At 69.6% G+C, this 55,445-nt stretch carries 64 protein-coding genes and 1 pseudogene (1 of these 65 cut by a window edge); 20 read left to right on the forward strand and 45 right to left on the reverse strand.

Features of this window, described 5'->3' with window-relative positions; translation table 11 throughout:
• A partial coding sequence (locus AB0N81_RS34475) for a tetratricopeptide repeat protein (RefSeq protein WP_365365447.1) occupies positions 1–790 on the forward strand: 790 nt, incomplete at its 5' end.
• A gap of 1,214 nt (positions 791–2,004) precedes the next feature.
• Here AB0N81_RS34475 and AB0N81_RS34480 read toward each other — a convergent pair.
• The gene (locus AB0N81_RS34480; RefSeq protein WP_365365449.1) at positions 2,005–2,937 is read right to left on the reverse strand and encodes a LysR family transcriptional regulator; all 933 of its coding nucleotides are present in this window, start codon (positions 2,935–2,937) and stop codon (positions 2,005–2,007) included.
• A 371-nt stretch (positions 2,938–3,308) separates the two neighbouring features.
• Between AB0N81_RS34480 and AB0N81_RS34485 the strand changes: the two genes are divergently transcribed.
• Entirely contained in the window at positions 3,309–3,518 is a 210-nt protein-coding gene (locus AB0N81_RS34485; RefSeq protein ID WP_365365451.1) for a PLD nuclease N-terminal domain-containing protein, read from the forward strand.
• 585 nt (positions 3,519–4,103) lie between these two features.
• The gene (locus AB0N81_RS34490; protein ID WP_365365453.1) at positions 4,104–4,328 is read left to right on the forward strand and encodes an ATP-binding protein; all 225 of its coding nucleotides are present in this window, start codon (positions 4,104–4,106) and stop codon (positions 4,326–4,328) included.
• Between the two features lie 774 nt (positions 4,329–5,102).
• Here AB0N81_RS34490 and AB0N81_RS34495 read toward each other — a convergent pair.
• The 21 genes from AB0N81_RS34495 to AB0N81_RS34595 form a co-directional block, all read right to left on the reverse strand.
• On the reverse strand, positions 5,103–6,212 hold the full coding sequence (locus AB0N81_RS34495; RefSeq protein WP_365365455.1) for a DnaB-like helicase N-terminal domain-containing protein: 1,110 nt from the start codon (positions 6,210–6,212) through the stop codon (positions 5,103–5,105).
• A complete protein-coding gene (locus tag AB0N81_RS34500; protein ID WP_365365457.1) occupies positions 6,212–7,438 on the reverse strand; it encodes a DNA cytosine methyltransferase in 1,227 nt (408 codons plus the stop codon). The genes AB0N81_RS34495 and AB0N81_RS34500 overlap by 1 nt, the downstream gene beginning before the upstream one ends.
• Positions 7,435–8,307 (reverse strand): hypothetical protein, encoded by an 873-nt coding sequence (locus AB0N81_RS34505; RefSeq protein ID WP_365365579.1) that lies wholly within the window; start codon positions 8,305–8,307, stop codon positions 7,435–7,437. Before AB0N81_RS34505 ends, AB0N81_RS34500 begins: the two co-directional genes overlap by 4 nt.
• A gap of 278 nt (positions 8,308–8,585) precedes the next feature.
• Positions 8,586–9,299: a hypothetical protein gene (locus AB0N81_RS34510; protein ID WP_365365460.1), complete on the reverse strand. Its 714-nt coding sequence runs from the start codon at positions 9,297–9,299 to the stop codon at positions 8,586–8,588.
• Positions 9,300–10,005: 706 nt separating this feature from the next.
• Positions 10,006–10,821, reverse strand: coding sequence for a hypothetical protein (locus AB0N81_RS34515; protein ID WP_365365462.1), 816 nt, complete (start codon positions 10,819–10,821; stop codon positions 10,006–10,008).
• Positions 10,822–10,954: 133 nt separating this feature from the next.
• The gene (locus AB0N81_RS34520) at positions 10,955–11,791 is read right to left on the reverse strand and encodes a hypothetical protein (protein ID WP_365365464.1); all 837 of its coding nucleotides are present in this window, start codon (positions 11,789–11,791) and stop codon (positions 10,955–10,957) included.
• A 17-nt stretch (positions 11,792–11,808) separates the two neighbouring features.
• On the reverse strand, positions 11,809–12,561 hold the full coding sequence (locus AB0N81_RS34525; protein ID WP_365365466.1) for a hypothetical protein: 753 nt from the start codon (positions 12,559–12,561) through the stop codon (positions 11,809–11,811).
• Between the two features lie 356 nt (positions 12,562–12,917).
• Positions 12,918–14,711 (reverse strand): TraM recognition domain-containing protein, encoded by a 1,794-nt coding sequence (locus AB0N81_RS34530; RefSeq protein ID WP_365365468.1) that lies wholly within the window; start codon positions 14,709–14,711, stop codon positions 12,918–12,920.
• A 33-nt stretch (positions 14,712–14,744) separates the two neighbouring features.
• Entirely contained in the window at positions 14,745–15,533 is a 789-nt protein-coding gene (locus AB0N81_RS34535; RefSeq protein WP_365365470.1) for a DUF317 domain-containing protein, read from the reverse strand.
• A 5-nt stretch (positions 15,534–15,538) separates the two neighbouring features.
• Positions 15,539–16,117 (reverse strand): hypothetical protein, encoded by a 579-nt coding sequence (locus tag AB0N81_RS34540; RefSeq protein WP_365365472.1) that lies wholly within the window; start codon positions 16,115–16,117, stop codon positions 15,539–15,541.
• 97 nt (positions 16,118–16,214) lie between these two features.
• Positions 16,215–17,051, reverse strand: a complete 837-nt coding sequence (locus AB0N81_RS34545; RefSeq protein ID WP_365365474.1) for a DUF317 domain-containing protein — start codon at positions 17,049–17,051, stop codon at positions 16,215–16,217.
• On the reverse strand, positions 17,048–17,389 hold the full coding sequence (locus AB0N81_RS34550; RefSeq protein WP_365365476.1) for a hypothetical protein: 342 nt from the start codon (positions 17,387–17,389) through the stop codon (positions 17,048–17,050). The genes AB0N81_RS34545 and AB0N81_RS34550 overlap by 4 nt, the downstream gene beginning before the upstream one ends.
• A gap of 38 nt (positions 17,390–17,427) precedes the next feature.
• Positions 17,428–18,237 carry a DUF317 domain-containing protein gene (locus tag AB0N81_RS34555; RefSeq protein ID WP_365365478.1) on the reverse strand — a complete coding sequence of 270 codons (810 nt, stop codon included), beginning with the start codon at positions 18,235–18,237 and terminating at the stop codon, positions 17,428–17,430.
• Entirely contained in the window at positions 18,234–18,623 is a 390-nt protein-coding gene (locus AB0N81_RS34560; RefSeq protein WP_365365480.1) for a hypothetical protein, read from the reverse strand. The genes AB0N81_RS34555 and AB0N81_RS34560 overlap by 4 nt, the downstream gene beginning before the upstream one ends.
• A 275-nt stretch (positions 18,624–18,898) precedes the next feature.
• On the reverse strand, positions 18,899–19,264 hold the full coding sequence (locus tag AB0N81_RS34565; RefSeq protein WP_365365482.1) for a hypothetical protein: 366 nt from the start codon (positions 19,262–19,264) through the stop codon (positions 18,899–18,901).
• 25 nt (positions 19,265–19,289) lie between these two features.
• Positions 19,290–19,703, reverse strand: coding sequence for a hypothetical protein (locus tag AB0N81_RS34570; RefSeq protein WP_365365484.1), 414 nt, complete (start codon positions 19,701–19,703; stop codon positions 19,290–19,292).
• A gap of 318 nt (positions 19,704–20,021) precedes the next feature.
• Positions 20,022–20,762, reverse strand: coding sequence for a hypothetical protein (locus AB0N81_RS34575; protein WP_365365486.1), 741 nt, complete (start codon positions 20,760–20,762; stop codon positions 20,022–20,024).
• Between the two features lie 21 nt (positions 20,763–20,783).
• Positions 20,784–21,491: a hypothetical protein gene (locus AB0N81_RS34580; RefSeq protein WP_365365488.1), complete on the reverse strand. Its 708-nt coding sequence runs from the start codon at positions 21,489–21,491 to the stop codon at positions 20,784–20,786.
• 22 nt (positions 21,492–21,513) lie between these two features.
• Complete coding sequence (locus AB0N81_RS34585; RefSeq protein ID WP_365365490.1) at positions 21,514–22,416, reverse strand: hypothetical protein; 903 nt, start codon at positions 22,414–22,416, stop codon at positions 21,514–21,516.
• On the reverse strand, positions 22,413–22,772 hold the full coding sequence (locus AB0N81_RS34590) for a hypothetical protein (protein WP_365365581.1): 360 nt from the start codon (positions 22,770–22,772) through the stop codon (positions 22,413–22,415). Before AB0N81_RS34590 ends, AB0N81_RS34585 begins: the two co-directional genes overlap by 4 nt.
• 203 nt (positions 22,773–22,975) lie before the next feature.
• Complete coding sequence (locus AB0N81_RS34595; RefSeq protein WP_365365491.1) at positions 22,976–23,158, reverse strand: hypothetical protein; 183 nt, start codon at positions 23,156–23,158, stop codon at positions 22,976–22,978.
• Positions 23,159–23,364: 206 nt separating this feature from the next.
• Between AB0N81_RS34595 and AB0N81_RS34600 the strand changes: the two genes are divergently transcribed.
• Both AB0N81_RS34600 and AB0N81_RS34605 read left to right on the forward strand, forming a co-directional pair.
• Positions 23,365–26,055, forward strand: a complete 2,691-nt coding sequence (locus AB0N81_RS34600; RefSeq protein ID WP_365365493.1) for a tetratricopeptide repeat protein — start codon at positions 23,365–23,367, stop codon at positions 26,053–26,055.
• Between the two features lie 36 nt (positions 26,056–26,091).
• Positions 26,092–26,214 (forward strand): annotated as a pseudogene (locus AB0N81_RS34605) (IS5/IS1182 family transposase); the annotation flags it as partial.
• Positions 26,215–26,229: 15 nt separating this feature from the next.
• Here the strand turns inward: AB0N81_RS34605 and AB0N81_RS34610 are convergent.
• The 6 genes from AB0N81_RS34610 to AB0N81_RS34635 form a co-directional block, all read right to left on the reverse strand.
• Positions 26,230–26,727, reverse strand: a complete 498-nt coding sequence (locus AB0N81_RS34610; RefSeq protein WP_365365495.1) for a hypothetical protein — start codon at positions 26,725–26,727, stop codon at positions 26,230–26,232.
• 29 nt (positions 26,728–26,756) lie between these two features.
• Positions 26,757–27,095, reverse strand: a complete 339-nt coding sequence (locus tag AB0N81_RS34615; RefSeq protein ID WP_365365497.1) for a hypothetical protein — start codon at positions 27,093–27,095, stop codon at positions 26,757–26,759.
• A complete protein-coding gene (locus tag AB0N81_RS34620) occupies positions 27,095–27,985 on the reverse strand; it encodes an MFS transporter (protein WP_365365499.1) in 891 nt (296 codons plus the stop codon). The genes AB0N81_RS34615 and AB0N81_RS34620 overlap by 1 nt, the downstream gene beginning before the upstream one ends.
• Before the next feature lie 40 nt (positions 27,986–28,025).
• Positions 28,026–28,946: a hypothetical protein gene (locus AB0N81_RS34625; protein ID WP_365365501.1), complete on the reverse strand. Its 921-nt coding sequence runs from the start codon at positions 28,944–28,946 to the stop codon at positions 28,026–28,028.
• Between the two features lie 287 nt (positions 28,947–29,233).
• Positions 29,234–30,253 (reverse strand): hypothetical protein, encoded by a 1,020-nt coding sequence (locus AB0N81_RS34630; RefSeq protein WP_365365503.1) that lies wholly within the window; start codon positions 30,251–30,253, stop codon positions 29,234–29,236.
• Positions 30,254–30,275: 22 nt separating this feature from the next.
• The gene (locus AB0N81_RS34635; protein WP_365365505.1) at positions 30,276–30,623 is read right to left on the reverse strand and encodes a hypothetical protein; all 348 of its coding nucleotides are present in this window, start codon (positions 30,621–30,623) and stop codon (positions 30,276–30,278) included.
• A gap of 233 nt (positions 30,624–30,856) precedes the next feature.
• Between AB0N81_RS34635 and AB0N81_RS34640 the strand changes: the two genes are divergently transcribed.
• Positions 30,857–31,087: a hypothetical protein gene (locus tag AB0N81_RS34640; protein ID WP_365365507.1), complete on the forward strand. Its 231-nt coding sequence runs from the start codon at positions 30,857–30,859 to the stop codon at positions 31,085–31,087.
• A gap of 1 nt (position 31,088) precedes the next feature.
• Here AB0N81_RS34640 and AB0N81_RS34645 read toward each other — a convergent pair whose 3' ends face one another.
• The 9 genes from AB0N81_RS34645 to AB0N81_RS34685 form a co-directional block, all read right to left on the reverse strand.
• On the reverse strand, positions 31,089–32,258 hold the full coding sequence (locus tag AB0N81_RS34645; protein ID WP_365365509.1) for a hypothetical protein: 1,170 nt from the start codon (positions 32,256–32,258) through the stop codon (positions 31,089–31,091).
• A gap of 13 nt (positions 32,259–32,271) precedes the next feature.
• Positions 32,272–32,811 carry a hypothetical protein gene (locus AB0N81_RS34650; protein WP_365365512.1) on the reverse strand — a complete coding sequence of 180 codons (540 nt, stop codon included), beginning with the start codon at positions 32,809–32,811 and terminating at the stop codon, positions 32,272–32,274.
• The gene (locus AB0N81_RS34655) at positions 32,811–33,731 is read right to left on the reverse strand and encodes a glycosyltransferase (RefSeq protein WP_365365514.1); all 921 of its coding nucleotides are present in this window, start codon (positions 33,729–33,731) and stop codon (positions 32,811–32,813) included. The genes AB0N81_RS34650 and AB0N81_RS34655 overlap by 1 nt, the downstream gene beginning before the upstream one ends.
• Positions 33,623–34,195: a hypothetical protein gene (locus AB0N81_RS34660; RefSeq protein ID WP_365365516.1), complete on the reverse strand. Its 573-nt coding sequence runs from the start codon at positions 34,193–34,195 to the stop codon at positions 33,623–33,625. Before AB0N81_RS34660 ends, AB0N81_RS34655 begins: the two co-directional genes overlap by 109 nt.
• A 20-nt stretch (positions 34,196–34,215) precedes the next feature.
• Complete coding sequence (locus tag AB0N81_RS34665; RefSeq protein ID WP_365365518.1) at positions 34,216–34,761, reverse strand: hypothetical protein; 546 nt, start codon at positions 34,759–34,761, stop codon at positions 34,216–34,218.
• Positions 34,762–34,811: 50 nt separating this feature from the next.
• Positions 34,812–35,831, reverse strand: coding sequence for a hypothetical protein (locus AB0N81_RS34670; RefSeq protein WP_365365520.1), 1,020 nt, complete (start codon positions 35,829–35,831; stop codon positions 34,812–34,814).
• A gap of 212 nt (positions 35,832–36,043) precedes the next feature.
• Positions 36,044–36,646 carry a hypothetical protein gene (locus AB0N81_RS34675; protein WP_365365522.1) on the reverse strand — a complete coding sequence of 201 codons (603 nt, stop codon included), beginning with the start codon at positions 36,644–36,646 and terminating at the stop codon, positions 36,044–36,046.
• Positions 36,643–37,122, reverse strand: a complete 480-nt coding sequence (locus tag AB0N81_RS34680; RefSeq protein ID WP_365365524.1) for a hypothetical protein — start codon at positions 37,120–37,122, stop codon at positions 36,643–36,645. The genes AB0N81_RS34675 and AB0N81_RS34680 overlap by 4 nt, the downstream gene beginning before the upstream one ends.
• Positions 37,104–37,802 carry a hypothetical protein gene (locus AB0N81_RS34685; RefSeq protein ID WP_365365526.1) on the reverse strand — a complete coding sequence of 233 codons (699 nt, stop codon included), beginning with the start codon at positions 37,800–37,802 and terminating at the stop codon, positions 37,104–37,106. The genes AB0N81_RS34680 and AB0N81_RS34685 overlap by 19 nt, the downstream gene beginning before the upstream one ends.
• Positions 37,803–38,041: 239 nt before the next feature.
• On the opposite strand from AB0N81_RS34685, the gene AB0N81_RS34690 reads away from it, so the two are divergent.
• Entirely contained in the window at positions 38,042–39,109 is a 1,068-nt protein-coding gene (locus AB0N81_RS34690; RefSeq protein ID WP_365365528.1) for a hypothetical protein, read from the forward strand.
• Positions 39,110–39,454: 345 nt separating this feature from the next.
• Here the strand turns inward: AB0N81_RS34690 and AB0N81_RS34695 are convergent, their stop codons facing one another.
• From AB0N81_RS34695 to AB0N81_RS34730, 8 genes are all read right to left on the reverse strand, one after another.
• On the reverse strand, positions 39,455–40,969 hold the full coding sequence (locus AB0N81_RS34695) for an ATP-binding protein (protein ID WP_365365530.1): 1,515 nt from the start codon (positions 40,967–40,969) through the stop codon (positions 39,455–39,457).
• A 43-nt stretch (positions 40,970–41,012) separates the two neighbouring features.
• Positions 41,013–41,216 (reverse strand): hypothetical protein, encoded by a 204-nt coding sequence (locus AB0N81_RS34700; protein WP_365365532.1) that lies wholly within the window; start codon positions 41,214–41,216, stop codon positions 41,013–41,015.
• 26 nt (positions 41,217–41,242) lie between these two features.
• Positions 41,243–41,713: a DUF6238 family protein gene (locus tag AB0N81_RS34705; RefSeq protein ID WP_365365534.1), complete on the reverse strand. Its 471-nt coding sequence runs from the start codon at positions 41,711–41,713 to the stop codon at positions 41,243–41,245.
• 66 nt (positions 41,714–41,779) lie between these two features.
• Positions 41,780–43,252: an SCO6880 family protein gene (locus AB0N81_RS34710; RefSeq protein WP_365365536.1), complete on the reverse strand. Its 1,473-nt coding sequence runs from the start codon at positions 43,250–43,252 to the stop codon at positions 41,780–41,782.
• 84 nt (positions 43,253–43,336) lie between these two features.
• The gene (locus AB0N81_RS34715; RefSeq protein ID WP_365365538.1) at positions 43,337–44,725 is read right to left on the reverse strand and encodes an ATP-binding protein; all 1,389 of its coding nucleotides are present in this window, start codon (positions 44,723–44,725) and stop codon (positions 43,337–43,339) included.
• 35 nt (positions 44,726–44,760) lie between these two features.
• Positions 44,761–45,462: a hypothetical protein gene (locus tag AB0N81_RS34720; RefSeq protein WP_365365583.1), complete on the reverse strand. Its 702-nt coding sequence runs from the start codon at positions 45,460–45,462 to the stop codon at positions 44,761–44,763.
• Positions 45,459–45,773 (reverse strand): DUF6112 family protein, encoded by a 315-nt coding sequence (locus AB0N81_RS34725; protein ID WP_125515897.1) that lies wholly within the window; start codon positions 45,771–45,773, stop codon positions 45,459–45,461. The genes AB0N81_RS34720 and AB0N81_RS34725 overlap by 4 nt, the downstream gene beginning before the upstream one ends.
• A gap of 137 nt (positions 45,774–45,910) precedes the next feature.
• Entirely contained in the window at positions 45,911–47,041 is a 1,131-nt protein-coding gene (locus AB0N81_RS34730; protein WP_365365540.1) for an NlpC/P60 family protein, read from the reverse strand.
• 508 nt (positions 47,042–47,549) lie between these two features.
• On the opposite strand from AB0N81_RS34730, the gene AB0N81_RS34735 reads away from it, so the two are divergent.
• From AB0N81_RS34735 to AB0N81_RS34795, 13 genes are all read left to right on the forward strand, one after another.
• Entirely contained in the window at positions 47,550–48,305 is a 756-nt protein-coding gene (locus tag AB0N81_RS34735) for a site-specific DNA-methyltransferase (RefSeq protein ID WP_365365542.1), read from the forward strand.
• Positions 48,306–48,474: 169 nt separating this feature from the next.
• Positions 48,475–49,125, forward strand: a complete 651-nt coding sequence (locus tag AB0N81_RS34740; protein WP_240660026.1) for a DUF4913 domain-containing protein — start codon at positions 48,475–48,477, stop codon at positions 49,123–49,125.
• Positions 49,122–49,610: a hypothetical protein gene (locus AB0N81_RS34745; protein ID WP_365365544.1), complete on the forward strand. Its 489-nt coding sequence runs from the start codon at positions 49,122–49,124 to the stop codon at positions 49,608–49,610. The genes AB0N81_RS34740 and AB0N81_RS34745 overlap by 4 nt, the downstream gene beginning before the upstream one ends.
• Entirely contained in the window at positions 49,607–50,242 is a 636-nt protein-coding gene (locus tag AB0N81_RS34750) for a DUF3631 domain-containing protein (RefSeq protein WP_365365546.1), read from the forward strand. Before AB0N81_RS34745 ends, AB0N81_RS34750 begins: the two co-directional genes overlap by 4 nt.
• A gap of 220 nt (positions 50,243–50,462) precedes the next feature.
• The gene (locus tag AB0N81_RS34755) at positions 50,463–51,152 is read left to right on the forward strand and encodes a hypothetical protein (RefSeq protein WP_125515902.1); all 690 of its coding nucleotides are present in this window, start codon (positions 50,463–50,465) and stop codon (positions 51,150–51,152) included.
• A gap of 38 nt (positions 51,153–51,190) precedes the next feature.
• Entirely contained in the window at positions 51,191–51,913 is a 723-nt protein-coding gene (locus AB0N81_RS34760; RefSeq protein ID WP_365365548.1) for a hypothetical protein, read from the forward strand.
• A gap of 359 nt (positions 51,914–52,272) precedes the next feature.
• Entirely contained in the window at positions 52,273–52,596 is a 324-nt protein-coding gene (locus AB0N81_RS34765) for a hypothetical protein (protein ID WP_365365550.1), read from the forward strand.
• On the forward strand, positions 52,572–53,033 hold the full coding sequence (locus tag AB0N81_RS34770; RefSeq protein WP_206302875.1) for a hypothetical protein: 462 nt from the start codon (positions 52,572–52,574) through the stop codon (positions 53,031–53,033). The genes AB0N81_RS34765 and AB0N81_RS34770 overlap by 25 nt, the downstream gene beginning before the upstream one ends.
• Positions 53,030–53,473: a hypothetical protein gene (locus tag AB0N81_RS34775; protein WP_365365552.1), complete on the forward strand. Its 444-nt coding sequence runs from the start codon at positions 53,030–53,032 to the stop codon at positions 53,471–53,473. The genes AB0N81_RS34770 and AB0N81_RS34775 overlap by 4 nt, the downstream gene beginning before the upstream one ends.
• A 10-nt stretch (positions 53,474–53,483) precedes the next feature.
• The gene (locus AB0N81_RS34780; RefSeq protein ID WP_365365555.1) at positions 53,484–53,903 is read left to right on the forward strand and encodes a hypothetical protein; all 420 of its coding nucleotides are present in this window, start codon (positions 53,484–53,486) and stop codon (positions 53,901–53,903) included.
• Positions 53,904–53,933: 30 nt separating this feature from the next.
• Complete coding sequence (locus AB0N81_RS34785; RefSeq protein ID WP_365365557.1) at positions 53,934–54,851, forward strand: winged helix-turn-helix transcriptional regulator; 918 nt, start codon at positions 53,934–53,936, stop codon at positions 54,849–54,851.
• Positions 54,848–55,426, forward strand: coding sequence for a hypothetical protein (locus AB0N81_RS34790; RefSeq protein WP_365365559.1), 579 nt, complete (start codon positions 54,848–54,850; stop codon positions 55,424–55,426). Before AB0N81_RS34785 ends, AB0N81_RS34790 begins: the two co-directional genes overlap by 4 nt.
• On the forward strand, positions 55,423–55,445 hold the beginning of the coding sequence (locus AB0N81_RS34795) for an MFS transporter (RefSeq protein WP_365365561.1). 1,216 nt of this gene lie beyond the right edge of the window; the window shows 23 of its 1,239 coding nt (coding positions 1–23); it begins with the start codon at positions 55,423–55,425; its stop codon lies beyond the right edge, outside the window. Before AB0N81_RS34790 ends, AB0N81_RS34795 begins: the two co-directional genes overlap by 4 nt.

Below are 55,445 nucleotides of genomic sequence, written 5' to 3' on the forward strand. Positions count from 1 at the left end.
GGGTGCGTACCTGTCGGGGGTGGGGCGGCGGGAGGAGGCACTGACCGCAGAGCTGGAGGCGGTGGACATCCGGCGTCGGCTGGCCCGGGGCAACCCGGCCGCCTACGAACCCGACCTCGCCACCTCGCTGTCCAACCTCGGTGCGTACCTGTCGGGGGTGGGGCGGCGGGAGGAGGCACTGACCGCAGAGCTGGAGGCGGTGGACATCCGGCGTCGGCTGACCCAGGACAACCCGGCCGCCTACGAACCCGACCTCGCCGGCTCGCTGTCCAACCTCGGCATCCGTCTGTCGGGGGTGGGGCGGCGGGAGGAGGCACTGACCGCAGAGCTGGAGGCGGTGGACATCTACCGTCGGCTGACCCGGGGCAACCCCGCCGCCTACGAACCCGACCTCGCCGGCTCGCTGTCCAACCTCGGCATCCGTCTGTCGGGGGTGGGGCGACGGGAGGAGGCACTGACCGCCGCCCAGGAGGCGGTGGACATCTACCGTCGGCTGACCCGGGGCAACCCCGCCGCCTACGAACCCAACCTCGCCACCTCGCTGGTCGCTTGGGCCTGGGTGAGAAACGAAGCGCAGCAGGATCTGTCTGGCGCGCTGCAAGCCACGGGGGAGGCGGTGGAGATCTACCGCAGGCTCGTGACGGCCGTACCTGCGCAGTTCCTTTCTCCGCTCCGCTATGTGCTCTCCTTGCAGGCGGATCTACTCCTCACACGCGGGCGTGTGCGGGAGGCGAGAGAGATCCAGACCTGGCTCGCAGCGAACGACCATGTTCCCGGCGCCCAGGACTGAGCAGTCTGAGAGATCACGGACCTCTGCCGAGTTGTGTCCAGTTTGCCCCCGATCTCTTTTCTCGCAACCTTCCACAAAGCATCTTTCGCGCAATGAGCCTCTTCCAGCCGAGCAGTGGTGGCTGTGAGTTGGACGCATCTGCACAGCCAGGAAGCTCCTGGTAGACGGGATATCAATCAAGATCAACCGGGTTCATCACGAGCTCTGCGGGCTTGCCCCCCGTCGATCGACCTGCCCAAGCGCGTCGTGCAGCACCCGACCGGACAACTCGCCTCCCAAGGAAGGAAGATCGGCAGCTCGGCAACCTCGTCCGTCACCGTGCGCATCACCCAAGGCCGCGCCACGAAGGCATACCGAGGACCAGCTGGCAGTGGAGTCAGCGCGGGGCATGAGGCCCTGACCCCTGCCGTGCACGACCACGGGAAGGTCATTTGCGGGACAAGTCTTAGTCGGTGATCTTCACGTAGAAGGAGTCGTCGTCAAGGACGCGGTTCTGTGTGTACGTCTTGTTTATCCGGTTCCCGCCTGCACCGTTGCCTTGCCGTCGTTGAGGCGGACGGAGAAGCGGTTGTCGCCCTTGGTGGACCCTTCCCGGCTGGAGGTGAAGGGGTACTCGTCGCAATCGGTGCAGATCCCTTCACGAGCCGGGATGTGCACTCCAGGCCGCTGCCGGTGTAGTTTCCCAGACCTTCTTGCACTCGCTGATGGACTTGGTCCGGTTCTTGTCCTTTGTCGACGAGCCGGTGCAGGGGCTCTTTCTCGCCTGGCACGCTCTTGCCGACGAAGGAAGGGAAGGCCCGGTCGGGGCGCTTTTGCGCGTCGTAGCGGATCACGGCGTGTGCGGGATTGAGTCACGGGGGCCTTCTGGGTAGTGCCCCAGCCGTCGAGCTTTGCGTCATATTCGTTTCGGTTCGGGAGGGTGAGGGCCCGGGGGGAGGGGGGGAAACTGCCTCAAATGCGACGCAGACCCGGGCTTTGAAGACGGTTTGGAAGGTACCCAGGAGAGATGGTGGGGCTTTCCGACTCCTACCTGTTCTTCGGCGGTGTGTCGGGTATGAGAAACGACCAATCGACACCGTCCTGGATTCGCTCCCCCGCCGCGTGGAGGTACGAGCGGATGCCGTGGTGGGTCAGGGCGGCTATGCGTGTCCTGATAGGGGTGGCGCCATAGCTCGAGACCCGACCACAGCAGGTAGCGGGGGCCAGGCTCCGTCTCATAGGCGTTTTTTCCTTCGTGCAGGCTGGTTCGCGCGTCGCTTTTCGGCTTGGCGTACAAGGATGCTGTGCAGGGCGTGCGCAGCTGTGCGTGCCGTGTGTGCGTGGCGTCGTTGGAGCATGACGCGGAATTCGGTGTTGTCATCGGCGAGAGGGCGGTAGGTGATGGTGCCGCTACGTTCCAGTGGGTCGCCGTGCACGCTGTAGTCCGGTAGAACGGCAGCGCCGAGCCCTTCTGCGACCATGAGTTTCCCCATTTCGGCGCCGTCAGCCGAGTAGGAGAAGGACGGTGTGCTGCCGCTGAGGAGGCGGTGGATGTAGCGGTGCATGACGTAGCCGGCCCGCATCGTGATCAGCGGGTGGGGCAGCAGGTCGGCGACGGTGATCGCTGAGCGTGCGGCTAGGGGACTGTCCTGGCGGATGCATACAACGGGTCGTCCGCGGAGTAGCTCAGTAGTGTGCAGGTCGGGCGGGAGGTCGTCGTCGCGTAGGTAGCTGACGATCCCCAGATCGAATCCACCCTCGGTGAGGTGTTGCTGGATGCCGTCATGCCGGTCCGCGATAACTTCCACCTGGGTCGATGGGTGAGTGGTGCGGAACTCGCGGATGGCTGGTGTCAGGAGGGTGACTGTGGCGGCATTGACCGTGCCCAGTCGTAGCGCGCGGTTAATGTGATGCTGTTCGTCGGCTGCTTGGCGCAGACGGTCGACTGCGTCCAGCACTGCGGCGATGTGCGGCAGCAGTTCTCGCCCCTCGTGACTGATCTTGGCTCCCGAGCGTTTGCGCTCCAGTAGCTCTACTCCCAGTTCGCGCTCTAGCTTGCGCAGCGTCTCGCCCAACGCTGGCTGAGACAGATGCAGTTCCTCTGCAGCGCGGCGTAGCGATCCGAGCCGTGTGACTGCCGCCAGATATTCCAACTGTTCTACACGCATGGCGAGATACCTCCGACCCGCATAGTAAGCCGTGTACACAGGGGACGATGTGAAAGGTCTTCCCTACCGCCATATCTGAAAGCCATGCTAGACCGCAGCTTGCACGCTGTTTATTCTCGGATATAGAAGGTCTGGCTGCCCTTCGTGGCTCCCCTCACCGGCGGCCAGCCAGGCCTTCTCTGGCCTAAATATGGAGCATGCTTTTGCGCCTCCAGCGCAATTTCCCGATCGTTACTGAGATTCGTCCGTATCGTTTGGGAAACTTGGCTCTCTCTTGGTTTTCTGAGAGCTTACTCTCAACGCAAATACTACTCGGAAACGAGATATAGTAGATGTTCTGGCAGGACACCTCCCAAGTTACTCTAACGGCCATGAGTGGTACGGAGCGCGGCATCGGCACCACTTGCGTGATGGTTGTTATTGCAGCCGCCGTGGCGCTGTTTATCGGTGCAGTGATCAGCATTACGCGGTCGCGGCTGAGGCGAGGTATGCAGTTGGTTTGGCTCGTGTTTACCTTTGCGCTTCCCATCTTGGGGAGCATGCTCTGGTTTGCTGTGGGTCGTCGCGATTCTCTTCACTGACGCAGTGCTGTATAAGGCTACTCGCTCCGAACGTGGTGCTGTCTGTGCTGCGCATCGGAAACGCTCTCTGTGTGATCCAGTCGGCATCGTGATCGCGCCCTGCGATGCATCCTTCATCTGCGCCGCAAAACGCAGGGGTAGCGAACGGCCTGCGGGGGTTGCATGTGAAGCCCTGTTGAGCCGACAAAACGCCACAAGGTCAGAGGGGGGGGCGAAAGACCCTAAGCATGCGTTCGGTAGTCCTGTAAAGAGCGAGGCGTTGGGCCCTACCGTTGAAACATCAAGCTTTGCCAAGTTGGGTGAAGTCAGCGAATTTCCTGGGAAACGGAAGAGGGAAATGCCCAAGACTGCGCAGGCGCCGATTACCTGGCGTGTACCCCTGCCGCATGTACCCGTCTCGGCTTCGATAGCCCGAACGCTTGTTCGCGCCGCTCTGATGCGCTCTACTGCGAATTTGACACAGACCCATCTATCTATAGTAGATGCGTCAGCTGCCGTGGATCGCGATGTGGCTGAATTGCTCACTTCGGAACTGGTAACTAATGCAGTTGAGCACACCACGGCACGGGCCCCCTCGAGCTACTTATGGAACTACAGCATTCGGGACTCCGTGTCGAAGTTCGGGACCATGATGCAGGCCCTGTGGAAGAGCTGAGCACGGGTGGGGATCCTCGCCACGGGTCCAACCTGCGGAGCGAGGGAGGCCGCGGCCTCCATCTTGTTCGCGAGCTCAGCTCATCGACTGGCTGCAGTCTCAGCGAAGGGGGAAAAAGTGTCTGGTTCACCCTTGCGTCCGGCCAGGCCCATTAAGCTTTTTGAAAGTTCGGTGTGTTGTAGCGGTGAGAGGGGGGTGTCGGGGTGGCTTATCGACCTTCGCCTTCCGCGGCTGACGCCTCCCTTGCTCTCTTGTCGCGACCCCAGTTGACATAGGCACATCACACTTGAGGGGTCGAGTTGTTCTGAGGCGGTGTCTCGAATGCGGAGATCGTGCGGGAGATGGGGGTGGGTGCGGCGATTGCCAGTGGGCTGGAGAGGGAAGTGGCGCGACGCCTCGCGACGGCGTGCGGCTATGGTCGTCCGACCAAGCTGAAGGACGCTCAGGTCGCGACCGCGCCGCTTCTCCCGTTCCGGCAGCGCCGTAAATGGACCAGCTGTGCGCGTGATGCGGCCCAGGATCCACAGCGCGGCGTACGGCGCCGTGCCGCGCCCGGTGTTCCGCCACAGCCGCGGGTCGAGTGCGTCCCCGCGCACGAGGATGTCCCGGCGGGCCCGGTCGGCGGCCGCCCACCCCCGCGGCGCGTAGGTCATCGGGGAGCGGACGACGGCGGCGGTGTCGGCGTAGTAGGGCTCTTCGTGGTCGATTCGGCCGAGGAGCATCGTGTCGTCGCCGACCGGCCGGAAGCCCTCCGAGGCGAGGGTGGCGCCGGGTGGTGTGCAGCTTGGTGCCGGTGAGGGTGGCGACGACGGCGCTGGGGTGCTGGGGGTGCAGGGCGAGGTGAACATGAGCTTCGGGTGAGGTGTCGGGCATAGGGGGCTCGTTTCGCCGGTCCGGACCGACGCGAAGGTCGGTCCGGACCGGGGGTTCTAGCGGGTGGCTCGGACGGGGAGCGGTGCGGTGTGCGGTGGCGGCTCGGCCCGAGGGGCAGCCGGGGTGCGGGCCGAGCGGGCGGTGCGCGGTGTGGCCGGGCCGGTGGCCTGGTGCCAGCGGGAGCGCACGGCGTTCAGGTCGGCCAGCGCCCGCCGGCTGCCGGTGATCAGCTGGTGGGGGCTGTTGGCCGGGTCATCGGTGAAGGCAGTGATGCGGATGGCGACGGTCTGTGCGCGGCTGAGCATGGCACGCTCAAGGACCTTCTCGCCCCAGTGCTCGGGGGAGCCGACCGGTGTGGACAGCAGGGCCAACAGATCAGTGGGGGTGATCTCGTGGGCGAGGAGGCCGCGGTGCTGGGCTTCCCAGAGCACGGTGACCGGGTCGACGGCCTCGCCGTGATGGGTGAGGGCGGTGAGGCACTGCCACAGCGCCGCGTGCAGGGGGAGTGCGAAGTCCTCGGGTATGAGCCAGCGCATCTGGCTGGTCTCGGCGGGGTACGCGGTGGCGGTGGCGATCAGGAGGCGTTCCTCGTCGAGGGCTTCCTCGCCGGTGTCCCTGGCGGGTGCCGGCGGCAGCGTGGTGCGCGGCAGGGAGCCGGGGTGCGGGGTGAAGCGGCCGGAGAGGTCGTCCAGGAAGCGGGCGAGGGTGTCGGCCTGCTGGAGGGTGGCCTTCGCGCGGTGGGGCAGGGTGGTGTCGCCCGCGGTCTGGGCCAGGCGCTCAGCGTGCAGGCGCAGGCTGCGGCGGGCGTGGTCGGCGCGGATCATCCGGGCGTACGTGGCCGCGTGCTGCGGCCAGGGGCAGACCTGGATGAGGGTGTGCAGGTAGGAGGCGGTCAGCCCGGGAGCGTGGGGGCGGGCTGCGTCCAGGACGGTATTCGGCCAGGCCGGGCTCGTGCGGTGCTGCTCGGTGTCGGGGGCCGGTGCCGAGCGCATGGCGCGGAACAGCTCGCCGTGCGTGTGGTTGGAGAAGTGGCTCGGCTCCAGTGGGCCGATCTCGTCGAGGCGCTGGGGGTCCAACAGGAGTGCACCGAGCAGAGATTGTTCGGCGTAGTGCACGGGTTGGGGCGGCGGAAGGTCGTCGAGGTCGTCGGTGGAGGGAGGGGGCATCAGGCGGCCAGGGTGAAGTCGTCGGGGGTGAGGGTCTTGCCGAGGTGTGGTGCCAGCAGGTGGGCTGCGAGCCGGGGTGGGACGGCGTTGCCGACCTGGCTGAAGATCTGGCCCTTGTTGCCCTGCCAGGGGTAGTCGGCGGGGAAGGTCTGCAGGATGCCGGCCTCGGCGGCGGTGATCCGGATCGGATCCGGGGCTGAGACCGTGCCCGGTGGCGTGGAGGCGACCGGCTCGGCCTGCCACACGCACTCGTTGGCCCGGTGACCGAAGAACAGGGTCCCGGCTGGCTCATCGATGGTGCGGACGGTGGCGTTGGCCTGGTTGTTGCTGCGCAGGGCCCAGCGCCACACCGTGGGCGTCGTCTGTGCGGCGGGGACGGATTTCTCCGCCCGGCCACCCGCCACAGCGGCAGTCGAGTTGGCGGGCGGGTGCGGCTTCCAGGTGCCGCGGTCGCGGGCGTCACTGAGGGTCTTGCGGGAGCCGGAGGGGAACGGCTCGGGCCCGCCACCCGGGCCGCCCCCGGCGCACACGGTCGGTACGGGGCGGTCGGTGGCGCCCCAGCCGAGGGCCTCGGCCATGGAGATCCAGCGGGCGCGGCCCGGGCCGAACAGCGACTCGGGCTCGGCGTGTTTGGCGTGTGTGGGCGGCGGTGGCTCGGCGGTGCGCGTGCGGGAGGCGAGCAGGATCGCCCGCCTCCTCGTCTGCGGCACGCCGTAGTCGGCCGCGTTCAAGATCCCGGTCCAGGCCGAGAAACCCCAGGTGCGCAGGATCGCGGCGTACTGGCGCCACAGAGGCAGGACGTCGGGGACCTCTTCCATCGCGACCCACTCCGGCTGACCGTGCTGGTGCAAGGCGTGCAGGTAGCGCATGGGTTCGGCGGCCAGCAGGGAGCGTGGATCGCGGCAGGCGGCAAGCAGCTGCTCGCGGGTGTCCAGGCCCTGGGCAAGGTCGGCGACGGCCTGGTGGACCAGGGGCTGGTCGACGAGCCCGAGGCGCTTGCCGGCCATCGACCATGCCTGGCACGGCGGTGATGCGATCAGCCCTGTGATCCTGCCGAGGAAGCGCCACAGCGGGTAGGCCGCGACATCGGTGCGGATCGTCAACTGGCCCGCTGCAGCACGGGTCTTGCACGCCCACTCGTCCCATTCCAAGCCCACGTCCCGTACGCCGAGCACGGTCAGAGCCTGGCTCCATCCCCCGGGGCCGGCGAACAGATCAAGTATCAAGCGGCCAGCCCGAAATCGTCCTGACCCGGCTCGACTTCACCGCGGCAGGCCCACGGGGAGCAGCCGTCGATAACGCCGTCCTCCAGTTCCTGGGTGTCCGCTTCGCTGCCGCCGAGTTCTTGCTGCAGAGCGGCCCATTCGGCAGCGGTGACATGGTCGATCGGCGCCTGGTCGAGCGGCACGCGCGAGCGGTGCAGGAATGCTTCTCCCAGCAGTCGGTTGCCGGTGGCGTTGGCGCGGGCGTTGCCTTGCCGGATGGCTGCGTCGAAGGCCACCACATCCGCCCACTCCTGCGGCGAGGAGTCCCGGATGGATCGCCACTGGGCGTTTCCATGAAAGGGACACCCAAGGCAGCTGGATTTCGGCGTGTCCGCCAGCCCGAGTGACGTCAAGTAGCGGACGCAATCGGCCCTTGACCAGCCGATGTCGATGAGCGGATGGCGGTTGCGCATATATTTGACGTCCGAGTCCTTGGCCCGGTGAAATTCATCCGTCGAAATGCCGACCCACTGCTCCACGAAAACGTCTCGGGGGATGCGTGCCGGATAGGGGTATCCGAGGAGTTCGCGCACCTGCTTTTTCAGGGGCTTAATTTTGTACTCGCCAGTGCATTGGCGCCTGGTCATGCCCGGCTTGCCGTCCTTGTTCAGGATGTAGAGCGGCATGGAAGCGAAGCGGTGATCCGGGTCGAGTGCATCCTGTCTGATGTTCCCGGAGGAGACTCGCAGAATGGGTATCCCGGCCGGGGTGGCTATGTCTCGCTCCAGTCGGTCAAGATGCCGGTAAACGGCCTGCGGCTCCCAGCCGGTATCGGCGAATATCGCGTAATCGACCTTGGGGAGAATGCCCTTGGCGGACAGGGCGAGCATGGCGCTGGATTGCACGCCAGCGCCTAGGGAAATTATGCGGAGGGTGGGTTCGGGCATGAAAGAATTCCTGTTGGGGGAGAGCGGGGGAGGTGAGGGCGGCTTTGTCTGATGGCGTTGCCAGGCCGGGACGGTACTGACGGGGCGCGCCGTCGTATCTGCGAGCGGGGGCCTGTGCTGTAGCGACTTCACGGCGCTGGTGCCGTCATTGGGCCGGGCGTGGGGGGTTCGGGTACTGGGCACTGGTGAGGTCAGGGCACCGGTCGGTGATCTGCCAAGCGTCAGCGCCGCACGAGAGGCGTGCGGGGCGGCCTGGGCTGTGGGGGCAGTGGCGTCGGGTGCGCGGGCGCGTGGGGGGAGCGAGACGAGCGGCCAGGGGCGGCACCCTGCGGTGCGGGGCTCGCCTGGCTGCGTCGCACGGTCAGGAACTGTCCGTCCGTGCTGCCGTGTTCAACGCCGAGGATGTGGTCACCGGGCTGCAGTTGCGCAGGGGTGATGCGCAGCAGGTCGGGTTCGCTGTGTCCCTCGGGGTGGGGGGTCCATCCCAGGCTGGTCAATACGGCTTCGAGTGGCATCCCGTACTGGTCGAGGCGGCGGCGCAGGTCCCCGGCAGGGATCTGGGTATGGCGACCCCAGTCCTCAAGCCCCATGCTCAGGCCGAAGGCGCGGTGCGGGACGCCCGTGCCCAGAGTGGAGCGCTCGTACGGTTCTTCTGTGATGGCCAGTTCCGGGTCCCAGCCCTGGAGCAGGCGACGGCGGATCGTGGTGTACGCACAGGCGGCCCGGGGGTCGACTGCCCAGTGGCTGAGCGGCTTCGTCTCCCCGAACGCGTTTACGTGCAGGGTGAAGTGGGGCCCGTCGCCGCCCTTCTCCAGCGCCTCGTCGAACGTCATACCCGACCTTCTGATCCGGTTGTAGAGCGTGTGGTAGGAGATTCCGCTCTGGTCGGCCCAGCCGCGGAGTGAGAGCGTCCGCCCCGCATAGGTGAAGGTCATGTCCGGCTTGTCATGTCGGGGTGTGGTGATGGCAGCTTCGGGCTGCCATCTCAGCGCCAGTCGGGTGCGAAGGGCTTCTCGGCTGACGGCGCAGCGTTCGTCGGCCGCCCACGCTCGGAGCGTCTTCGACTGACCGAATGCGGTAATGAGGCCCCGGGCCAGTTCCCAGTTGTAGCGGTCAGCACGTCCGCCCTTGGGCTGTTGGATACGCCCTTCTGTGGACTTCCCGGAATCCGAGGTCACCGGATACCTTTCCGCGGCTGAGGTGCGACACCCGTGGCCACCGTGGCGGTCTGTGAAGCGGGGGAGGGCGAAAGGCGGGGACCGTCAAGTGATGGCGACCAGACCCCGGGCAGGTGAGGGCGCAGTTTCGCCGAGGAAACAGATTGCGAGTGTCGTCGGGCGTGTGCAACACGCTGAACTCGGTACAGACTGAGTCCTAGAGAAATACATCGGAAGGCGGGCGATTCGGAAATGGTGCGACCTTAGGGATTGAGGCAAGGGGTAGGAGGAGGCTCAGCGCCGCGGGGGTGCCGGGGACGGCGCGGCGGGCTGCACGAGCGCGGGCATTGCCGTCAGGGCGGCGCGGGAACCCGGCTGATGCCCTCGGCGGGTTCGCGCACCGTGGGCGTGGACGGATCTCCAGGCGGAGCGAGAGGGCGAGGCCGTGCGACCACGAGGCGGTCGGACGGCGCAGGCCCGTATGTCATCGGGAGCGAGCGGGCGTGGCGGTGGCCCGGGGTTCTGCCGGGCGAGCGGTGGTCAGGGCCGGAGGCCGCGGGTGCCCGAAGCTCGCTGCCAGGGTGCGGCAGCCGTCAACAGTCAGGTGGACGCGTTCGTCGTGCAGGATCCGTGGGGTTTCCTCGCGGTTGAGGAGTCCCCGGGCTTCCAGGGAGCGGATGGTGCTGATGCTGACGCGGACATCGTCGTGGCTGATCCTCGGCTTGTCGGTGTGCCGGTCGATCGTCACGAAGCCCTGGGCGACGGCACGCAGGGCGGTGTGCTGCGTGGGCGAGAGGTCGAGCGACCGGCTGGCGGGCAGGAGACGCTGGTGGCGCAGCTCGACGGTCAGGAGTTCCGCGGTGGCCAGCGCGTCGTCGGCGCCGAGGGCGGTCAGGTCCCGTACGAGGATGAGGCGGCCCCTCACCTCCTCACGGGCCTCCTCAGCGGTCAGGGGCACCCCCTCCTCGTTGGGAGCACCGACGCGGATGTCGTCGAGGATGTCCTCGGCGTCCAGGAGATGATCGGCAGCGTCGAGGGCGAGATGGGCGAGCTGCCGGATGCGTGCGTAGACCGCGCGGATCCCGGCGCTGGGGAACATCGGCTGCTCGTTCAGCGCCTCGACGATGTGGAGCGCCGACTTGGCCAGGTGTTGCGTGCGGGGGATCTGCCTGCCGACCGCGGTCGCGGGCCTGGCGCCGTTGACCTCTATGACGTACAGCGAGTGGAGCGCGTCGTTGTGGCGGTTGTAGTCGGCACCGAGCGCGAGCAGTGCTTCGGGCGGGGAGAGGTGGGCGGTCATTGGGGAGGTGAGGGATCCGTTCGGTGAGGGGGCATGGTCGGCGGCGAGGCGGCGAGGCAGCGGGCGGGTGTTCCGGGTCCCGGTGAGATGGCGCGGGGGAGGAGCCGCTGTGGGCTCTCGGAGGCGCATCCCGTCACCGGCGTACGCCTGGAGTCGCGGAGGTGTTGGGCGCTGGCACCGCTGTGGTGGTGAGGGTGGCGGTGGGCCGGAATTGGACGAGAGCGCGCTGCCCCTGCTCGGTGACCGAGATGGCCTGGCCGACGAGCAAGGGGGTGCTGGTGTCGGTGGTGACGAGGCCGTGCCTGGCGAGGGTCCGGAAGGTGGCGATGGAGATGCGTGTGCCGTCATTGGCCGCGACCCGGTTGACGCTCCGTCCTCGCTGCACCCGCTCGTAGAGGCGTCCCTCTCCCTGCGCCAGTGACTGTAGGGCCGAGTGCTGGGTGTCATTGAGCTTGGCCACGGCCTGCGGCGGGTGCGGTGATGTGGTCGGCAGGCTGCTATTGATGCTGGTGGCGAGGTAGTGGCAGGCGGTTGCCCCCACGTCGAGCTGGTGGACGGCGTCCTTGAGGTGGCTGTTCATACGGGGGATGGCCTCGCCGTGACGCGCCGCGCGGGCTTGGGCGTCGTCGGCCGGATATCCGGCGTAGGGCGCTCCCTCGTACGGGTTGGCGGAGATGGCCTCGGCGAGGTCGGTGCAGGCCAGGGATGCGCCGGCGACGATGGCGGAGAGGGCTTCCAGCCCGGCGCGGCTGCCGGTGACGCCGGTGTATGTGCTGTCGTCCAGGGCCCTCAGGTGCCCGAGCGCGGCTGCGGTCAGCTCCTGGGCCGCGAGCAGGAGTGGAGTGATCTTGTGCAGTGCGTCGGTGCCCGGGGTGTAGGAGAGGTCGCGCACGCGGTCGTGGAGTTCTTCGAAGCTCCGGGCCAGGGCACGGAGTTGGTCTGGCTGTTCGTTCAGGTCGAGCGGGGGCATGGGGCTCCGGGAGGGGGTCAGCGGCCTCGGGTGGCCGTCTGCGTGCGGGGTGCGGGCCCGGGCGAGGGGCCCGCCGTGGTGGCTGGAGGCAGGACGAGGACGGCGGCCAGGACCGTGACGCCGGTAGAGGTGAGGTGCACGCGGTCCTGCGGCGATCCCCCGATGTATGCGGGCGCAGCGGACTTGGCCTTGCGCGCGATGAGGTCCTTGGCTTCCAAGGACCGCAGCGTGCTGATCAGGACGCGTGCCGTGCGGTGGTGGACGTAACTCCGGTCAGCGGAGCCGGTGACCACGACGTGGCCGCGGGCGATCTCGTGCAGAGCCGTGTGCTGCGCGGCCGAGAGCGGTTCACCGGGCCGTGGGGCGTTGCTCCAGCGCCTTCGCCGTATCTCACCGGCAACGCGCGTCGCACTGTCCAGGACGGCTTCGGGGGCCAGCGCAGTCAGCTCGCGTGCCAGTTGAGGGCCATGGTCGGCGGAGGCGGTGCACAGGTAGGCGAGCTGCTTGAGCCGGACGACGGCGTCGGACAACTCGGCGCTGTCATACAGCCGTTCGTTTTGAACGGCCTTGATGGCGGCGAGGGTCTCGGTGGCCAGGTCCTGCGCGGAGGTGACATGCGCTCCCGGTTCGGGCTTGGCGCGGGCGGCTAGCAGGAGGTCGAGCCGGTCGTTGTGCTCGGTGTAGTGGGCGGCGAGGGAGAGCAGACGCTCCACGGGCGTCGGCGGCGGGGGCACCTCGAACAGCAGGGCTTCGGCGGGAGGTTGGGTCATGTGTGCGGGCGGCGTTGAGGGGCGGGCGCGGAGGACTGGGCTGGTGCGACGGTGGGCGTCGACGACTGCGTTGACGGAGTGTGCGGAGCGGAGGCATTCGCATCGAGGACCGCGGTCACGTCCGCGATGTGCCTGGTACAGGCGAGAGCCTGCTGGGTGGTCGCGGAGTGGGTGATGGCCCGCAGAGCGACCTCGGGTCCGCTGTTGCCGCATTCAAGGCAGCAGCGGTGGCGGGGGTCCCAGTCGTCGGGGACTGCGTGGATCTGTGTCATAGGCGATTCCAGGAGTGCTCACGGCCGGTGCGGCGATGTGGAGGGACGCCGCACGCAGCACAGGGGGCGAAGGGAAGGTGAGTTCTACGCGGCGGTGCCGAAGTCGTCACGCTTTGGTGCGGCCTTGGCGACGGCCCGCTCGGTGATGCCCTTCGACGCGCGGGCGGAGGCGGCAGACAGCTCGTCGGCGCCAGGCTCGAGATACCAGGGGCGCAGGTCGAGCATCGCGGCGCGCATGCCGGTGGCGAAGCACAGGGCGGTGCCCTTGGGCAGGGCGCGGATGGCGTCGGCGGCCAGGATCCGCTCCTGGCGCATCGACACCGAGGTGCTCTTGCCGGATTCCGAGTGCGAGGTGGAGGTGGTCTCCACGTCGTGGTCGCCGATCAGTCGGGAGAGCTTGTCGGCGAAGTCGGGGTCGTCGATGCCGGATCCGATGACCTTGATCGTGGAGGCGGACCACATGGCGTCCATGCCGGCGTCCCCCCACACCTTCTGGCCCTGGCGGTAGGACTGCAGGATCGTGATCGGGATGATCCCGCGGCTGCCGAGGTGGGAGTACAGGTCCGGAAGATCGCTGATCTTGCACACGTTCGCGGCCTCATCCAGGATCGCCAGCATGGGCGGGTCCAGGCGTCCGCCGGCGCGCTCGGCCTGGGCGGTCGCGGCCCGCATCACCGAGTCCGCGCACGCGGCGATCAGGGCGCTGGCTCCACCGCCGCCGTCCTTGGAGAGCAGGTACAAGGTGTCGGTCGAGGTGACGAACGCCTCCGGCCGGAACTCCTCGACGTCCTTCTGCGGGGTCACCCACGCGGCGATCTCCGAGTTTAGTAGCGCGGCGGCGTACTGACGGGCGGTCTCGTAGATGCCGTCGCGGGTCTCCGGCGGCCCTTCGACGGTGCCCTTGAGCTGGGCGGCGACCGCGGTGAAGCCGTGGTCGCGCAGGATGTCCAGCGGCGTGCGGTCGGCGGGGAAGGCCAGCCACTGCATCACGTCGGTGATGGGGCGCTCGTCGAGGGCTGCGGCCAGGAACAGCTGGCTCAAGATGTTGCTGCCGGCCTTCGACCAGAAGTCGCCCTGTTGGGAGGCGTCGACCGAGGCGGCGAGGAAGTGCCCGGCGAGCCTGCCTGCCCCGTCGAGGGTCTTGGCGGTGGCCAGGGGGTTCCACCACATCTCGCGCTTGGCGTGCGCGATCTGCTGCGGGTCCATTGACCAGGTCCGGCCGACGGCCGCCCGCGCGTCGAGCGTGGCGGTAAAGGCATCACCGGCTGCCTTGTTGGAGGTCAGCAGGACCGGGCCGGGTGCGTTGAGGATGGAGGGGATTGCCAGGGAGGTGGTCTTGCCGGAGCGCGGCGCCATGATCGCCACGGCGACGTCCTCGTACCCCATGCGCACCTCGTACTTCGTGCCCTGGAGGTTGCCCAGGAGGATGCCGGTGTCGTTGGCGTCGATGTGCTTGGCGTCTTTGAGGCTCGGGCGCAGCGAGCGGGCTTTGGCGGTGATCGCCTTGGACATCAGCGGTTCGATGTCGGTGCGTTTGGCCATGCCCTCGATGCGCTTCTTGCGCCCGCCGGTGCCCTTGTGCCGCTGGTAGAGCACGGCGGCGGTGATGCCGAGGGCGAGCAGCACGGCGCCGGGCAGGATGCGTGTGCCGATCAGGAGGGACGTTTCTCCCAGCTCCGGCCAGAGCTGGTCGGGGTGCAGGAGGGCTTGAACGGGCTGGTAGGGGGCGCTGGGCCCGGAGTCGGTGGCCCAGGCGGTGAGCTGTCCGCCGAGCCAGGCGAGATTGGACAAGGGAACAGCGACGGCGAGCACGCCAAGGAGGATCTTGAAGGCGATGTCAGTGGCGTCGGTGGACTGGTTGGGGGAGGGCTGGGGCAAGAGGGTGGATCCAGAGGGGAGTGCGGGTGTCGGTCAGCGGGCCCGGCGCTGCTGGGGCACATGCGGTCCGGGGATGGGGGTGGCCGGCGGCGTCGGGGAGCTGCGCTGCGCGAGGGCGGTGGTGCGGTGCTCCAGCGCGAAGGCGACGGTCTCGGCGCTCACCCGGCCGGTGGTGGTGCGGCCGTGGGTGGCTGCCAGGTGCGGGACGCGGTGCGGTTCGCGGACCAGGGGTGTCTCGTCGGCCAGCGCCCCGAAGAGCGCGGCGACCAAGTGGGGCGGGGTGTCGCCGTCCAGGTAGGCGCGCCACAGGGTGGGCAGGTGATGGACGGACGTCTCGACGACCCAGCTGGCGGCGCGGTGTTCATGGACGAGGCGGTCGACGCGGGCCAGGCCGTCGGGGGAGGTCATGCCCTCAGGTGAGGTACGACCGTCGTGGTGGCGGGGAGCGTGCCAGCCTGCCGCGCGCAGCGTCTCGTAGGGGTCGTCGGCCGCGGCCCGCGGTGTGGCGGGGTCGGTGAGGGCGTCGGTGACCGCGGCGATGATCTCGACCGGTGTGTGGGCGTCGAAGGTGACTGACCAGGCCCGCTGGTCGCCGTGGTGTGCGTGACGCAGGATCCACCACGGTTCGGCCGGGTCCGGATCCGGGGTGATACGCAGCTGGGCGAGCTGGTCCGGGCTGGTCAGGATGACCCGGGGCACGAGCGGGTCCTGGGCGGTGCTCCAGCGGCAGGCGCGGTGGAGCGGGACGGTGACCCAGGCCGGGTCGCCGGGGCCGGCGAGGTAGCGGGGCGCGACCAGCGCGATGTCGATGTCGTGCGGCACGCCGGTCACCTGCGGGCCACAGCGGACGGCGCCGCGGCCGGAGCCGCCGGACGGGCATACGCCTGGGCTGAGGCCAGGGCCGGTGAGCGGGGCGGGAGCTCCTGTACTGCGGCCTGGATTTCCAGGAGAACCCCGCCGTGGCTGGCCCAGTCGTCGAGGTAGGACCAGGCTTCCTCGTTGCGCTCGGCGAGCGCGTCGTCGTACGCGAAATCGCCCGGCCGGGCAGTCGGGGCCAGCGCGTCACGGGCTTCGAGCCATTCCCGCTGCAGCGCGCCGAGCTGCTCCAGGGCGTGATCGAGGACGCTCAACTGCCAGGGCCAGCGGGACTGGATGTGCGCGGGGTTGAGCTGCTGTATCTGTACCTCGGCGGTAGCCAGCAGCTCCTTGGCGAAGGACCGGACGCGGTTGAAGGACCGCCAGGTGTCCGCGTCGCGCTTGACGGCATGACGGCTGTGCTCGGCGTCGTCGAGGGGCCAGCCGTCGAGGTCGCTATGCTCCTCGCGCCAGGCGTCGAAGTCGGCGAGAATCCGCTCGCTCTCGCGCAGGAAGGCGGCGAGCTGGTGCAGACGCTCGCGGTGAATCACATCGGGGGCGTGGGCAGTTGGGGACAAAAGCGCTCTCAGACGAAGGATGGAACAAGGGGGGCGGTGAGCCGGGCGGGAGTATTGCCGCCCGGCTCGTTCAGCGGGCCCGGCCGGAGGCGGGCGCGGCCGGTGCGGCGCGGGGCGCCGGTGAGCCCGTGGTGAGTGCGGCCGTGCGGCGGGCCTTGCGACCGGCGGCACGCATCGCCTTGAGCCGCACCCGGTGCGCCTCGGCGAGCTGCTCGCCCTGCGGGCCGCGCTGCTCCTGGGTGACCAGGTGGGAGTGCGGCACGTCGTACATCGCGCGCTGCACGGGCTCGGTGTCGGCCAGGGCAGTGGTGAATGCGGCGATCAGGTGGGGCGGCATCTGCTCGTCGAGGTAGGCGTGCCAGATCCGGCGAAGGCCACCCCCGCCATTGGGCGCGGCAGCCTGGGCCCGCCAGTGGAAGGTCTCACCCGGCTCGACGGCCCACCGCTCCAGGCTGAGGATGCCGTCGGGATGGCGGGCCATCTCGTTGCCGTGTTCGTCGCGCTCGTAGGACCAGCCCGCCGCGGTCAGCGGCGACCAGATCGGAGGCGTCTGCTCGGGAGCGGGCTGGAGCAGCGCGTCGGTGAGGTGGGCGAGGATTTCCACGGGGGTGTGCGCGCCGAACTCGGTGTACCAGCGCCGACCGTCTTCTTCCTGGCCGCGGATGCGCCACCATGCCCCGGTGGGCTCGGGGTCGGGTTCGAGCACCACGGTGTGCCGGTAGTGGGGGCTGGCGAGCAGGACGTGGGGGAAGTCGGGGTCGGAGCGGTTCGTCCAGCCTGCGGCTCGCAGTGCCTGGGTGATGTGCCGCGGGTCGCCGCGTCCGGCCAGGTGGCGGGGCTGGGTCTCGAACCAGAGGGTGTCGTGCGGGGAGTTGGCGCGGGTGGGGAGGTAGGGGTCGGGCGTCACTCCGAGGCGCCGGTGTGCCTACGGAGCCGCTGGACGTCCCAGTGCAGCACGTGCCAGTCCGTGACCTCCTGGGCGGCTTCGCGGAACGCTTCCATGATCAGGCGGGTCTCGTCGGGCACGGGGAACGCGGCTTGCTGGCCGATGAGGTGTTCGGTGCAGCGCAGGGCATCGCCGAGCAGGATCGGGACGCCGTCGTCCTCGTCGAGCAGCGGCGCGAGCAGGGGCAGTACGTCGTCGAGCGGGGGATGCGTGCGCAGGTAGGCGGCGAGGTCGGCGAGGGTGCTCGTGGCCTGACGGATCTGGGCGGGGGTGGGGGCATCGTGTGCGTGGTGGGGCAAGGCGTGAGCTTTCGGTATGAGGCGAGGGGGGCAGCCGGTCAGCGGCGGGCGCGGGAGCCTGCCTGGGCGTACGGGCCGGCGGTGGGTGTCTGGCGTCGGGGCCGGGTGGAGGCCCAGGAGTTGCGGGCCCAGGTGGCGGCGCGGGCGGCTCGGACACGGGCCTGCTGCCAGGCGGACAGCTCGTCGGGCCGCACGGACACGGAGGTGGTGCGGATGCGGGTGGAGGGCGGTACGTGCCCGCGCGGTCGCATGACCTGTTGCGGGTCGGCCAGCGCGGTGCTGAACGCCTGGACGAGGTGCGTCGGCGTGGAAGCGGTGAAGGAGGCGTCCCAGATCCGGCCGTGCTCGTTGCGGGCCCCGGCCCACCACAGCGCCTCGCCGGGATTGGACTGGTGGAACTGCAGCCAGGCGCCACCGTCGGGGCTCATCGCGGTGAAGTGCTGGCCCTGCTCGGTCTTCCAGCGCTGCTCCTGCAGCGGTGCCCAGACGTTGGGGGCGTGCGCGGAGCGGGGGCGGGTGAGCGCGTCGGTGAATCCGGCGACGATCTCGACGGGTACCTGGCGGGTGAAGGTCGCGTGCCAGGCTTCCTGGCCGCGGGCGGCCTTCCCGGAGATCGTCCAGCCGCCGGGCTGGGTGAAGGGGTCGTATCCGATGCGCACGGACTTGTCCGGGCTGTCGAAGACCAGCGGCCCGCCGGTCTTGGACTTGTCGTTCCAGCCGGAGGCACGCAGGAACTCGCTGACGAAGCGGATGTCGCCGCCGCCGGCGAGGTAGCGGGGCTCGACCAGGTAGTGCTGTTCGGCTTGCTGGGCGCCGGGGGCCCAGCCGGTCCACTGCTGCTGTTTCACCGGCTCCTCCTGACGACCATGGCGGAGGCGACAGGCTGGGGCGGCAGGGTGCTTGCCGTGGTGGGCGGTGTCCCGAGCTGCTTGATGGCGTCGGCGTGCTCGTCAAGGTCCATGCCGACGCTGTGCAGTTCGTGGGAGGCCCGGCCCATGGCGAGCCAGACCTCGGGCGGGAGCATCCCGCGGTGGGCCTGGTTCTGGGCGAACCGGGATCCGGTGCCGACCAGATCGGTGACCCGGGTCAGGACGCCCTCCTGGGTGTCGAGGACTTTGGCGAGGATTTCGGCCGCTTGGCGCGGGGTGGCCTGGTCGAGGTGGTCGTCCAGGGTCTTGATGAGGCTGGCGATGTCCTCGGCGAGGCGTACGGGATAGGACGACAGGTCGGTCATGGGCCTCCTGGGGGCGAAGGAACGGGGCAATCAGCTGCGTCGGCCGAGGCGGCGGGCTTCGCTGAGGACGGCCTCTGGCCGGGCGACGGCCAGAGGGATGGACCGTTCGCAGCTGCCGACAGCGACGGCGCGCAGGTAGTGGCGGAACAGGGCAGCGGCAAGGCGCGGGCTTCGGCTGGCGGTGATGGGCGGGGGCGTGCGGTCGGGCGCGGGGAGGTGCGGCATCTCTTGGGTGGCGGGGGCCGGCCTCCGCGGCGGGAGCTGGCCGGGGACGGTTATAGGGAGCGGCGGGAGCGGTGGCTGCCTGCGTCAGGTGGTGTCACCGGTGGCGACGGTCGCCCGGCGGCACGGGCGGCCCGGTGGGCGGTGCCGCCGAAGACGGTGTCGATGGCGAGGCGGTACCCGGCGCCGGTCAGCAGGGGGATGGCGCGGTCGGCCATCTGTTTCATGGCCATCTCGCCCCAGTGCTCGGGGACTTGGTGCAAGGTGTCGGCTTCCTCGGGCATGCAGTGCCGGTCGAGGCCGAGGCCATCGAGCAGTTTGAGGAGGTGTTCGGGGGCACTGGTGCGGCTGTCGACGTAGTTGGTGCCGTCGCGGTGGTAGACCAGTACGTCGACGTCGTGCTCGTCGGCGAGCGTCATGGGTGAGGTTCCGGGGTGTTGAGGTTCACCGCCGGGCGGCTGGAGCGGTGCGGCTGGGGGCCTTGGGCGCGGGCCGGGTTCCGGCCGGGGGCGCGGCGGCCGGGTGGCGGTGGTTGCGGATGTCGGCGACCGCTTCCTGGTAGGCCACGGTGTCGAAGAGATCGTCGGGGATGTTGACCACGTATCCGGCCAGCAGGAGAGAAGGCAAGGCACGGGTGGCGACCTTCTTCTTCTCCTGTTCGCTGAGGTGGCTGGGGACTTCGTGCCAGACGTAGACGGGGCCGGCCGTGACCTCGGTTTTGCGTTCCAGCCCGAGGGCGTCGAGCAGGGCCAGGAGCTGCTTGGGTGCACCAGTGGGGGTGTCGGCGTGGATCGTGTCGGTCAGGGGATTGCGGTAGATCTCGACGTCGCTGCCTTCGGCGTCGGCTCTGTTGCCCACGGGCGGGCTCCTCCGATCTTCTCGGGGGGCTATCACCGCCGGGGGCAGGCGACTTGGCCGGGGTGGTTGCCGGTGTGGTGGGCAGTGCGGGTGCACTGGTGCGCGCGCCCTGACGCTGCTGCTCGACGGGCATGATGTGCGGCTGGCGCTGGTAGGGGCCGCGGGGTCCGGCGGCGGAGATGAAGCTGCCGACGGTCTGCAGGATTCCCTTGGCGCGTTCGTCACCGCCGACCGCGAGGATCAACTGGGTCTTCGAATCCCGCGGGATGGTCACGTAGTCGAGGACGACGAACGGCGGCTCGTCGTCCGTCGACCTGTTCACCGAGTCCGCGCCGCAGGGGCTGCTGGGGTCGGGGCCGCGACCGGGGCGGTGTCCAGGGCGGGCTTGGCCTGCGGGAGTCGCACGCTGATGCCGATGCCGAGCTGGACGAGCTGCGCTGCTGCCCGCTGGATGGCCTGGGCCTGGGCTGCGGTGTCCTCGCCGGGCAGCACGAAGGTGTCATGGTCCTTGTCGTAGACGCAGCCGTTGTCGGTGAGGATCTGGGCGGCATCGGCCCGGTCGGGCTTGGTGACGTGGAAGTCCCGGCCGCTCAACGTGATCACCACGAGTTCCGGGGGCAGCGCCGGGGCGAGGCGGGCGGCGTTGTCGCGGACTTGGGCGAGGGCCTTGTCGTAGCGGGGCAGGAGGGTGGTCGTGATGTCCGCGGCGGCCTGGGCCGGGTCGTCGGGGACGGTGATGCCGTCGGGCTCGCGCACGGTACGGAAGGCTTCCGCAGGGATGTCGGCCGGGGCGATGGCGCCGACGAGGAACTCCTCGCCGCTGCGGGGGCGCGGGATGACGTACAGGCGGGTGCCGTCGTCGCGGGTGAGGACCGCGTCCTGGTCCAGGACGTGCTCGGCGATGGCGTGGGCGACCAGGTTCATGTCCCAGAGGTGTTCGGCGCGGGTGAACTGGTCGGGGTACTGCGCATGGGTGTGGTGCTCGCTGGTCCAGTTGCCGGGGAGTTCGTCGGCGAGGGCGATGGCGAAGGACGCGAGATCAGGGGTGGGGTCGTGCATGGGTTCCTCGGGGGTGGGAGCTCAGCGCCGTCGCCCGGCAGGGGCCGGGGCAGTGGGCGGCGGGCTGGATGCGGTGGTGGGCAGGGGCGGGGGCGGGCAGCCGCAGACGGCGGAGGCTTCGCGCTCGTTCGGGCCGACTTCGGCGCTGCATACGCTGCGCTGTGGGTGAGGCTCGTGCCGGTCGGCTAGCTCGGCGCGGACGGCGGCCAGATCGGCTCGGATGACGTCCAGGTGGCCTTCGGAGAGGTAGCGCAGCCGCCCGGCGGTAGCGATGTCAGATGGTCCGTCAAGGCTCAGGTGGAACTCGATGGTTGCTGCGAGGACATCGTCGAGGGCAGCCAGGACGCCGTCGTGGGCGGCGGTGAGTTCGGTCAGGGCATCCGCGACCTCCTCGGTGGTGGTCGCCTGGCGGATGCGTTCGGCCTGGTGGGCGACGGAAGCACCGAGGGGGAGGTAGTGGGCCTCGCGCAGTTCGGTCTCGAACGCCGCGTCGCAGGCGACGTGGTACCGGACGGCGCGTAGCCGTGCCACGGCCCGGGTGGCGAGACGTTTCTCCTCGGCTTCGTCAAGGCCGGTGGGCAGCCGGTGGTAGTGCTCGTGCACGCGGACGACGGGGATGAAGCCGGTGCGCTCCAAGATGCTGTGCGCTTCCGGGTCGCCGCCGCGGGCGAGGACTTCGTCCGAGTGCACGTCGCGTTGCAGGGTCAGGTAACGGTCGGCAATGGTCAAGGGCAGTGCTCTCTCGGAGTGTTCAGCGGGAATGGCGCTCGGGCGCTGGGTGAGGTGCGGCAGGCATGCGGGTGGGCCGGGTGGCGCGCTCGTTGGCTCCGGGCAGATCCGCGGTGGCGGCCTTCAAGTCCTGCTGGATGCCGTACAGGCGCCGGGCGATCAACTCCAGCCGGTGCCCCGCTGCGGGACCGTAGGAGTGGGGCAGCTCCTCCAGCCGATGCGCAGCCTGCTCGACCAGGCCACGCACCGAGGCGATCGGCCCGTTGGTCTCGTCGGCGAGCTGACACATCAGCGTGGCGAGCTGCGCGGCCACCGCAGGCGGGGACTGTTCTGTCACCGGCTGTGGCAGGGAGGGGCGTTGGCCCGGGAGATGCGCGGTCAGCGGGCGCCCGCCACGGCGCTGGGCGGGGACAAGGCCCAGGTCGCCTTCGATCAGGCGGCACTCGTTGCGGAGAGCCTCGTGCACGGGCCACGGCTGTCGTGCCCGGGTGCCGTCTTCGCGGATGGGGTTGGCGATCACATCGAGTCGGCCGGGGCCGGCCTGCAGGGCGACCCAGCGGCACGCGTGTTCATCTGCGGCGGGTGCGAAGCCGGTGACGCGGGTCAGCCGCTCGGCGATCTCCGCCCACTCCGGCGGGCTCAGTTCCCGGTCAGCGGGGTGCAGGCGGACCGCCATGTGGAAGATCTCGGGAGCGTTGGCGTTCAGCCCGGCCGCGTAGGGGTGGAGGAACTGCGGTGCGAGGAGGTACTCCTCCCAGTCGGCGAACATCCACTCCTTGGGGCCGCCCTCGGCGATGCTGGAGTCCACAGGCGCGCATGCCACCACGAGATCACCCAGAACGTCCTGTGCGGCGATCGGACGGCCCAGGGCGGCGGAGACCGAGATGGAGGGGAAGAACTGCGACTCGCAGATGAGCGGGATCATCGGGCGCCCCGGGCATCGGCGATGTGCACGAGCTGGTTCAGCGAGGTGGTGGAGTACCAGCCGCAGTCGATCACGCTGCCCGCGTCGGCGAACTTCGGGATCAGGTAGTCCTCCAGGGCGCGCAGGTATATGAGGCAGTCAGGGCAGCGCCGCGAGAGGTGGACCAGATAGCGGGGGTGGGCGGTGACGAAGGTCTGCTGCCCGCCGTTGGGGTCGCGCAGCCGCCAGCCGTCCTCTTCGGTGGGCGTGTGCCAGGACGGAGTCACCACCGTCATGGCATCCCCCCACAGCTCCCCGCCGGCCACACCCTTGAGAACGACGACTTGGTCACCGGGCCGGAAGTGCCCATGGGTCATATCCCTCTTGGGCGTGAGGATGTCGTCGGGAACGTACGGCGGGCGGGCGGCTTGGGGCACAACGGGGTCCTTCCACGAACGGCACGGGCGGCGGTGGAAGGACAATGGTCCGGAGGATCCCCGGTTTCGCTAACCGGGGATCGTCGGGTATACGGCATCCCCGCGCCCGCCACGCCCAACTAGGCACCTCTGGCCCGCTTCGATCAGCGATAGGCGCTGATGGCGGCGAAGTACAGAGCGCTGGCCGCGCCGGCGGCTCCGCCACCGAGCAGCAGGGACTGAGCTGGGCTGGTGCCACCGCGCCAGGCGATGAACGCGGCGGCACAGCCAGTATGCAGCGCTGCGGAAAGGGCCAGCAGGAGCGACAGCAGTTGGATTGTGGTCATCGGGCTCTCCGGACAAGGGGTGCAAGTTTCCCCGAAGGGAACGATTGAGGAAGAGGCTGCCTGTCCGGCGCCGTGTCCTGCTGCGATCTGCCATGGGTTGGACAATGTGGATGCAATGACCGCTGGTGGCGAGTGGGAGGGCATGGTGTCCGGCGGGGCCGTCCTGGACCGGCAGGACACTCACGGAGCGGAGGTCGCTGACCAAGATGCCGAACCTGTTTGAGGATTTGCGCCGCATCGGAGATCTGAAACGTGGCCGGATGAGTGGCCGGCCTTCGGACAACTCCCTGGCCAAGCATGCCAAGGTGTCGCGTGACACCGTCGGTGCGTGGCTGCGGGGTGATCGGTTCCCGCACAGGGACGACGAATTTCTGATGATCCTTAAGGACATCCGTGACTGGGCCGACAGACAAGGCATCCTGGACTTGCCTGCAGGCAACGAGACAACCGAGACGGTCGCCGAGCTGCTCGCGGAAGACCGTTGGCAAAAGGCCTTGACGGGCGAGCGGAAGCGCAGGGCCGAGGCTTCTAGCGCGGCGACGGTGCGTCAGCAGGCTCAGGCAGGCCTGCTCAGCGGGGGCACGGGACGGGCCACCGCAGATACGGTCCGCCCGGACCACCGGCAACGGGATGAGACGGGGAACTCCATTGGCGGCGGATCCCTTCTCGGCCCCGTCGTGCAGGCTTGGCACGGCACGGTTCAGTTGCCCGTGTCGGTTCCCCCGGCGCTGTCCGGACTGCCTGCGCCCTCAGCCACGTTCACCGGCCGAAGCCAACACGTGCGGGAGCTTCTTGCGGACTTGGCCCCAGATGCGTGCGGCCGACACTCCGCCGCGCGAGTGACGTTGGTCACAGGAATGGCTGGGGTGGGCAAGACCGAGCTGGCCGTGCATACCGCGGCGAGAGCCCTGCGGGAAGCGGGGTTTCCCGGCGGGGTGCTGTTCATCGACTTGTTCGGCTACGACCGTAAGCGCGCCCTTGCGCCGGAGCGGGCGTTGGACAGCTTGTTGCGTGCGCTGGGAATGGGGGAGCACATTCCCACCGATCTGCACGACCGTGTTCGCCAGTACCGCAGCGTGCTGGCCGCCTATGCCGAGCAGGACCGGCGGATCCTGCTAGTCCTCGACAACGCCTCCACCGCTGAGCAGGTGACGCCGCTGTTGCCCACCGATGGCGTCAGTGCAGCACTGATCACCTCCCGCCATATCCTGGGAATCGAGGCCCGGCTGCATGATCTGAATGTCCTCGGTGAGAAAGACTCGATCGACCTGCTCCGCCGGGCGCTGACGACGGCTCGCGCCGAGGCCGACACACGCATTGCTCACGCTCCCGCCGACGCCGCCGCCATTGCCCACCTGTGTGCTGGACTGCCACTGGCGCTGCGCATCTGCGCGGCTCTGCTTGCCACGGCCCCCCGGCGGCCTCTGGTCTCTGTGGCCCAGGCCCTTACCGCGGCGCACACCCGACTGGAGCGGCTGGGGGCGCGGAAAGGCGACCACCCAGTGCGCGCAGCCTTCGATCTGTCCTACCTGCAGCTGAACGAGCAGCCGCACGCCGCCCGCATGTTCCGACTCCTGTCACTCGCCCCCGGACCGGACATCTCCAGCGAAATCGCAGCCCATCTCGCTGCTGTTGATCTCTACGAAGCCGAAGAGCTGCTGAGGGGGCTGGCTGCGGCACACCTGGTCGAGTACGGAGATTCCTGGGGCAGATGGCGGCTGCACGACCTGATGCGGCTGTATGCCGCCGAACGCGTAGTTGTTGATCCCGTTGCGAAGCTGCAGCGGAGGTTGCTGCAGCACTACCTGGAGCGGGCTCGCTGTGCCTCGAGCTACATCCTGGAGCTCCCGGCCTCGCGTTCGCAGGGGTTCACGGATCGGGATCAAGCCGTGGCGTGGTTGGAGGCTGAGCGGTCCAACCTGGTCGCCGCAGTGCAGCTGGCCGAGACCAACGGGCACCTCGACATCGCCCGAGACCTGCCCAAGGCCCTGGAGAACTGGTTTGAGGGGGGCTCGCAGGAGGGGATTGCCACCGCGCGGGTGGCAGTCCGGGCCGCGCATCAAGCAGGCGACGAGAATGGAGAAGGCCAAGCGCTCATACAGCTTAGTCACGTGCTGCGCGAGGGCGATGCAGTGAAGGAAGCCATCTCCGCGGCGCAGAAGGCTATTGAGCTTGCGCGTCGGCTCAGCGACGGCAAGAGCATAGAAGGCAGAGGGCGGCGGGCACTTGCCGACGCTCTTGGTCGCGGGGACAACCAAACGCAGGCCGTCGGCGAATACCGGCACGCCGTCAGACTGCTCCGGGAGGCAGGCGATGTGCATGTGGCGGGCACGGCCCTGCTGAACCTCGGGGTCATGCTGTACGGCGCTGGGCGTACGAGTGAAGCTATTGAGGCCTTGCGGGATGCCGTGAGCGAGCTGTCTCACACGAGTCGGAGCGTCGAGTCGCTGGCCCTCCGCAACTTGGGAGTAGCCCTGAGAGCGGCTGGCCAAGGCGAGGCGGCTGCCGAGTGCTACCGCCGGGCGATCCGACTCAGTCATGAAGCCGGTGGGCACTGGGACCGCTCCAACGAGGGCGCCGCGTTGGCGTGTCTGGGCCTACTTCTAAAAGATCAACACCAACATGCGTCAGCGATCCAAAAACTCCAGCAGGCCGTCACGGTATTCAGTTGTCTCGAAGCAAGCCCTAGCAAGGCACATGCCTCCTTCGCGCTGGGCATCTTCTTGATGGAATGGGGGTGTTCAGAAGAAGCAGTGACTGCGCTTACCAGCGCTGCCGAGATCTTCCACGAGATAGGCGACCTCGGCCAGGAGGAAAGGGCGCAGCGTGCCGCCGAAGCTGCGCACCTGTCCTGTCGTGGAAAGGAGCTGCCGGGGGAGAAGCCCAGTGGCCGTTGACTGCGTGTCTCGCCCCGAGGCTGGGCCCCCCGTGCCGTCGAGCGAGCCATCAACCGCTTGCAAGGCTTCCGAGCCGTGGCCACCCGCTACGAGAAACGGGCCTACATTTACCTCGGCACCGTCACCCTCGCAGCACTCACCATCTGGCTCCGCACATGATCCGAGAAACAGTGCCTAGCGGAAGGGGTTCTCCGAGCCACGATCGGCCTCCGTGGCGGCGTCGAGAAGTTCGGGAAGGCCAGTGCCTTCAGCGTCCCGCTGGTCGATCCACCACCCGGCGCGGGTGATCGTGCGGATCTTCTCTTCGAGCGCGGCCCAGTCCGCCTCGTCCCAGGTGCCTTCGCTGACCAGCGTGGCGTAGGCGGCGGTGACCAGTTGGTGGCGGGAGCGTTCGCCCCAGTCCAGAGCCTTCTCGGGGCCTTCGAGCGGTGGCATCTCGAACTGGGTGGCCCAGTCGGCGGCGGCCTGCTGTTCGGCGGCGCGCTTGGCGGCGAGCCACTCCTCCTTGCTGGTGCTGTCGTTGTCGCGGGCGGCTTTCCAGCAGTTGGTGCAGTCCTTGGAGGCGAGCCACCGGGCGAAGGACGCACGCTTGTCGGCGGGACGGTCGGACAGATTGCGGGTCACGGTGTGCCCACAGGTGTGGACAACTTCATAGGACGTTTTGACAGCCATGGGTGAGATTCCTTGTGCGTAACGGGTGTTCAGCGAGCGGCGTGAGTCGGTGCACGGCGGCGCCGGGCGGTGGCGTCGGGGACGGCGAGATGCCGGTGGGCGGCGAGCAGGACGGTGAGGGTGAGCGCGGCGCCGGCCGAAGGAAGAGCCGCACCGATCGGCGGGTGCTCGGCGAGCGTGCCGGACAGGGCGGTCCCGGCGGCCTGGCCGGTGCCCACCGCAGCGATCAGCCAGGCGTACGCCTCGGTCGTGGTGCCGGCCGGAGTGAGGGCGTCCACGGTCAGGAAGGCGGAGGTGATCACGGCGGTGAGCAGCAGACCCGGCACAGCCGTCAGCGCGACCGCGGAGACGGGGCCGGTGACCGCCATCAGCGGAAGCCATCCGGCCGCGAACACGAGTGCGGCGAAGCGGAGTTGCCGGTGATGGTGCCCGGCCAGGTGCGCTTCCCGTAGAGGAAGCCGCCGACGAGGCTGCCGATGGACAGCGCGGCCGGGATGAGCCCGGACAACAGGTCCATCCCGAGATCCTCGGCAAAGGCGACGGCCCAGACGTTCATCGCGCCCAGGGCGAAGCCGACGCCGCTCACCGCGACGAACAACCAGCGCAGTCCCGCATGTGCGAGGGGCCCGAGCGGCCCGGTGCGCTGGGTCGCTCGGGCCGGGCGCCAGTGGCGCGACGGCGCGGCACTCAGTACCACCGCGGCGCCCACCAGCCCGAGCGAGGCGCTCACCACCATCGCGGTGCGCGGCCCGGTCGTCGTGGACAGCACGGCGACCAGCGGGGGGCCGGTGACGTAGATCAGCCCCTGGGCGCCGGTGTCGAGCGCGAGAGCGGCCCGGCGCCGCGCCTCGTCGGGCAGGACCGCGGGCCATAGAGCCCGCAGTCCTGCTTCCAGCGGCGGGGTGCTCAGACCGGCGAGGGTGACGAGAGCGGTGGCCAGGCCCGACCGGGCGGCGACGTCGACCACGGCCAGGGCCAGCAGGCAGACCGTGGTGAGCAGGACCGCCGCGGCGGTGACCAGGCTCTGGCCGCGCCGGTCGACCATCCGGCCCAGGACCGGCTGCCCGATGGCGGAGGCCAGTGCGTACAGCGCGCACAGCAGTCCGCCCGTCTTCAGTGATCCGCCCTGGTCGGCGACGAGCAGGAGAATCGCGACGGGCGCCATGCCGTTGGGCAGACGTCCGATCAGGGTCCCGAACAGCAGGCGGGCGACGTGGCGTTGTGCAAGCAGCGGGCCGGAGTCGGTGGTGGAGGTCAACGGGCGCTTTCTGGGGTGAGGCACCCCGGTTCAGGGGGTGCTAGCGGCGGCGGGCAGTGCCGGGGGCGTGGGGCGCGGCCGGAACGGCAGATGGTGTGGGCGACGGCGCCGGTGGTGTGGGGGCGACGTGGAACACGGGGCGGGGCGTGCGGTGCGGTGGCAGGACGCCGGCACCGAGGTCCTCCATGGCGGACTCGATTTCCTCTCTCAGCGCGCCCAGCTGTCTTGCGAGGACGGACAGGCGGGCAGCGGAGCGCTGGCCCTGTTTCGTCTCCAGCGCGTCAGCGAACGTCGCCGCCCGGTCGAGGAGGTCGGCCAGGCGGGGCAGCGGACCGCGGGAGAACCCGGAGTCGTCCACGGCGTCGAGCAGCGCCATGTAGACATCCCCGGTGTGCCGTGCCTCCTCGACCTGCCGGACCAGTTTCGCGACTGGGGCCTCCGCTGCGGGAGCCTGGGGTGCGAAGGGCGAGAAGTCTGGGCGCAGGACCCCGGCGGGGGCCGGGGGCGGGGACGCTTCGATGGCCTTCTGCACGGTGTCGTAGTGGCCGAGCACCCGCATCTGTTCGCTGCCGAGTTCACCCGCCAGCACCACCACCGTCTGGTCGCCGTGCTCGACGAGATGGGCCAGGGTGATCAGCTCGTTGTCGGCGCTGTACCAGACCTCGTCGACGTCCAAGTCGCCGTGCCGCCGTGCCTTCAGTGCGAGGTCCGTCCATAGCTGCTGCTCCTCGGATGGCAGTGGCGGACCGGTGGGGCGGTGCTGTTCGGCAAGGCCGCTGATGATGAAGGAACGTTCGGCCCAGGCCAGAACGTAGGGCCACAGCTGGAGGTGACGCACGCGAGAGGCATCGGGCTCGGGCTGCTTGTCGGGCGCGGACCGGATGCGGGCGATGTGGTCCGCGGCGTGGGCCATGTCGTCGATCAGCTCGCGCCACGCGGCATGGTGTCGGGCCGGCGGCATGGTTTCCACGGCACTCCGTGCGGCGGCCAGCAGCGTGTTCGCGTGCGGCGCCACATGGCGCTCGAACAGCTCGGCCCCTTCTCGGCGACGGCTCTGTGTAATGACTGCTGCGGCCTGTGAGGCATCTGCGGCCGTTGCTTGGGACCAGGCGCGCTCGTTCCGCCGGTGCATGAGTGCGAACTGCCCCTGGAAGGTACGCAGTTCTGTTAGGGCGGTGCCGAGGTCTTCGGCGGGGATGTCGGTGATGAGGTACTCCGGTACAGGGGCGTGGTGGCTGCGTGTGGGGTTTAGCGGCGCGGGCCGGGGACGTTGGAGGCCACCGCCCCTGGTGGCGGTGGGGCCGTGGCCAGCCTCTTGGGTTTGGCGGGTGGGGTGGCGGGCGCAGGCGTGGCGGCGCGGGCCATCTCGATCAGCTCCTCGCCGTCGACGAGCCACACTGCCCCCGCGTCGGCGAGGGCCTCGGGATCGGGGTCGTCCAGTGCGTCGAGGTTCAGGGCGTCCTCCATGCGATCCAGGAAGATGGTCTGCTCGACCGAGAGCGGCGTGTTGTCGCGCAGGGTGGCGATGAACGCGATGGCGTGGGTGCGGAACCGGTACAGCGCCCCCTGCAGGTCCGCGGCGGTGTGCGTCCCCGGCTTGTGCTCCTCCCGCGCCCAGTGCAGGTCCCGTTCCGCTTCGTCCAGCCGTGAGAGAAGGACGGCTCGTTTGTAGTCGGGCAGCAGGCGAGTCTGGGTGAACCGGGCGGCGAGCCGGGCATCGGACGCGATGACGCTGCGCGGAGCCGGGGCTGTCACATGGACGTGATCAGGGCTCGGGATCAGGGCGCCGACCATGTACGCGCCGTCTGAGGGGCGCTCGACCAGCAGCAGCTCAGTGCCGCCGCCGTCGCGGAGGAGCGCTGCGAAGCCCAGCGGAGACCTGTCCAGGAGGTCGGAGACCTCGCCAGCCTCCCAGACGAAGTCTCGTAGGTAGTACGGGTGGTCTTGTTCCTGTGGCAGGGGCTCGACGTCTGCCATCCAGTGGCCCGGCAGTGCCGCCACGATCGACTCGGCGATGTCGCCTAGATAGGGGCGGGGGTGAGTGGCGATGGTCACCTGGCAGTCGCGGGCGGCTTGGTGGAGATGGGTGAGCGCCTGACGCGCTCGGGCCTGGTCATCCAGCGCCAGGGTGCGGGTCGGGTCGTGGCTCTTGGTGAAGTCGGACAGGTCCAGTGCGGTCTCGGCCCACCTGCGGCCGGTCCCGCTCGGCAGGGCGATGATCTTGTTGTGGGCGCTGAGGTAGAGCGTGATCTTGGCGGAGGGGGTCATGGTGCCTTGCGTGCAGGAGAGGTCAGTGCCGGCGCCGCTGCGTGGAGTGGGGCGCGGGATGTGACGGCCAGGTGGGGGTTCGCGGTGGCCACCCGTTCACCGGCGCGCAGTGCCCGGCGGCGGGGAGCAGGCTCGGATCGAGATCGACCTGGTAGCCCGCAGCGATGAGCATCTGGGCGGCATAGGTGGCCTGCTGGTTCTCATGCGCCTGGCCGGTGTCGAAATGCAGCCGGATCCAGACGCCGCCCAGAATCGGGCGGAAGATGAACCCCGCGCGGTCCAGGATCTGGGCAGCGAACTCATCGACGGGGCCCTCGACGTCCACCTCGCCGCCGCGTTTGCGGGCGATGCGGATGGGCTCGGTACTCATGCTCATCGCCCCCGTGCCGCGCCGGGGCCCGGAGCGCGTCCGGCGACGGCGGTCGGTTGAGCCGAGGGCTGTGCCGGAGTGGTGGGCCGTGCCGGCGTGCGCTGCGCAGAGGTGGCTGCGGCGGCCTGGGCGGTGCGTCGGCGGCGCTCCAGCGGTCCGTTGAGGAGGTACGGGCGAGCGGGCTGGGGGGTGATCGCGGGGTCGAGCGAGTAATCGGCGTGCACTCGCAATCCGTGGGCACGCAGGTCCTGGACGGCCTGGCGGGTGCGGCGCCGGCCGTCCTGTTCCGGATGCGCGATCCGGTACACGCCCGCCAGCTCGGGGACGGGCTCGAACTGTTCGCGGGTGAGGAGCCACTCGGCCAGGTGGGGGGTGACCGCGGCCGTGGGAGCGGCGACGAAGCCGTACTCGGGATGGACGGCGAAGTGGAAGTGTTCGGACAGGAGGCGGATCCTTTCTGCTAGGTCAGCGGTGTGCCGCCGAAGGCCGGCGCACGGCGGGGGGTGCCGGGCGGGCGGTGAGCAGGTGGGGGCTCGGGGCCGACAGCGCCACCGGTCCGCCCGGGACAGCGGCACGGGCCTGGCGCTCGAATGCCTCACCTTCGGCGAGCCAGGTCTCGATCGCGGGCAGGGCGGCGAGACCGAAGCGGCTGCGTGCCTGTTTCCACCCGCCGACGGAGAGGAGGGCGCCGCGCAGTTCCTGGTCCTCGTCCCGGGTTTCCTGGCTGTCGGCGAGTGCCGAGCGCAGGCAGTCCAGTGCGGCGGCATCCTCGGGCCAGGGAGTCATGGCGGGGCGGCACCGGCTGAGCAGGACGGGAGCGTGCTCAAGTACGTCGCGGAAGGAGAGCCAGGCGTAGTCGGCGAACGTGCGCTCCATCTCGGGAAGCATCCGGGAGTCGGCGAGCGGGATGCCGTCGCTGTAGCGGCCGGACGCTTTGATGGCCTGCAGGGTCTCGTACTCGGCCCGGATGCGCTCCAGCGCGCTCAGGACCGTATCGAGCCGACGCTGGTGCAGGGCCCGGCTGTAGGCGGGCAGGAACGTGGTGGTGACGGCGCGGGCGGCGAGGTCCGGTTCGCCGGGCAGCACAATGCTGCGCGGTGCGTTGGGTTCCTCCCAGTTGTCGTCGTACCCCTCGGGGGCGAAGGCGCCCAGAAGGTATCCGCCACCGTGCCCGGGACGTTCGATCAGCAGCAGTTCCGTACCCGCCCCGTTCGTGAGGACGACGGCACCGGGAACGGCGTCGTGGAGCACAGCCTGGCAAAGATTTCCCCTGTCCCACAGCGGGCCGATGAGGTCCTCCTGCACCACAGGGTTGTAGTAGAGCTCCAGCCGCGCGCTCCAGGCGCCGGGCAGCCGGGCGGCGAGGTCCTCGCCGAAGTCCCCGAGGAAGGGCCGGGGACTGGTGGTGATGGTCGCGCCGCACTCGTGGGCGCGGTGCACCAGGACACTGGCCATCTGCCGGGTGGCCGCTGGGTCGGTCAGCGGCGCGGCGAAAGCGCCGCCAGGGATCCGCTGGAAGCCAGCGTCTTCCAAGGCATGGGCGGCCCGGAGGTGCTCCTCGCCGTAAGGGACGGCGACGAGCCCGTCGGCGCGGCTGGTACTGAGGATGATCTGAGTGGGAGGAGAGGGTGACATGTCGTCCTGGTGGTCAGCGCGCAGTCCGCGGCACGGGGACCGCGGGGGCAGGGCGTTGAGCGGGCGGAGGTGTCATCGGGTCCGTGGCGAGCCGGGGCCGCTCGGCCCTGCCGCCGCTTTCGGTGCGCAGTTGTGCAGCGGCGGCGATGAGTTGTGTCCGGGCCGAGCTGCACTCCTCGGCCGCGCTGATCCGCAGTGCTTTGGAATCGCCTCGCAGGTGCGAGGTCTCCGCCCCCGGGATGGCCTCGCGGTAGAAGCCGGTGGATACACAGTCCAGGGCCTTGGTCAGGTGGCCCATGGCGCCGGTGACGGCGGTCATCGCCTCGGCGAGCCGCATCAGAGTGTGGCGCTCGGGGAGGTAGACCCTCTCGGAGGCGGTGAAGCGTTCCTGCGCGCGTTCGCCGGCGTAGGTGAGGTGGTGCGCGAGTAGGGCGATGGCGTCGGTAAGCGCCGCCGGATCCACGCCCGCATGAGAGGTGGGAAGTTGGGCGGCGACACCGTTGAAACGCCGGGCGAGGTAGTCCAAGGTGGTCTGGGTGACGTCGGAGGCCATCAGGACACCAGCTCCTGCCCTCGCGGTCGTGCGTGCCGCAGCGCGGCGCGCAGTGCACGTCCGTGCCGGAAGGCGAAGTCGCGCGAAGGACCCCGAAGATCCCGGTAGGCCACGGCGCCGCCGGCGGTCATCTGGTGGGGATGCTGCCGGTAGAAATAGACGACGTGCGGCAGCAGTTCGCCTGCGGCGAGGTTGGTCACGCCGTTGACCATCAAGAAGTCTTCCCCCGCGGGGAGCCCGCCGTGCCCACCCGCGGCGATGACGAGGTCGGTCTGGGCCAGGAGCATGGTCTGGCCGAGCGGGATCTGGGCATCGGGGCTGGCCCAGTAACCGGTCACGTCACCGGGCTGGTGCACGCCGGGGGGCGTCGGGCAGCGCCAGATCGTGGTGGAGCCGTCCGGATGCAGGTCGGCGCTCCAACCCGCCACCCAGCCCAGCCCAGTCTCGGTGATCCGCTGGTGCCGGACGGCGAGGCTGTCGTCCGGCACCACATCGTCATCGTCCATGTAACACACCAGGGGAGTGCGGACCATACGCAGGCCCAGGTTGCGGGCGGCGGCAGCGCCGACCGGGCGGGGCAGTTCGACCACGCGTATGCGGGCATCGGCGGCCAGCGGTTCCGGCAGCAGCGCGCGGTCGGCCCCATCAAGGACGAGGGCGGCTTCCCACGGCACGGTTTGCCGCATCAGGCTGGCGTGCAGTTCGGCGAGGTAGCCCAGGCGTTCGGGCAGCAGCCGGGTGGCGATGACGACCGTGATGTCGGGGCGGGAGTGCGAGGACAGAACGTTCTCCAGAGACGTAAGGTGCGAAGTCAGCGGTGGGTGGCGGGCCGTGCGGCCGGTGAGGTGGGCGCCGGGGCGGCGGGCGCCGGTGTGGTGCGTGGCGGCCGTGTGGCGGGCACCGGTTGTCCGGGGAGCCACAGGTAGGGGTGGTCGCTGAATCGCGTGCGCGGGTCGGTGTTCCAGTCGATGATCGGGCCGCGGTCGGCCGCGTACAGGCTGATGACCTCGACGCTGACGGAATGCAGGACGTAACCCCAGGACAGGGCACCGGAGTTGGCCTCGTTGATGACCTGCCGTTCGGGCGGGGAGCCGTCCGAGGTGATGATGTCGTTCATCTCGCGGCTGGGCCATCTCTCCCCGCCGGTCAGCTGCTTGAGTAGCGACTTCGGGGTGCCATCGAGGAGGTCGGTGCCCAGCTCGTCCCAGGCGATGCTCACATGGTCGATGAGGTGGATTCTCATGGCCTCGACATCGCGGGCGAAGCGGTGCTGGTAGGCGGCCAGGAGCAGCGGGAGGCGACCGCTGGGGTAGCCGTCATGGTGGACGTATATGCCGGTGTAGCCGGTCTCGGTGGGGCGGGCGATGACAGAGCGCGTGGTCAAGTGACCTCGGGGAGTGCTGGTTACCGGCCGGAGGTCGGCCGCGGGGGAGGGGTTTGCGGGGGCGCCGGGGGAAGAGGGGAGGCGGTGTTGGCCGGGCCGTTGGCCCGCGCCTTCGGTGCGGGCGCAGGGTCGTAGACGGTGCGCAGGATGGCCAGGTCGGCTTGGTGCGCGAGGGCCAGCACGTCGAGGCTGCGGCTGGCTGCCGTCATCAGCATTTTGGGCGGGGACTGGGGCTCGGCTCCGCGGTTCTGGCCGCGCCATCGGGCAGCGGCCAAGAGGTAGTCGCTGATCGCCTGGAGCACGGGTTCGGCAGCGTCCAGGAGGTGCTGGGTGACGGCGCTGACCTGCGCTGGTGTCTCGGCGGCGGCGAGTGCGCGTTGATACGGGGCGAGGAGCGGGCTCGGCAGGGGCGTGTCCGGCAGCGCGTGCTCGGCCAGGAAGGGCTCGGCATCTCGCTTCGCCCAGCGCAGCAGATCGCGGTCAGTGGCGATGCCGTAGCGGGCGGCGGCGATCTGGTCGGCGTCGCGGCCGACGTTGTCGTACAGCTCGAAGTCGGGATCAGGCAAGGGATGTTCCAGGTGCGGTGCGGTGCGGTGCGGTGCGGGCGTGGGCTGCGCTACACGCGGGGCAGGGACGCGGAGTTCACGGGCGGACCAGAGGCGTCGGTGCGGGCGCAGGTGTAGGCCAGCAGCGTGGAGGGCGCGGCCTTCGCGGGGACGGTAGCGGCGTCGTTGCACACGAACGTGTACCGGATGGAGAGGCGGGGGACGCCGTGCAGCCAGGCCCGGTCGGTCTTGCCGGGATTGAGCTGCAGCCCGGAGCGGGCGACCGCGTCGGTCTGGCTGTGAGTGTGGGAGAAGAAGACCAGCGCACCACCGTCGGTGGTCTTGAGCGCGTACGCGTCACGGTGGCGGTTGGTGGCACCGGCGAACGTGCTGGTGCCCTGACTGCCGTACTTGGTGACGGTCTTGTCGTGGACCTTGATCTGCTGGCTGCTCGCCTTGCTCTTGGTGAAGATCTTCTTCCCGGAGTTTTGGCCGCCGGTGGCGAAGTTGTCCAGGATGCCGCTGCGCAGCAGGTCGGCCCCCGCTGCGACGTTCTTGTTGCCGTTGGCCGCGACGGCGGTGGCGTACCCGTCGGAGTCCAGGGCGACCTTGGGCAAGCCCTTGCCGTACAGGTCGGCGACGGAGACCATCTCCCACCGCTTGTGCTGCGGCTGTTCGGCGAAGACGGCGAGCCGGCTGGGGGCCTTGCCCTTCGTGCCGGAGAGCGCGGCGGCAAACCAGCGCGGCTGGCCGGGGGCGATCCGCGGGATGTACAGCGTGGAGTTCTGGGTGTCGTACGCCCACGGCTTGTACGGCTTGCGCTCGGCCTTGGTCAGGCCCTCGGTCTCCTTGTACTCCGAGACCGACATGGCATACAGCGGGCCGTCCTCGATGGTGTCGAGCAGGTCGCGGTCGCGGACGGCGTTGGCCTTGTTGTTGACCGTCGCGTACCGGTCGATCGCGGCGAGGGCCTGCTGCTTGGTGAGTGCGGGCGGCAGCTCCCGTTGCTTGTCGGCACTCGCGGAGGGGGTGGTGTTCTTGGCCTCGGGACTGTCGCTGCCGCTGTTGCAGGCAGTGGCGGCCAGGGCCACGCAGGCGGTGGCGATGACCAGGGGGAAGCGGTGGAGAGGGCGGCGGATGAGGTGCTCCTGAAGGAAGGGGTGGTGGGTGATCCGCCTCTAGAGTCCGGGCAATCCCCGGTTTCGCTAACCGGGGATTGCCCGCTATGTTGCAGCCTCTTCCATGCGGAGACGCCGGGCGCGAGACTGCCCAACGCTGGACCATCGTTCAGCGTCTGTGCAGGTCAGCGGAGGGTTCTAGATGCGGTGGGTCGTACGGGCGGTGCGGCGGGCGGCCGGTTCGGTTCAGCGGACGGAGGAGCTGGCGCACGTTGGATGCTGGACGCCGAGGTGATGAGCCGGTCGGCGTCCCGGTGCAGGTTGCTGGCCGCGTTGCTCAGGTGCGCATGGGCGCTGGCGAGCCGGCTGTCGAGGGTCGCGCGGGCGGTGGTGAGGGCCTTGGCCCGTTCAGGGGTTCGCGGGTCGGCGCTGATCTCCTGGAGGTGGCCGATTTGGGCGACGGCTTCGCCCAGCTTGGCCAGAGCCCAGCCGAGGGGATCGGCTGCACGCGTCATCAGGGCGATCTTGTGGCAGGCGAGGGGATCGGTAGCGCCGGGATGCCGATCCACCACGCGACTGTGGAAGGTGGCCTCACTCGCGAGAGAAGTGAAAAGGCCCGCTATGACGCGGACTTGGTTCTCGACCTCCTCACAGATGCTGGCGAGCGAGTGCGTGGGCTCCGGGGCCGGGAGATCGTCGGCGGCATGGTGGATGCGCTCGGCCAGTGAGTGCAGGTGCGCTGCCTGCTCCAGCCCGGCGAGCGGACCGGCAGGCTCTGGCGTGTTCACCGGGTACGACCAGATGCGGGGCGTACCGCCGTCGGTAGCCCGATGCTCGCGCCCGGCACCGTGGCTTTCGTGGCCTGGGGCGCGGGGGAACCGGGGTCCAGCGCGCGCATGCGGTCGACGGCGACGTGAAGGTCCTCACCGAGCCCGCGCACGGTGGCCGCGGCGTCCTCCAGGTCGTAGTGGAGGTCGAACCCGTCGTCGTGATCGGACTCCTTGGCCTTCTCGGCCGCCGCTTCGAAGAACTCGGCGAGCCGCGCCAGCAGGCCGTCGGTCGGTTCCAGGACCTGGTCGGCGAGGGCCGCGGCTCGCTCGTAGGACGTGGTGCCGTTGAGATGGTCGGTGAGTGCGAGGACCTGACGGCCGAATACATAGCGGCCGTCGGGATCGGTGGGTGTGACAACGCCCGGAGGAGTGGGAGCCGGGGTCGTGGTGGAAGGGGCGGGCAGGTGGGATCTCCTTAGAGCGGAGCCGGGCATCGAGGCCCGGCGCGGGACAATCGGTGGTGGGTTACGAGCCTCGAGTCCGGCAGCGCGGGTTGGGCTTTCACCGCAGGCGGCGCGACGGAAGGCGGCGGACTGTGACGGAGGTTAACGCCGACGCCGTGGACGGCGAGCCGCTGGGCCAAGGCCTGGGTGCGCAGTGCCTGACTGGCCACGCCGGTCGCGGCGAGCAGCAGGAGGGCGCCCGGGTGCGGGTGGTACCGGAAGCCGTGGACATAGAGCGGGGTGGCTGTCGCCAGTCGCCCGCCAGGCGGGGAGGCGAGCGCGTCGGCGTAGGGGCGCGGTCGGTACGGGCGGCGGGCGTGAGCTCCCTGAAAGCGAGAGGCAGGGCCACCGGCCGGGCGTTGCGCGGATGGGCGTCGTGCCAGCTGCCTCTGGACGGAACGGGGCGACAGTTGGAGGCGCGCCAGGCGTGGGGCGGCTTGGTCGCCTGTTGTCACCTGCCGGTACGCGTGGATGAGCACCGTGAGGTGCTCGACGGCGTCGGCGCGGCGCGCGGCCAGGATGTCGATTTGAGTGGCGCTGTTCTGCAGGATGCCGAGTGAGTTGATCGATGTCTTCCCGGTGGCGGCACGCGTCAGATTGGCGGCCGCGTACTGGGCGGCGTCAGCGAACTCTTTATGCAGATGGTCGAGGTGGCGGGCTGCCATGAACACGAGTTGGGCGAGGATGTCAGCGGGGCCGTCTGGGGCTGGAGCCGTTCGAGATGCTGTGGTGAGGCGCCGACCGCCTCACACGTCATCTGGGAGCCGACGGTGGCAGAAGGTGGAGCGGCGCACCCGACCCATAGACACACCCCATGCTGGAAATCGCGCATCCCTTCAACCACTGCGACGGCTTCGGTACTCTGCTCCCTTCGCCTGCGGGCGGAGTCACATGAGGGAACGGCTCATCCATGACTTCACGACCGAACGGCCTGTTTCCTGTCGCCGACACCGCGCGTCACGCCAAGGGGCGTCAAAAGATGCACGGCCTCGCTCTGTACATCTCGCACGTCTGGGAAGCGGCCGCCACGACCTCAACTGCGCTCTGCCACGTGCATGGCATGGACGTGGACATCGAGCGAGTCGCCCTGGAGATTGCACCCGCGCTGGCGGCCATCCGGACCCTCGACCTAGAGGTGATCTGTGCCAGCCAGAGCCCTGCTGACCAGGACCGGTACCGAAGTCTTCTCGCATCCGATCCGCAGGGGCAGGTAGTCCGGGGGCTTCTGCTGCTGCGCAACGCGGACATCCACTTGCCGGCTACCGTCGATGTCAAGACGGACCGCATTGTCGGGGGTGTGAACCACGTCCGGGTGTTCCCCTCGTGGCAGCCGTACGACCAGCTCCCCGACGCCATCCGTACCAGCACCGGAACCCGCCCCGGCGCCCACAATGCTTACAGGATCGCAGTCGGCGGTCATCTGGTGGTCGACACGCTGCTGGACGCCTTCTCGTTCTTCCACCGCTGTGACCCCACCCTGGCCCGCTACGTTCCGGGCACCGAGCAACTGGAGTACTTCCCTCTGAAGCAGTACATCAGCCACGATTACGACCGGCGCCACCCTGACCAACCCAGCCGTCCTCAGACCGAGTCCGAGGTGCGCAGACGGACTCAGCAGACCCCGCCGCTCGGCAAGGGACGGGTCATTGTGCATAGCTTCAGCAGCGATGGGGCGACGATCTACTGCGGCATCACCGTCCGATCCTTCATCCCCATGGACTTCAAGGAGCCTGAAGACCAGGTTGCACGCGATATCCAGGCCGGTTATACGTACGTTGCCGTCACCGCCGACGGCACCCACCACGTCGTCGCCGTGGACGGCGACAACCGGCTCTTCGCCGGCGGCAGCCCCCTCGCGCACCTGCCGCTGTACAGTCCGCAAGGTCACCCTCGCACCGAGGTCTGCCAGGAGAGGTGGCAGGTGGCTGCCACGGACGCCTTCGAGTACCGCACCCAACGACACCTCCATGGCTGCTAGGCCATTGTCTATGTGGAGGATTCCTCCCTGTGGCCAGGCGGCAGTCGTGGCTTTCGTAAGCGGGAACAGTGATCGGTACACGGTCGCCGGGGATGTCGCCGAAGACGCAGGGTGGGTCTGCACAACTGCGGAGCCGACCGTGCAGGCTTACCTTTCGTGTCGCTGGTCACGGCCATCGGCAGATGCTGCCCCGCCGCACCGGACAAGGTGTCTCGACAGGGGATCTCTGGGTCGCGGATCGCACCTTGGCCCGGCCGGTCCAACCCTTGAGTATGGGACGTCATCGGCCCATGATCCTTGAGTTCATAGGGACACGACATCCGTATTCGTGAACTCAAGGACCTTCTAATGCATTCGGGTATCTGTATCGAAGAGCGACAATTCCTGTGGATGGAGGAGGTGCTGGACGATGAAGGATCGTCCGGCGACCTTCCATAGGCCGCGTCCGCGGTTGAGGTGGGCGATGGCGTCGCTCTCCACGGAGGTGAGGCCCAAGAGTGCTGTGGCTGCGTGGAGTTGGTCGGTTTCCTGGCGGTAGATGATGCGGGTGGAGCAGTCGGCGAGCAGGCCCTCGGCGAGGGCTCGTCCGCGGGATCCTGCGTCGCCGGCGGTGAGCAGGTCGGACAGCCGGTGAATGACCATGAGGTTGGCGATGCCCAGGCCGCGGGACAGTTTCCACTGGCTCTGCATGCGTTGGAGGAGGCCGGGGTGGCGCATCAGGCGCCAGGCTTCGTCGTACACGATCCAGCGCCGACCACCGTTCGGGTCGGAGAGCGCGGATTCCATCCAGGCTGACGCGCACGTCATGGCGAGGACGAGGGCGGTGTCGTCGCCGGATCCGCCCAGGCGTGACAGGTCGATGGTGAGCATCGGGCTGTTGGGGTCGAAGTTCACGGTGGAGGGTGCGTCGAACATTCCGGCGAGGTCGCCGTGCACGAGGCGGCGCATGGCGTGGGCGAGGTCGCGGGAGGCGTCGCCGAGGCGGCCGGACATCAGGCCGCCGGCGGCATCAAGGTCGTCGGGGCTGTTGAGCATGGTGGCGATGTCGCCGAGCAGGGGGGTGTGGCCGGTGGCCGCGGCTCGGGTGACTACGGCGTCCAGGGCGACGTCGAGTCCGGTGTGCTCCATCGGCAGCAGGTCCCGTCCGAGTACGGTGCGGGCCAGGGAACCGAGCAGGAGCAGGCGTCGTTTGCGGATTTCGCTGGCCCAGTCCGTCTCGGAGACCGAGGGCGGGCGCGGGGCTGCGTCCAGGGGGTTGAGCTTGCCTGGCAGTCCAGGGCCGAGTGCGATGGAGGTGCCGCCGAGGGCTGTGGCCACGGGGGTCCATTCTCCCTTGGGGTCGCACGGCACGTACACGCGGTACCCGAAGGCCACCGACCGCAGGGCGAAGGACTTCGCCAGGGCGCTCTTGCCCTGGCCGATCACTCCGGCCAACAGGACGTTGGGGTTCGTGAAGCCTTCGATCTTGCCGTACAGGGCGAACGGGTCGAAGCAGAAGCTCGCTTCGGCGTGGACGTCGCGGCCGATGTAGATGCCCTCGGCGCCGAGGCCGCCTTCGGCGAGGAAGGGGTAGGCGCCCGCGACGGTCGCGGTGGTCATGCGGTGCGCAGGCAGTTTCAGCTTGCCGCCGCGGGCGGAGGCGGGGCCGGGGCGACCGCCGGGCGGGAAGAGGGGGAGCGGCATCTCCTGCTCGGCCGGTTCGGCGCCGGCTGAGTGCAGGGCGGCTTCGGCCCGGGCCTTGGCGGCGGCCTCGGCGAGCTGGCGGCGGGCCGCTTTGCGGCTGGCGCGGTCGGTGCCGTGCGGGGTGAACAGAGGGGAGGCGGAAGCGCGGCGGGCGCGGCGGGCGGGCCGGTGGCTCATGACTAAGTGGCTTTCAGGTGACGGCGGTCGGGGCGGCGGGCGATCACACGATCGGTGACGCGGCGAACTGGTGGTGCCCATAGCCGCTGGCGTCCTCCGCCCAAAAGCCCTCGTAGGCGGCGTCGTCGACGGACGTGGTGCTGGTCTTGCAGTGGTAGCTGGCGGCGGATGCCGGGGGAGCGGTGGCGAGCTCGGCGGTGCCGGTGAATATGACGGCGGTGGAGGGGGAGCGCTGGAGTGTGCGCAATGCAAGGGCCCTTCGAAGACGGGGAGTTACTGGGCGCAGGTGGTGGTGTGGCCGTGCACGGGGCGGTTGAGGTCGGTGGGGGTAGTGGTGCGGCGCACGAGATGGCCGGCGGCGAGATGGCGCTGGCAGATGGTCAGTACCGGCGGGCCTTCGGGAAGCCGCTCGGGATGGCACTCCTGCTCATCCGCAGAGGCGGCGTGAACGGCGGGCAGGAGGTGGAACGCGTCGTGGACGGCGGCGCCGGCCTGCCACAGCCGACTTCCGGCCGTGGCCAGATGCCGTCCTGCCGCCGGGTGCGGCGGCCGAGTGGCCGTCTGGAGCTGGTCGAGGAGGCGGTGCAGGGCGACCAGGTGTGCGTGCAGCACGTCCAGGTGCGTGCGGTCCACGGCCGGAGCGGTGGCCGCTTGGGTGGCGAGGGCGCGGGTGTGGTGGCGGACTCCGGCGCTGGCGGCCCGCAGGTAGGGGTGCGCGTCGCCGACGGGGGTGGCTGAGGTCAAAAGGGGAGGATCCTTCCTGCCGGAGCGGCAGGGCACAGGCCCCATGAGGCGGGGCCGGGGTGGGGACTACAGGGCGGTGCGGGCCAGAGGCAGTGCGCCGAGGGTGAAGGCGTCGGGCTGCTGGTAGAACAGGCGGCGCAGGTCGACCTGGGCGGTGACAGCAGCGGTCTCGATCTGCGCGCAGGCGGCGTCCAGCAGGGCGTCGGTCTCGGCGGATACGGTGAGCAGGCCGGTCAGCGCGACATCCGCGTGGCCGGCGATCAGCTGGCGCTCGCGGGTTTTGACGTCGGCGTACTCGACGCTGTCGGCCTCGGAGTCGACCTGCCCGCGGCGCGAGCGCTCGGCGGCATCGGAGATGATCGCGGCCTTCTTGCGCTGGACGTCGCGCAGCGCGGACTCGAGCCCCTGGGGCACATAGATGAGGGAGAGGCTGCGCCGCACGCCGGCGGTGAACATCAGCCCGTGCAGGAACCCGGCGCCGGTTTCGGTGCGAGGCCAGTCCTCGACCCAGTAGGTGACGTGCCGGGCGGAGTCGGTGGCGACCCGGTCGTACTCCTCGACCTGGACGACGGGCCCGGCGGCGGCCGGGTCGGCCTCGGCCCGTCCGCTCTCGGACCACTGCTGCAGGCCGGAGAGTGCCTTGGGGTCGTAGGCGGTGCGGATGACGGCAGCGATCTCGCGGGCGGTCAGCCAGCCGGTCACCATCAGACCTGCGCTGCGGGCGGCGAGCGCGACGGCGCTGGTGGTCTGCTCCAGCACGGTGAAGGCGCCGGTGAAGCCGCCGCCGGCCTGGGAGATGAGGCGCTTGGCGGCCTTGAGGTCCAGGGAGATGGCCAGGTACGCCTCGTGCGGGGCGGCGGCGGGCCCGGCGGAGGCGACCAGCTCGGAGTACACCTGCCCGGCGACCGGGGTCTCGGGCCGTCCCTGCTGGGTCCAGTGGCGCACCAGGGTGTCGCCGCTGTCAGGAACGGTGCGCTCCAAGACCTGTACGGAGGCGACGTGGCCGGTCCGCGCGATGCCCGCCAAGGCCCTGCCCCAGCCGGACACGTTGTGGTTCTGCGTTGCGGGGTCCAGCAGGGCGAAGGCGCGGGAGGAGACGCGTGCGACGGCGGTCAGGGTCTGGCCGTGCGGGTCGTGCACGGCGGCGGCCTGGTTGGCGGAGTCGCCGGGGGTGACGACGCGCAGGGAGGCGGCGGTACCGGGCAGATGGAGGGTGCCGTCCTGGCGGGGGCGGGTGACCGGCCGGGCCAGCCACAGCGTCTGCCCGTTGCGGCGGCGCCGGGCGAAGCGGACGACGATCGGCGCCCAGTCGATCAGCGACTTGCCGTTGCGGCGGATGACGACCAGGGCGGCGACACCGGCCCACAGCGGGGCGAGCACGATCGCGCCCAGCAGCCCGGTGCTGACGACGGTGACCAGCAGCAATGCCAGCGCCGCCGAAACGAGGACCAGTTGGGGAAGGGTGAGGCCGAGCAGGATGCCGCGCTTCGACCTATGGGGGAATTTGACCGTGAGGGGGGTGATCGTGAGTTCAGACAAGGGCCGTTCCGGTGGTGCGCGGGCGGGGCCGGAGCGGCACACACGGGGGCGTGGTGTGGGCCGCTCCGGCGTGAGGGGACGGGATCAGATGCCGGTGGGCGGGGGAGGCGGAGGGGGCGCTCCGGCGCCGCTGGCGACGTCCGAGGAAGCCGAGTTCGGCGCCGGGGGCGCGCCCTGCGGCGGAGGCGTAGAAGCGCCGGACGGATTGGACAAGAACCCGCCGCCGGAGGCGGATTGCGCACCCGAACCGGGACCGCCCTGGCCGGGGGTGCCGCCGAACTGACCACTGGTGTCCTCGGTGGGGCGCGTGGGCGGAGGCTGAACGGCCTTCTCCAGCCCGTCCTCCATGCCCTGGCCGCCGGAGGAACCACCGGGGCTGCCGGATTCCTTGCCGCTGCCCCCCGTGGGGTTGGCGGCGATATCGCCGGGGAAGCCACCGCCGGGCACCGAGTCGGGCCCTTGCGGTGCGGCGCCCGCTCCGGCCGCCGCGCCACCGGTTCCGGCGGTGGCTGCCATGGCGGCGGCCTTGCGGCCCGCGCGCTCGGTGTGCTGCCGGGCCATCTGGGCGCCGGCACCACCGGCCCGGTGAATCGATTCGCCGTCCGTGCCTTCTGCAGCCCAGTGAACGAACTTGAAGGTCGCGTACGGGCAGAGCAGCACCAGAACCATGATCACGATGCCGGACATGACGTCCGCGAGGGCGCCGAGGCCGTCCTTGGCCTCCGTCTTGCCCATCGCGGCGACCCCGAGCACGAAGATCACGGTCATCAGGAGCTTGCTGACGACCAGGGTGGCGGTGGCTTCGATCCACCCGCGGCGCCAGCGGCGGGCGGCTTCCCAGCCGCCGCCGGCTCCGGCGAACACGGCCAGGGTGACCATGACCAGGATGCCGACCTTGCGGACCATCATCACGCACCAGTACAGAACCGCTCCGATGGCAGCTCCGAGGGCGGCGAAGACGGCGACGAGCCAGCCCAGCCCGGCCAGGCCGGGAATCTGATTCACCTTGACCATGCGCCGCACTGCGGATTCGATCGACAGGTGTGCTGCCTTGAACAGGCCGTCGGACAACGCGTCGACCACTTCGATCGCGACGGTGGTCAACGCGATGGCGCTGAAGGCGAAGAGCACGCCGGAAGCGGTGCCGGTGAATGCCTGGGTCAACGCCTGGCCGTCGCGTTTCATCGCGGCCCGTATGAGTTGGGCGCAGAAGGTGGCGACCAGGATGATCAAACCGATCGGCAAGATCATCTCGTAGTTGTCGCGGAACCAGCCCGCGTTCAGGTCGACCTTGGTCGTCTTGTTCACGGCCTTGGCGGCCAGATCGGCCGAGGCGGCGGCGAGTTCACCGGCCGACTTGGCCATCCAGTCGCCGATGACCTTGCCCGGGTCACTGGCGAAGTCGACCGCGCCTTTGGCGGCGCCGCCGATGGAGCACAGCTTGTCGGCCAGGGGATAGTCACAGAAACCCACGGGGAGTTGGGCTCCTTTCTGCTCTTAGGCGTGGGTCACTGCGTGACGTTGGGGGCGATGGCCGACAGCGCGCAGTCGTGGCTGGGCCGGCACTGAACAGCCAGGGTCACGGCGCGTTCCTCGGCTCCGCCGCCGCCCTTCTTCCAGGACAGCGTCTGTTTGCCGTTGACGGTGACGACGTAGATGTATGCCTTGGTGATCGCGGAGGGGTCCTCGGCCAGGGCTGTCTTGAAGGCGGAGGGGAAGTGGCCTTCGGTGACCGTCGCGCTGGCGTGCTGGTCGTTGTCGGCCATGCGGGACCACAGAGTCGGATCCGGCACCTGAGCGGCTACGGAGTTCCAGTCGGCGTACTTGGTCTCCTTCGACATCCACGCGCTCATGCCGGCGAGCTGCTGGTCACGGCTGGTGTCGCGGGTGTCGTAGGACCACAGCATCTGGGCCGCGGCCTTGGCGTAGGCGACCGGATCGGCGATCTGTGGTGGCCGGGGAACGGACCCCGCCTCCTTTCCGCCCGGCTTCGGGGCGGCTTGGGAAGGAGCGGTGCTGCCCGCGGTGGACGGCGGGCCGGACTCGCTGTGGTGGCCGTCGTTGCCGCGTCCGGTGAAGAAGGCGACGGTGGCGGCGAGAGCGAGCAGGGCGGCGATGGCCACCGTGAGGGTGGCGATACGGCGGTTGGACGAGGCCGACCAGCCGGTGCCGTAGGAGGACAGAGAGAAGGAGGGGAATCGTTTCATCAGTGGACCTGCGACCCCAGAGCGCTGAAGAACGCCACGACGCCGTTGGCGGCGCCGAGGCCGAGGGCTGCGCCGGCTGCGACGGTTGCGCCCTTCTTGCCGTTGGCTTCGGCCTGGTGGCCGCCGGTGTGGTGACCCCAGGCCCACACGGCGAGGGAGACGGCCAGGGCCCCGACGACAGCGATGATGCCGAAGAGGTTGATCGAGTTGACGACGTTCTTCAGGACGGCGAGGCCGGGCAGGCCGCCGCCCTTGGGGGAGATCCCTGGGTCGTAGGCGAGCTGGATGGCACGGTCAGCGAGAGGTATGGGCATGCGTGTGGCGGACTCCTTGCGTGCGCAGGCCGGCTGCGGCCCGGCGAAAGGGGGAAGGGAGAAAAGGGGGAGTGGCGCGATGACGCCGAGAGGGGCCGGCCCGGCCAGACAGGGGCGGGGCCTGTGCAGGGGCGGCGTCAGAGGACGCGGCGGACGGCGAGAATCGCCCAGTCCTTCAGGGGTGTGATGCGTACCGGCTTGCCGGTTCTGGGGGCCTCGATGACGAGTCCTGCGCCCATGAACATGCCGACGTGTTCCGGGCGTTGGGCTGTGCCGCGGCTGAAGATCAGGTCGCCGGGCTGCAGCTTGCTGGGCGAGACGGCCTTGCCTTCGTTGACCTGGGTGTACGTGGTGCGGGTGAGCTTGATGCCGGCCTTGGCGTACGCCTGCTGCATCAGACTGCTGCAGTCGCAGCGGCCCATCGGGTCAGGGCCGTGCGCGGCGCTGCAGCTGCCGCCCCACTGGTACATCGTGCCGAGCTGGTGCATCGCCCAGTCGATGGCTTTGCGGGCCTTGGGGTCGGCGTTCTTCGGGATCGTGTAGCCCTTGGGCACGCTGCCCTCGGGGATACGCCCGTAGGAGGAGCCGTCCTCGGCCGGGCCGCAGCCGGCGGCCGGGTTGTCGCTGTCCTTGGAGTCACCGTCGGAGGGCTTGTCCGAGCCAGTGCTGGGGAACGTGGCAGCGATGGCCTTGTGCAGGGCGGTGGCCAGCGGTTCCCACTGTGCGTACGCATCGGGCAGGCCCGACTTCTGCACGGCCTGGGCGGCTTGGGTGACGGTCATCTGCTGCCAGCCCTTGACCTTGAGCAGGGCTTTGTAGAACTTCTCGCTCGCGTACACCGGGTCGTGGATCTGCTGAGCGGTTCCCCAGCCCTGGCTGGGGCGCTGCTGGAACAGTCCGAGGCTGTCGCGGTCTCCGTAGTTGAGGTTGCGCAGGCGTGATTCCTGCATGGCGGTGGCGAGCGCGACGATCTGGCCGCGTTTGGGCACGTCGAGCGAGGTGCCGGTGGCCACGATGGTCTGGGCGTTGGGGACCTGCTCGGTGGGCATGGACAGGCCCTCGACCTTCACGTCTTTGCCGGACGCTCCGTTGAGGATCTTCGTCACCTGCTTGGTGACGGTGTCCGTGTCGACGTCGTGCAGGCATCCGCTGAACCCGCTGGTGGTTTCGGCGGCTTCGCTGGAGGCGGCGGCCATCATCATGGCCGTGCCCGCGAGCAGCAGGGGGGAGAGGAAGACGACGCCGATGCCGGCGGCTATCGCCTTCAATCCGGTGCGCCTCCCGGCGGCGGGGTTTCAGGCAGGGGTGGGTAGGGAGTTGTCACAAGGGCGTCCTTGAAGGTGGAGTCCTGGCCGCGCGGGGCGTGTGGGCGGGGGGCCGCGGCAGCCGGTGCGGGGTGAGTAGGGGCCCCGACGCACGCGGCGAATTGCACCTCGATGTGCGTGCGCCGGTCGGGTTCAGGTGGGTTCGGCCAAGGGGGTACTTCGGTGAGGGCAGGGGAGGGGGAGTTGGCCAACGGCGGTGTCCGCCGGGCAGCTCCAAAACAGTAAGCCCAGATCCCCGGTCCCCGAAATCAAACGTGACCAAGGCTTGATTGCGCGGACTTTGGCGGCGACACCGCTCCACCGGGGATCGTGCCCTACAGTTTTGGCTCCTCCCCCTCGCATCCCGCATTGCGGGCCGTGGCCATCGTCATGCCTGCAGCAATTCCGCCGGGTTCTGTACGCGAGCCGGAGCGAAAACCCATCCTCACCCGAACCGAATTGTGGTATCCCTTTGCCTTTTTCCCTGCACCAGGGCGACGCGCTGAGCGTGCTTGCGACGCTGCCGGACGGATGTGTCGACTCCGTCATCACCGACCCGCCGTACAACTCCGGCGGCCGGACAGCGAAGGAGCGCACCAGCCGCAGCGCGAAGCAGAAGTACACCTCCGCCGACGCCCGGCACCAGCTGCCGGACTTCACCGGCGAGAACATGGATCAGCGCAGCTACGGCTTCTGGCTCACGCAGATCATGACCGAGGCGCATCGGCTGACCAAGCCCGGCGGCACCGCGCTGTTGTTCACCGACTGGCGGCAGATGCCGACGACGACGGACGCGCTGCAGGCGGCCGGCTGGCTGTGGCGCGGCGTGCTGGCCTGGCACAAGCCCCAGGCCAGGCCCCAGAAGGGCCGCTTCACCCAGAACTGTGAGTTCATCATCTGGGGCTCGAAGGGCGCGATCGACGGCTCCCGGAACCCGGTCTATCTGCCCGGCCTCTACTCCGCCTCGCAGCCCTCGGGTAAGAACCGCCAGCACATCACGCAAAAGCCGGTGGAGGTGATGCGGGAGCTGGTCAAGATCTGCCCAGAGCAGGGCACCGTCCTGGACTTCACCGCCGGATCCGGGTCCACCGGGGTAGCGGCCCTGCTGGAGGGCCGCTCGTTCATCGGGGTGGAGAAGACCCGCGAGTACGCCGAGGTGGCAGCCGACCGGCTGACCGAGACGGTGCAGCAGATCTTGTCCCAGGATGACTTCGTTCTGTCTGCCTAGGCGTCTTCCCATGCCCGGCGCGGGGGCGATAGCGGGCTTCTGCTCCGTCATTCCCCGTGCCGGGTGATGCGTTATAGCACCGGATCCCCGGTTAGCGAAACCGGGGATTGTCTGGATCGTGGAGCCGTCATTCACGCCCACAGGCCGCGGCTTCAAGGAGACCTCTTTCGTGCCTGAATCCATAGACCTCCCCGACGACGGGGAAAGGGAACCTGTCCGGCTGCCGGACTCGAATCTGGAGAGCGTCGAGGCCAGCGTCCGCAAGCTCATGGAGCAGCAGGCCGAGCAGGCCCGGCAGCTCGACAGCCTTGCCGCACCTCCGGACCCCTCGCCCTTCGCGGCGTTCGGCATGCCCAGCCTTCCGGGGATGCCCGGAGCGCCGATCCAGGCGCCGCCCGAACCGCGCCCGATCCTGGAACTGGAGGGCGAGGAATACGAGGACGAGCTCGACGCTCTGACGGACTGGGTCGACGGCTTCCTCATCGACACCTATGGCGCCGAGGTCACCACCGCGGCCCCGTGGTGCAGAAAGTGGCAGGAGCACGACGACGTCGTCGCCTGGCTCCACGCCTTGTGGATGGCCTACCAGCAGCACAAAGACCCCGAAGCCGGGCCGTCGGGGATGTTCGTGTGGCACCGCGACTTCCTCACGCACTGCCTGGCCCATGTGCGCGCCCCTGGCGGACCGCTCTCGGCCTGCCAGACCGACCCCGACCGCGACGCGCACCGCCTGCTGCCCGGCCCGGCCTCCTCCATCCGCTCCGCGCGCTCGGCCTCCGCGGACCAGCCGGAGCCCGGCGAGCCGGACCAAGCCGCATGAGCGGGGCCGAGCACCGGCCCGCCTTCGGCCTCTCCTTCGACCCGCGCGCCCTGAGCGACCTCCTCCAGGCACCCGGCGACATCCGGGACCTGGCCCTCGCCCAGCTCCAGGACGTCGTCAACGCCAGGCAGTTCGGCCCCAGGCTGCTCGGCGAACTGGCCGACTACCGCAAGCTGTACGTCGATCACCGCAAAGCCTGGCGCGTCGTCTACGCCCAGCGCCCGGCCCCGCCGGGATCGGCGCACCGCGCCGAGATCCACGTGGTGGCCGTGCGCCCGCGCGAGCGCCACGAGGTGTACAACGTCGCCCGCAAACGCCTGGGCATCACCCGCCGCCCGGTGAGCGCGCTCGCCCATGCCGCCCGCTCCCGCTCCCCGCAGCTGGAGGCGCGCCGCGAAGCCCCCAAGCCGGGCCCGCCGCCATACGCCGTGCCCGGACTTCCCCGCCCCGCTCTCTCCCCGACCCCGAAGGACCGCACTCTTTGACGACCCACTCCCCCTCCGGCCTCGACGACCTCACGGCCGCCCTCGCCGGACTCGGCATCTCGCAGGAGAACCCGCACCACCGGGCAATTCTGGATGCTCACTGCCGAGTTCAGCAGCTGGATGCGCAGCTCCTCGCCATGGCCGGCGATAGGCCGACCGTCTGCTTCGCCGATGCCCATGAACAGCTGGAGCAGCTCACCGACCTCCTCATCCTGCGCCTGCTGGCCGGCGCCGAGCTGACCCTCCTGCTGAGCACCCCGTGCTGCTGCTCCCCAGCCTCCGACGAAGGCGAAGCGGACACCGCCGAGGACGAGGTGGACACCGCCGAGGGCGAGGCGGACTGCCGCTCCTGCCCGGTCGCCGAGCACACGATCGTTCACGCGTGTCTCGACGCCTTCGCGGCCGACGGCGATCCGGCTGCCATGTCCTCGGCCGCTCTCACCGACCGCCTCCGCCATCTGCCCGGCATGGCGGAAGACCGCTGGTCGTACGCCGAACTCACCCCACACCGGCTGGGCCGTCTGTTGGCCCCCTACGGCGCACGGCCCCGCAACGTCCGCTTTGGCACCTACCAGCTCAAGGGGTACCTGCGCAGCTCCCTGCAGGCGGCGCTGCCCGTCTGCTCCTGCTGAGGCGCGGCACGCACCGCGCTGGCCCGACACACAGCCAAGGACCGGGGCGCCCACACCCCGAGCACCTACACCGAGGTGTCGAACCAGCCGATGCTCCGCCCCCTTCGCCGCCTCGGCCCCGTCCGCGAGGTGCGCACGGAGCGCACCTCGACGTGCGCCTGCCCCTCGGCGTGAGCGGCCTCGTACACCGGCCCTCGTGACACCCCAAGGAATCTTCCCCATGCCCCCCAACGCGCCGGTGAAGAAGGCTCTGACCCAGCTGGATCACCGCATCGAAGCGGCCGTGGGCCACAGCATCGACCGCCTGTGGCAGCACCGCGACCGCGACCTGCTCGACGAACGGCACGCGCACCTGGTCGACGCCCACCGGGCCCTCGTCCAGGCCGAGACCAACGTGACCTTCTACCGATGCCAGCTCAACAGCCTCTCCTCCGGCCAATACCCCGTCGATGGCGCGCTGTTCGAGCGCATCGCCCGGACTGTCGACCTGCTGGAGGACGCGGCCCGCACCCGCGACGAGCGGCAGGTGCAGACCGTTGCCGCGCTTGAGCCTGTCGAGGCCGCCGCCCGCGACAGTGCTCCGCGCGACGTGCCGAACCTCCCGGCGCCCGACATCGCGGCGCTGCTCGCCATTACCCAGGGCGCCAAGCTCCGCCAGAACCTGCTGACGCAGCAGCTGTACGTCGTCACCGCCTCCGGCACCCGCATCCCCTACAGCCAGCTGCAACGCCTCGAAGAGGATCGCCTGGTGGTGCGCGACACCTCCCGTCCGGTCACGGCAGGTCAGCCCGTCACGCTGACCGACACCGGCCGTGCGGCCGTGACCGCCCCACGCTTGCCCAAGGTGCCCGGCGCCGTTCCCGCGCCCAGGCCCGGTACCTGGCCCGCGGCCACTCCCGCCCGCCGCTGAACCCTGCATCCCGTGTTCGCCTTGCTCCGAAAGCCCTTATGCCCTCATCCCCGGACTTCCGCCTCGACGGCTACGACGCCGTCAACGATCGTGTCGCCGAGCAGTTCTGGCAGCACATCGAAATCGAATCCACTGAACTCGCCGTGCTCACCGAGCACCACACCGACGATCAGCGGCACAGCTACTACATCCTGCACAACGGCGCGGTGACCTGGGGTATCCCCGGCGAGCCGCAGCTGGTGGCCCTCCACCTGCAGCGGGACGTGGAAGCCCGAACCTTCCGCTTCCAGCACGAGAGGCTGGCCCTGGTGCCTATGGCGCAGAGCTGGCTGATCGCCCGCGGCTGCCCCAAGGAGGCCATCGGGCTTCCTCCCGGCATCGGAACCGATGCCGCCGACGAGGCCACCAAGGCGCTGGAGGACCGCCTCACTGCCGACGGCGACCACTTCGCCCTCGTCACCAGCTACACCGACGACGATCCGGCCCGCATGCAGATCACGGTGCTCCTGGCCGCCATCGACGAGAAGGCACCGCTGCGCTTCCGGGTACTGCTGCACGAGGTCGACACCGAGCACTGGACGCACACCCTGCGCGAAGGCGGCTTCTCGACCTACGAGCAGGCCACCGCCTGGTGGCACGCCCACTGGTCGGGCGAGCACGTTCCCCTGCCGACCGCCGCGCCGGCGACCCGGTACACCGCCGCGTCCGCAGGGCCCGCTATGCCCGCCGCCCCAGCGCCGCGAACGGGCCCAACTCAATAAGCGCAGCAGCCCATTTGCGCTGTCGCAGGATCTCTTTCGACGTGGATCCTTGAGGGCTGCGTGCCCGTAGAAGCGCGAAACATAGCAGCACATCCCCGGTTAGCGAAACCGGGGATTCTCCGGACTCTTGAGCCACTGCCCGCCCGGTCAGTCCGGGTGTGGTCCCGCTTTCCCTTCTTTCTCCTCTGGAGGTCAATCTTTCATGCGCTCACCCCGCATAGCCGTCGCTGTTGCTGTTCTCGACTCGCTCGCTCTCCCGCTCGTCGTCGGCACGTCCGCGAGCTTCGCGGGCTCCCGCCACTGCGCTGGTCAGCGGCCAGTGTGACCTGTGCGGCTCGTGGAAGGTCGGCACGAAGTCCGTGACGATCCGCTGCAAGGCATCGGCCGAGATCACCGCCACCGGCGTGCTCTATGCCAGCCACGAGTTCACGGCTCGCAAGAGCAGCGGCAATTGGCACTACATCACCGACAAGAACACCGGTGTAAAGGGCTGGGTCTGCGGCGCACAGGCCAATCACGAGGATCGCACATGCCTGCAATCGGCCCTGCACTCATGCGAGTTCGCCGGGGGCTGGCACTTTCTCGCGGTCTTCGCCTCTGACCAGCGCGGCACGCGTTCTTGTCTCGCCCACGCATTTCTAAGGAAAGGAGCCGTGTCGTGTCCGACGACGCCGACGACGTGATGGGCGTCATCACCCAGCAGATCGAGGCCCGCTTCCAGATGCCGCTGGCCGACTTGCGCCGGGCGGTGGCCGTTGCCCCGCACGCATCCAACGACGCCACCGTCGTCGTGAAGTGGTACGGCTTGCTCGCCGAGGCCCAGGAGGTACTGGAGAAGGCCGAAGACGCCCTCGTCGCGGCCCTCGACCGCGCTCCCGGTGACGTGCTGGATGACCCGGTCATGGAATTGGCCCACCAAGTCAACGCCGCCGTGGCCGTCCGCGACGGGCGGGCGATGGTCGTACGCCACTACACCGACCCGAACTCCCTGGGACGCAAGGGTCCGGGCGCCTGGCGCGGAGCCGACGCAGCCCCCCGCCGCAGGCCGGCCCTTCAGACCACACCGATACCGAGCGGCGCGCCCACGCCATCCGTGCCGGTGCGAGGAGCGACGCGGTGAGTGTCGCACTCAAGCCGACCGGCCAGGACGAGGCCCTGACTCAAGCCTTCGGTACCTCGCTGAGCGAGCTGTACGCGCAGGCCGCGGGCCCCGAGGCGTCCGCCGCCCTGCTGCGCGCCCTGGAGCTGCGCTCCTGGCTGGCGGTGGCCGAGGAACAGGTCGCCCGGGTCCGCGACCGCATCCACGACGCCACCGCCGCCGACCACGACATGGGCCAACTGCTTGCCGATGACCTGCGGTTCGACGCGCAGTGGATGGAGGCGGCCCTGTCCGCCCGCGACGGATACGCCACGGCGCTCGGCGAGCTGCTGCGCACCATGCCGCCGCCCGGAGATAGCTCCGAGCGGACGGTGCAGCTCGCCGGGCCCAAGCTCACCACCACGCTCCCGCCCGCCCCGGCACCTGCCCGTGCCGGGGCGGCGCGGGAGCGCCGACTGTGAAAGCTCCCGATTGCCCCACACCACGTCCGAGACCATCGCCGAACGCATCGAGAACCTGTACGGCCAGCCGATGGCCGCCCTCGAAGCCCACGCCGAGACGAACCCGGCCGGCACCATGCTCGCCGCCCTGACGAGCAGCCACAGTGATCTGCAGTTCGCCGAGCGCAACATCACCTTCCAGCTCCAGCGTCTGCGTGAACTTGCCTCTCCGGAACGGGAGATCGGCAAGTTCGAGGCAGGCCACCTGCTCGACTGCGCCCGCCGGATCGCCGAATCCGTCGCCACCCGGGACGCGCACGCCAAGACCGTCAGCGCCGTCCTGGCCAGCCTGCACCGCACCCCCGCGCCGCCCGCGCCTTCGACGGCAGTGGATCTCACCGCCTCCGTGCCGCCGAGGCCCGTGGAGCCCGCCGCCACTCATACCCGCTGATTCGCCCGCCCCGCCCTAGGAGTTACCCCCTTGGCCACCACCGGTCTGCCCCGCTCCCCCCAGGTCGACGTGCAACGCGTCACCGAGTCGCTGGAGATGATCACCCCGCTGTGGAGTGTGCTGATCCTGATGACGCTGTCCGCGCAGCCCCTGCGCTATGCGGAGATCAAGCCGCGCCTGTCCTGGCTCAACGATGGCACGCTCCACCCCAAGCTGCGCCGCCTCGCCGACGCCGGACTGGTCGAGCGCACCGAGGTCGCCCAGGGCCATGTGACCTACGGTCTGACCGGCCGCGGCGCGGACCTCATGCCCGTCCTGACGGTGATCGCCGCCTGGGGCGAGGAGCACCTGGAAAAGCCCCTGGTGCAGAACAAGGACACCGGGCGGCTGGAGCCGCTCACCCAGGTCGCGCCGGCGCAGAACATCGAAGACACCCTCGCACTGATCGGCCCCCGTCACGCCACCGCGATCCTGTGGGTGCTCAAGGCCCGCGGCGCTACCAGCGCCAAGGCGCTCGCCGCTGCGGCGATGCCCGGCTACCGGCTCAGCAATATCTACCCCCAGGTGGACCGACTGGTCGAGGACGGACTGGTCCGCAAGGACGGCCGCGCCTACGAACTGACCTCCAACGGGCAGGCGCTCGCCCCCGTCTACCGAGCCCTCGCCGCCTGGGCCGCCGGACGTCCGCTCGCCGACACCCACCCCGTGTGGGGCCAGGCCCCGGCCGCGGCGCAGACCCAGTCCGGGCCGTGGCTGACCACCCAGCCCCGCGTACCGGCACCCACCACCCCCGCACCCGCCACGACCACCCCGGCCCTGACCACCCAGCCGCCGTCCACCTCGGCTCCGGCCACGCCGCACACGGCCTGGAAGCCCGGCGACCTCTTCTCGCACCAGATACCGGTGCGCCCCATCGCTCTTCCCCAGGCAGGGGGCCAGCGCCGATGACCAGACACTCCACCGATGGCCTCGGCCACCGCCAGGCCATCCGCGCGCTGGCCCTGCCGGCCCTGATCCGCCTTGTCAGCGAAATCGCCGACAACGGCCCCATCAACCGCCGTCGCGGCAGCCTGCAGGCCGCCTTCGGCAACCTGACCGCCAACCAGCTCGGCCACGCCATCGACCGGGCCCGCGACTTCGGCCTCGTGTACGGCGACGAGCACGAACGAGTCCGCTACCGGCTCACCGACAGCGGCGAGGACCTCGCCGATGTCTACGACACCGCCGCACGCTGGGCCCGCACCCACCAGTTCCCCGCTGCCACCAGCGACTTCGTCACCCGAGTCCAGCACACCCTCCCCCTGCTCGGCCAGGATCCCGCTCTGGCCCGCGATGTCGCCCGGGTCGGCACCTCCGGAGGACTGCTGCTGCCCGGCGGAGCGGTCCTCAGCCCGCAGGCCACCTCGGCCCTCGACGGCCCGCAGGCCGCCCTGACCGCCTGGCTCCAGGCCAACGTGAGCCTCCAGCACGACATGGCCCTCCACACCGCCCGCACGGCGGACGAGATGGAGACCGCTGCGTGAGATCCAGTGTCGGACCCCG

The organism is Streptomyces sp. NPDC093510, from assembly GCF_040683555.1.
Taxonomy (GTDB): domain Bacteria; phylum Actinomycetota; class Actinomycetes; order Streptomycetales; family Streptomycetaceae; genus Streptomyces.

Coding starts and splice junctions, on each gene's coding strand:
- AB0N81_RS34725 (WP_125515897.1), bottom strand. CDS start 45,773: ATGCCCATACCTCTCGCTGACCGTGCCATCCAGCTCGCCTACGACCCA.
- AB0N81_RS34525 (WP_365365466.1), bottom strand. CDS start 12,561: ATGACCCAACCTCCCGCCGAAGCCCTGCTGTTCGAGGTGCCCCCGCCG.
- AB0N81_RS34585 (WP_365365490.1), bottom strand. CDS start 22,416: ATGATCCCGCTCATCTGCGAGTCGCAGTTCTTCCCCTCCATCTCGGTC.
- AB0N81_RS34490 (WP_365365453.1), top strand. CDS start 4,104: ATGGAACTACAGCATTCGGGACTCCGTGTCGAAGTTCGGGACCATGAT.
- AB0N81_RS34650 (WP_365365512.1), bottom strand. CDS start 32,811: ATGGCCTCCGACGTCACCCAGACCACCTTGGACTACCTCGCCCGGCGT.
- AB0N81_RS34590 (WP_365365581.1), bottom strand. CDS start 22,772: ATGACCCATGGGCACTTCCGGCCCGGTGACCAAGTCGTCGTTCTCAAG.
- AB0N81_RS34760 (WP_365365548.1), top strand. CDS start 51,191: ATGCCCTCATCCCCGGACTTCCGCCTCGACGGCTACGACGCCGTCAAC.
- AB0N81_RS34625 (WP_365365501.1), bottom strand. CDS start 28,946: ATGCCGCCGGCCCGACACCATGCCGCGTGGCGCGAGCTGATCGACGAC.
- AB0N81_RS34680 (WP_365365524.1), bottom strand. CDS start 37,122: ATGCCCGGCTCCGCTCTAAGGAGATCCCACCTGCCCGCCCCTTCCACC.
- AB0N81_RS34560 (WP_365365480.1), bottom strand. CDS start 18,623: ATGACCGACCTGTCGTCCTATCCCGTACGCCTCGCCGAGGACATCGCC.
- AB0N81_RS34745 (WP_365365544.1), top strand. CDS start 49,122: ATGAGCGGGGCCGAGCACCGGCCCGCCTTCGGCCTCTCCTTCGACCCG.
- AB0N81_RS34495 (WP_365365455.1), bottom strand. CDS start 6,212: ATGCCCCCTCCCTCCACCGACGACCTCGACGACCTTCCGCCGCCCCAA.
- AB0N81_RS34480 (WP_365365449.1), bottom strand. CDS start 2,937: ATGCGTGTAGAACAGTTGGAATATCTGGCGGCAGTCACACGGCTCGGA.
- AB0N81_RS34790 (WP_365365559.1), top strand. CDS start 54,848: ATGACCAGACACTCCACCGATGGCCTCGGCCACCGCCAGGCCATCCGC.
- AB0N81_RS34610 (WP_365365495.1), bottom strand. CDS start 26,727: ATGGCTGTCAAAACGTCCTATGAAGTTGTCCACACCTGTGGGCACACC.
- AB0N81_RS34575 (WP_365365486.1), bottom strand. CDS start 20,762: ATGCACGACCCCACCCCTGATCTCGCGTCCTTCGCCATCGCCCTCGCC.
- AB0N81_RS34645 (WP_365365509.1), bottom strand. CDS start 32,258: ATGTCACCCTCTCCTCCCACTCAGATCATCCTCAGTACCAGCCGCGCC.
- AB0N81_RS34510 (WP_365365460.1), bottom strand. CDS start 9,299: ATGACCTTCACCTATGCGGGGCGGACGCTCTCACTCCGCGGCTGGGCC.
- AB0N81_RS34690 (WP_365365528.1), top strand. CDS start 38,042: ATGACTTCACGACCGAACGGCCTGTTTCCTGTCGCCGACACCGCGCGT.
- AB0N81_RS34615 (WP_365365497.1), bottom strand. CDS start 27,095: ATGGCGGTCACCGGCCCCGTCTCCGCGGTCGCGCTGACGGCTGTGCCG.
- AB0N81_RS34505 (WP_365365579.1), bottom strand. CDS start 8,307: ATGCTCGCCCTGTCCGCCAAGGGCATTCTCCCCAAGGTCGATTACGCG.
- AB0N81_RS34755 (WP_125515902.1), top strand. CDS start 50,463: ATGCCCCCCAACGCGCCGGTGAAGAAGGCTCTGACCCAGCTGGATCAC.
- AB0N81_RS34565 (WP_365365482.1), bottom strand. CDS start 19,264: ATGACGCTCGCCGACGAGCACGACGTCGACGTACTGGTCTACCACCGC.
- AB0N81_RS34600 (WP_365365493.1), top strand. CDS start 23,365: ATGCCGAACCTGTTTGAGGATTTGCGCCGCATCGGAGATCTGAAACGT.
- AB0N81_RS34695 (WP_365365530.1), bottom strand. CDS start 40,969: ATGAGCCACCGGCCCGCCCGCCGCGCCCGCCGCGCTTCCGCCTCCCCT.
- AB0N81_RS34630 (WP_365365503.1), bottom strand. CDS start 30,253: ATGACCCCCTCCGCCAAGATCACGCTCTACCTCAGCGCCCACAACAAG.
- AB0N81_RS34520 (WP_365365464.1), bottom strand. CDS start 11,791: ATGCCCCCGCTCGACCTGAACGAACAGCCAGACCAACTCCGTGCCCTG.
- AB0N81_RS34515 (WP_365365462.1), bottom strand. CDS start 10,821: ATGACCGCCCACCTCTCCCCGCCCGAAGCACTGCTCGCGCTCGGTGCC.
- AB0N81_RS34485 (WP_365365451.1), top strand. CDS start 3,309: ATGAGTGGTACGGAGCGCGGCATCGGCACCACTTGCGTGATGGTTGTT.
- AB0N81_RS34635 (WP_365365505.1), bottom strand. CDS start 30,623: ATGAGTACCGAGCCCATCCGCATCGCCCGCAAACGCGGCGGCGAGGTG.
- AB0N81_RS34595 (WP_365365491.1), bottom strand. CDS start 23,158: ATGACCACAATCCAACTGCTGTCGCTCCTGCTGGCCCTTTCCGCAGCG.